Source organism: Arthrobacter sp. 05L428, assembly GCF_056397665.1.
Genome location: NZ_JBFTNW010000002.1, coordinates 223,323 through 279,074, shown reverse-complemented (window position 1 = coordinate 279,074; position 55,752 = coordinate 223,323). Strand labels below are relative to the sequence as shown.

Annotated in this window: 54 protein-coding genes (1 of these 54 cut by a window edge); 33 read left to right on the top strand and 21 right to left on the bottom strand. The window is 68.5% G+C overall.

Going from position 1 to position 55,752, the window contains the following annotated elements; genetic code table 11:
- Positions 1-215: 215 nt before the first annotated feature.
- A complete protein-coding gene (locus tag AC1DH3_RS07670; RefSeq protein WP_476908977.1) occupies positions 216-902 on the bottom strand; it encodes a TrmH family RNA methyltransferase in 687 nt (228 codons plus the stop codon).
- Positions 903-954: 52 nt separating this feature from the next.
- Between AC1DH3_RS07670 and AC1DH3_RS07665 the strand changes: the two genes are divergently transcribed.
- Positions 955-1,821 carry an HAD-IIA family hydrolase gene (locus AC1DH3_RS07665; RefSeq protein ID WP_441417926.1) on the top strand — a complete coding sequence of 289 codons (867 nt, stop codon included), beginning with the start codon at positions 955-957 and terminating at the stop codon, positions 1,819-1,821.
- Between the two features lie 30 nt (positions 1,822-1,851).
- On the opposite strand, the gene AC1DH3_RS07660 is transcribed toward AC1DH3_RS07665, so the two are convergent.
- From AC1DH3_RS07660 to pyrE, 4 genes are all read right to left on the bottom strand, one after another.
- Positions 1,852-2,892, bottom strand: a complete 1,041-nt coding sequence (locus AC1DH3_RS07660) for an alpha/beta fold hydrolase (RefSeq protein ID WP_476908976.1) — start codon at positions 2,890-2,892, stop codon at positions 1,852-1,854.
- Positions 2,893-3,065: 173 nt separating this feature from the next.
- Complete coding sequence (locus tag AC1DH3_RS07655) at positions 3,066-3,617, bottom strand: hypothetical protein (protein WP_441417928.1); 552 nt, start codon at positions 3,615-3,617, stop codon at positions 3,066-3,068.
- A 96-nt stretch (positions 3,618-3,713) separates the two neighbouring features.
- A complete protein-coding gene (locus tag AC1DH3_RS07650) occupies positions 3,714-4,481 on the bottom strand; it encodes a GAF and ANTAR domain-containing protein (RefSeq protein WP_441417929.1) in 768 nt (255 codons plus the stop codon).
- A 105-nt stretch (positions 4,482-4,586) separates the two neighbouring features.
- A complete protein-coding gene (gene pyrE, locus AC1DH3_RS07645) occupies positions 4,587-5,171 on the bottom strand; it encodes an orotate phosphoribosyltransferase (RefSeq protein ID WP_175322180.1) in 585 nt (194 codons plus the stop codon).
- Positions 5,172-5,316: 145 nt separating this feature from the next.
- Here pyrE and acsA point away from each other — a divergent pair, with 145 nt between their 5' ends.
- From acsA to AC1DH3_RS07620, 5 genes are read left to right on the top strand one after another with little or no spacing between them, the layout of a single operon-like run.
- Entirely contained in the window at positions 5,317-7,227 is a 1,911-nt protein-coding gene (gene acsA / locus AC1DH3_RS07640) for an acetate--CoA ligase (protein WP_476908975.1), read from the top strand.
- A gap of 8 nt (positions 7,228-7,235) precedes the next feature.
- A complete protein-coding gene (gene pdhA / locus AC1DH3_RS07635; protein ID WP_441418172.1) occupies positions 7,236-8,243 on the top strand; it encodes a pyruvate dehydrogenase (acetyl-transferring) E1 component subunit alpha in 1,008 nt (335 codons plus the stop codon).
- Positions 8,240-9,220, top strand: a complete 981-nt coding sequence (locus AC1DH3_RS07630) for an alpha-ketoacid dehydrogenase subunit beta (RefSeq protein ID WP_476908974.1) — start codon at positions 8,240-8,242, stop codon at positions 9,218-9,220. The genes pdhA and AC1DH3_RS07630 overlap by 4 nt, the downstream gene beginning before the upstream one ends.
- A complete protein-coding gene (locus AC1DH3_RS07625) occupies positions 9,213-10,613 on the top strand; it encodes a dihydrolipoamide acetyltransferase family protein (RefSeq protein WP_476892894.1) in 1,401 nt (466 codons plus the stop codon). Before AC1DH3_RS07630 ends, AC1DH3_RS07625 begins: the two co-directional genes overlap by 8 nt.
- A gap of 13 nt (positions 10,614-10,626) precedes the next feature.
- On the top strand, positions 10,627-10,869 hold the full coding sequence (locus AC1DH3_RS07620; protein WP_441417933.1) for an acyl carrier protein: 243 nt from the start codon (positions 10,627-10,629) through the stop codon (positions 10,867-10,869).
- Positions 10,870-10,946: 77 nt separating this feature from the next.
- Here the strand turns inward: AC1DH3_RS07620 and AC1DH3_RS07615 are convergent, their stop codons facing one another.
- Positions 10,947-12,200 carry an FAD-dependent oxidoreductase gene (locus AC1DH3_RS07615; RefSeq protein WP_441417934.1) on the bottom strand — a complete coding sequence of 418 codons (1,254 nt, stop codon included), beginning with the start codon at positions 12,198-12,200 and terminating at the stop codon, positions 10,947-10,949.
- A gap of 208 nt (positions 12,201-12,408) precedes the next feature.
- On the opposite strand from AC1DH3_RS07615, the gene nadE reads away from it, so the two are divergent.
- Positions 12,409-13,233, top strand: coding sequence for an ammonia-dependent NAD(+) synthetase (gene nadE, locus AC1DH3_RS07610; protein ID WP_476908973.1), 825 nt, complete (start codon positions 12,409-12,411; stop codon positions 13,231-13,233).
- 39 nt (positions 13,234-13,272) lie between these two features.
- On the opposite strand, the gene AC1DH3_RS07605 is transcribed toward nadE, so the two are convergent.
- Positions 13,273-14,253 carry a plastocyanin/azurin family copper-binding protein gene (locus AC1DH3_RS07605; protein ID WP_476908972.1) on the bottom strand — a complete coding sequence of 327 codons (981 nt, stop codon included), beginning with the start codon at positions 14,251-14,253 and terminating at the stop codon, positions 13,273-13,275.
- 283 nt (positions 14,254-14,536) lie between these two features.
- Positions 14,537-15,310: an IclR family transcriptional regulator gene (locus AC1DH3_RS07600; protein WP_476892896.1), complete on the bottom strand. Its 774-nt coding sequence runs from the start codon at positions 15,308-15,310 to the stop codon at positions 14,537-14,539.
- Positions 15,311-15,544: 234 nt separating this feature from the next.
- Between AC1DH3_RS07600 and AC1DH3_RS07595 the strand changes: the two genes are divergently transcribed.
- The 10 genes from AC1DH3_RS07595 (at position 15,545) to AC1DH3_RS07550 (ending at position 25,221) form a co-directional block, all read left to right on the top strand.
- Positions 15,545-16,291 carry a CoA transferase subunit A gene (locus AC1DH3_RS07595; protein WP_476908971.1) on the top strand — a complete coding sequence of 249 codons (747 nt, stop codon included), beginning with the start codon at positions 15,545-15,547 and terminating at the stop codon, positions 16,289-16,291.
- A 43-nt stretch (positions 16,292-16,334) separates the two neighbouring features.
- Positions 16,335-17,036 carry a CoA transferase subunit B gene (locus AC1DH3_RS07590; RefSeq protein ID WP_476908970.1) on the top strand — a complete coding sequence of 234 codons (702 nt, stop codon included), beginning with the start codon at positions 16,335-16,337 and terminating at the stop codon, positions 17,034-17,036.
- Positions 17,033-18,217 (top strand): acetyl-CoA acetyltransferase, encoded by a 1,185-nt coding sequence (locus AC1DH3_RS07585; RefSeq protein ID WP_476908969.1) that lies wholly within the window; start codon positions 17,033-17,035, stop codon positions 18,215-18,217. The genes AC1DH3_RS07590 and AC1DH3_RS07585 overlap by 4 nt, the downstream gene beginning before the upstream one ends.
- Positions 18,204-18,440, top strand: a complete 237-nt coding sequence (locus AC1DH3_RS07580; protein WP_441417941.1) for a hypothetical protein — start codon at positions 18,204-18,206, stop codon at positions 18,438-18,440. The genes AC1DH3_RS07585 and AC1DH3_RS07580 overlap by 14 nt, the downstream gene beginning before the upstream one ends.
- Positions 18,433-18,771, top strand: coding sequence for a hypothetical protein (locus AC1DH3_RS07575; protein WP_476908968.1), 339 nt, complete (start codon positions 18,433-18,435; stop codon positions 18,769-18,771). Before AC1DH3_RS07580 ends, AC1DH3_RS07575 begins: the two co-directional genes overlap by 8 nt.
- Positions 18,772-18,812: 41 nt before the next feature.
- Positions 18,813-19,868 carry a zinc-dependent alcohol dehydrogenase family protein gene (locus AC1DH3_RS07570; protein ID WP_476908967.1) on the top strand — a complete coding sequence of 352 codons (1,056 nt, stop codon included), beginning with the start codon at positions 18,813-18,815 and terminating at the stop codon, positions 19,866-19,868.
- 93 nt (positions 19,869-19,961) lie between these two features.
- Positions 19,962-20,276, top strand: coding sequence for a hypothetical protein (locus AC1DH3_RS07565; protein WP_441417949.1), 315 nt, complete (start codon positions 19,962-19,964; stop codon positions 20,274-20,276).
- 11 nt (positions 20,277-20,287) lie between these two features.
- Positions 20,288-23,023, top strand: a complete 2,736-nt coding sequence (locus tag AC1DH3_RS07560; RefSeq protein WP_476908966.1) for a PEP/pyruvate-binding domain-containing protein — start codon at positions 20,288-20,290, stop codon at positions 23,021-23,023.
- Between the two features lie 103 nt (positions 23,024-23,126).
- A complete protein-coding gene (locus AC1DH3_RS07555; protein ID WP_476908965.1) occupies positions 23,127-24,197 on the top strand; it encodes an alpha/beta hydrolase in 1,071 nt (356 codons plus the stop codon).
- Between the two features lie 58 nt (positions 24,198-24,255).
- Entirely contained in the window at positions 24,256-25,221 is a 966-nt protein-coding gene (locus AC1DH3_RS07550) for an alpha/beta fold hydrolase (protein ID WP_476908964.1), read from the top strand.
- On the opposite strand, the gene AC1DH3_RS07545 is transcribed toward AC1DH3_RS07550, so the two are convergent.
- A complete protein-coding gene (locus AC1DH3_RS07545) occupies positions 25,218-25,961 on the bottom strand; it encodes a glycosyltransferase family 2 protein (RefSeq protein ID WP_441417953.1) in 744 nt (247 codons plus the stop codon). The genes AC1DH3_RS07550 and AC1DH3_RS07545 overlap by 4 nt on opposite strands.
- A 160-nt stretch (positions 25,962-26,121) precedes the next feature.
- On the opposite strand from AC1DH3_RS07545, the gene AC1DH3_RS07540 reads away from it, so the two are divergent.
- Both AC1DH3_RS07540 and AC1DH3_RS07535 read left to right on the top strand, forming a co-directional pair.
- On the top strand, positions 26,122-26,325 hold the full coding sequence (locus AC1DH3_RS07540; protein WP_013599688.1) for a cold-shock protein: 204 nt from the start codon (positions 26,122-26,124) through the stop codon (positions 26,323-26,325).
- 172 nt (positions 26,326-26,497) lie between these two features.
- Entirely contained in the window at positions 26,498-27,133 is a 636-nt protein-coding gene (locus tag AC1DH3_RS07535) for a PAS and ANTAR domain-containing protein (protein ID WP_476908963.1), read from the top strand.
- 35 nt (positions 27,134-27,168) lie between these two features.
- On the opposite strand, the gene AC1DH3_RS07530 is transcribed toward AC1DH3_RS07535, so the two are convergent.
- Positions 27,169-29,145 carry an APC family permease gene (locus AC1DH3_RS07530; RefSeq protein WP_476908962.1) on the bottom strand — a complete coding sequence of 659 codons (1,977 nt, stop codon included), beginning with the start codon at positions 29,143-29,145 and terminating at the stop codon, positions 27,169-27,171.
- Between the two features lie 386 nt (positions 29,146-29,531).
- On the opposite strand from AC1DH3_RS07530, the gene AC1DH3_RS07525 reads away from it, so the two are divergent.
- The 8 genes from AC1DH3_RS07525 to AC1DH3_RS07490 are packed head-to-tail and all read left to right on the top strand — an operon-like array spanning position 29,532 to position 39,851.
- Positions 29,532-29,630, top strand: a complete 99-nt coding sequence (locus AC1DH3_RS07525; RefSeq protein WP_476908961.1) for a potassium-transporting ATPase subunit F — start codon at positions 29,532-29,534, stop codon at positions 29,628-29,630.
- 7 nt (positions 29,631-29,637) lie between these two features.
- Complete coding sequence (gene kdpA / locus AC1DH3_RS07520; RefSeq protein WP_476908960.1) at positions 29,638-31,305, top strand: potassium-transporting ATPase subunit KdpA; 1,668 nt, start codon at positions 29,638-29,640, stop codon at positions 31,303-31,305.
- Positions 31,302-33,440, top strand: coding sequence for a potassium-transporting ATPase subunit KdpB (gene kdpB / locus AC1DH3_RS07515; RefSeq protein ID WP_476908959.1), 2,139 nt, complete (start codon positions 31,302-31,304; stop codon positions 33,438-33,440). The genes kdpA and kdpB overlap by 4 nt, the downstream gene beginning before the upstream one ends.
- A 10-nt stretch (positions 33,441-33,450) precedes the next feature.
- Positions 33,451-34,080: a K(+)-transporting ATPase subunit C gene (gene kdpC, locus AC1DH3_RS07510; protein WP_476908958.1), complete on the top strand. Its 630-nt coding sequence runs from the start codon at positions 33,451-33,453 to the stop codon at positions 34,078-34,080.
- A 12-nt stretch (positions 34,081-34,092) separates the two neighbouring features.
- Positions 34,093-36,762, top strand: coding sequence for a DUF4118 domain-containing protein (locus tag AC1DH3_RS07505; protein WP_476908957.1), 2,670 nt, complete (start codon positions 34,093-34,095; stop codon positions 36,760-36,762).
- Positions 36,759-37,433, top strand: a complete 675-nt coding sequence (locus tag AC1DH3_RS07500; RefSeq protein ID WP_476908956.1) for a response regulator — start codon at positions 36,759-36,761, stop codon at positions 37,431-37,433. Before AC1DH3_RS07505 ends, AC1DH3_RS07500 begins: the two co-directional genes overlap by 4 nt.
- Positions 37,434-37,464: 31 nt before the next feature.
- Positions 37,465-38,079, top strand: coding sequence for a DinB family protein (locus AC1DH3_RS07495; protein ID WP_476892904.1), 615 nt, complete (start codon positions 37,465-37,467; stop codon positions 38,077-38,079).
- Positions 38,080-38,090: 11 nt separating this feature from the next.
- A complete protein-coding gene (locus AC1DH3_RS07490; protein WP_476908955.1) occupies positions 38,091-39,851 on the top strand; it encodes a sensor domain-containing diguanylate cyclase in 1,761 nt (586 codons plus the stop codon).
- Between the two features lie 51 nt (positions 39,852-39,902).
- Here the strand turns inward: AC1DH3_RS07490 and AC1DH3_RS07485 are convergent, their stop codons facing one another.
- Positions 39,903-41,036 (bottom strand): acyl-CoA dehydrogenase family protein, encoded by a 1,134-nt coding sequence (locus tag AC1DH3_RS07485; protein ID WP_441418173.1) that lies wholly within the window; start codon positions 41,034-41,036, stop codon positions 39,903-39,905.
- Between the two features lie 292 nt (positions 41,037-41,328).
- Between AC1DH3_RS07485 and AC1DH3_RS07480 the strand changes: the two genes are divergently transcribed.
- From AC1DH3_RS07480 to AC1DH3_RS07465, 4 genes are all read left to right on the top strand, one after another.
- Positions 41,329-43,062 carry an AMP-binding protein gene (locus AC1DH3_RS07480; protein WP_441417960.1) on the top strand — a complete coding sequence of 578 codons (1,734 nt, stop codon included), beginning with the start codon at positions 41,329-41,331 and terminating at the stop codon, positions 43,060-43,062.
- Positions 43,063-43,064: 2 nt separating this feature from the next.
- The gene (locus AC1DH3_RS07475; protein ID WP_441417961.1) at positions 43,065-43,571 is read left to right on the top strand and encodes a MarR family winged helix-turn-helix transcriptional regulator; all 507 of its coding nucleotides are present in this window, start codon (positions 43,065-43,067) and stop codon (positions 43,569-43,571) included.
- A 57-nt stretch (positions 43,572-43,628) separates the two neighbouring features.
- Positions 43,629-44,057: a DUF1761 domain-containing protein gene (locus AC1DH3_RS07470; RefSeq protein ID WP_441417962.1), complete on the top strand. Its 429-nt coding sequence runs from the start codon at positions 43,629-43,631 to the stop codon at positions 44,055-44,057.
- 117 nt (positions 44,058-44,174) lie between these two features.
- Entirely contained in the window at positions 44,175-44,807 is a 633-nt protein-coding gene (locus tag AC1DH3_RS07465; protein WP_476908954.1) for a class I SAM-dependent methyltransferase, read from the top strand.
- A 10-nt stretch (positions 44,808-44,817) separates the two neighbouring features.
- Here the strand turns inward: AC1DH3_RS07465 and AC1DH3_RS07460 are convergent, their stop codons facing one another.
- Genes AC1DH3_RS07460 through AC1DH3_RS07440 form a run of 5 tightly spaced genes read right to left on the bottom strand, consistent with a single transcriptional unit; the run spans position 44,818 to position 49,789 of the window.
- Positions 44,818-45,372, bottom strand: coding sequence for a hypothetical protein (locus AC1DH3_RS07460; RefSeq protein WP_476892906.1), 555 nt, complete (start codon positions 45,370-45,372; stop codon positions 44,818-44,820).
- Between the two features lie 47 nt (positions 45,373-45,419).
- A complete protein-coding gene (locus AC1DH3_RS07455) occupies positions 45,420-46,196 on the bottom strand; it encodes an enoyl-CoA hydratase (protein ID WP_476892907.1) in 777 nt (258 codons plus the stop codon).
- Entirely contained in the window at positions 46,193-47,191 is a 999-nt protein-coding gene (gene mmsB, locus AC1DH3_RS07450; RefSeq protein WP_476908953.1) for a 3-hydroxyisobutyrate dehydrogenase, read from the bottom strand. The genes AC1DH3_RS07455 and mmsB overlap by 4 nt, the downstream gene beginning before the upstream one ends.
- Positions 47,184-48,290, bottom strand: coding sequence for an enoyl-CoA hydratase/isomerase family protein (locus AC1DH3_RS07445; protein WP_476908952.1), 1,107 nt, complete (start codon positions 48,288-48,290; stop codon positions 47,184-47,186). Before AC1DH3_RS07445 ends, mmsB begins: the two co-directional genes overlap by 8 nt.
- Positions 48,290-49,789, bottom strand: a complete 1,500-nt coding sequence (locus AC1DH3_RS07440; RefSeq protein ID WP_476892910.1) for a CoA-acylating methylmalonate-semialdehyde dehydrogenase — start codon at positions 49,787-49,789, stop codon at positions 48,290-48,292. Before AC1DH3_RS07440 ends, AC1DH3_RS07445 begins: the two co-directional genes overlap by 1 nt.
- 157 nt (positions 49,790-49,946) lie before the next feature.
- Here AC1DH3_RS07440 and AC1DH3_RS07435 point away from each other — a divergent pair, with 157 nt between their 5' ends.
- Together AC1DH3_RS07435 and AC1DH3_RS07430 are read left to right on the top strand one after the other, a co-directional pair.
- The gene (locus AC1DH3_RS07435; RefSeq protein ID WP_476908951.1) at positions 49,947-50,753 is read left to right on the top strand and encodes an exodeoxyribonuclease III; all 807 of its coding nucleotides are present in this window, start codon (positions 49,947-49,949) and stop codon (positions 50,751-50,753) included.
- 31 nt (positions 50,754-50,784) lie between these two features.
- Positions 50,785-51,696: a DUF8083 family protein gene (locus AC1DH3_RS07430; RefSeq protein WP_441417970.1), complete on the top strand. Its 912-nt coding sequence runs from the start codon at positions 50,785-50,787 to the stop codon at positions 51,694-51,696.
- A 60-nt stretch (positions 51,697-51,756) separates the two neighbouring features.
- Here the strand turns inward: AC1DH3_RS07430 and AC1DH3_RS07425 are convergent, their stop codons facing one another.
- From AC1DH3_RS07425 to AC1DH3_RS07405, 5 genes are all read right to left on the bottom strand, one after another.
- The gene (locus tag AC1DH3_RS07425; protein ID WP_441417971.1) at positions 51,757-52,854 is read right to left on the bottom strand and encodes a LacI family DNA-binding transcriptional regulator; all 1,098 of its coding nucleotides are present in this window, start codon (positions 52,852-52,854) and stop codon (positions 51,757-51,759) included.
- A gap of 96 nt (positions 52,855-52,950) precedes the next feature.
- A complete protein-coding gene (locus tag AC1DH3_RS07420) occupies positions 52,951-53,205 on the bottom strand; it encodes a hypothetical protein (protein WP_441417972.1) in 255 nt (84 codons plus the stop codon).
- A gap of 24 nt (positions 53,206-53,229) precedes the next feature.
- Positions 53,230-54,120 carry a carbohydrate ABC transporter permease gene (locus AC1DH3_RS07415; RefSeq protein WP_441417973.1) on the bottom strand — a complete coding sequence of 297 codons (891 nt, stop codon included), beginning with the start codon at positions 54,118-54,120 and terminating at the stop codon, positions 53,230-53,232.
- A complete protein-coding gene (locus tag AC1DH3_RS07410) occupies positions 54,117-55,154 on the bottom strand; it encodes a carbohydrate ABC transporter permease (protein ID WP_441417974.1) in 1,038 nt (345 codons plus the stop codon). The genes AC1DH3_RS07415 and AC1DH3_RS07410 overlap by 4 nt, the downstream gene beginning before the upstream one ends.
- Positions 55,155-55,160: 6 nt before the next feature.
- Positions 55,161-55,752, bottom strand: the 3' portion of a protein-coding gene (locus tag AC1DH3_RS07405; protein ID WP_441417975.1) for an ABC transporter substrate-binding protein. It continues 698 nt past the right edge of the window; only the last 592 of its 1,290 coding nucleotides appear in the window; its start codon lies off the right edge, out of view; the stop codon is at positions 55,161-55,163.

Genomic DNA, 55,752 nt, shown 5'->3' with positions numbered 1-55,752 from the left:
CGGGTGACGCCGGCCTTGTCCGCGGCACGGAGTGAGAAGGATCCGGTGGTCAGCTGGAACGGAAGCGGTGCCCGGCGCATGGGCCCAGTCTTGCCGCTTCGGGCACTGTCCGATGCGGTTATCCACAGCCCTTTGCCGCAATCCGCGCCGAGGTGGCATTTCACGGCAGTGTTGGGCGCAGACACTGCTGTTAAGTGTCACTTCGCGGGGTGCCGCTACCCCGGGAGCTGGTTGAAGACGTGCCGGCGGATCCAGGCGTGCATCGCGATCGCGGCCGCGGAGGCGGCGTTGATCGAGCGGGTGGACCCGAACTGCTCGATCGACAGCGTCGCGACGGCGGCCTCGTGGACCTCCGGCGTCAGGCCCGGGCCTTCCTGGCCGAATACCAGCACGCAGTCCCGGGGCAGCTCGTAGGTTTCCAGCGGGACGGAATCGGGGAAGATGTCGATCCCGATCACGGCCAGCCCCTCCCCTTGCGCCCAGGCGACAAAGTCCTCAACGGTGGCGTGGTGGCGGACGTGCTGGTAGCGGTCGGTGACCATCGCCCCGCGGCGGTTCCACCGGCGTCGTCCGATGATGTGGACTTCCTTGGCCAGGAACGCGTTGGCGGTGCGGACGACGGTGCCGATGTTCATGTCGTGCTGCCAGTTCTCAATCGCGATGTGGAAGTTGTGGCGCCGCGAATCCAGCTCGGCGACAATCGCCTCGTGCTTCCAGTAGCGGTACTTGTCCACCACGTTGCGGCGGTCGCCGTCCGCGAGCAGGTCCGGGTCCCAGTGTTCGCCCTCCGGCCACTGCCCCTGCCAGGGGCCGACGCCGACCTCCGCCTTGGGCTCCGCCTCGCCGTCCGGAACGGCCGCGCTGCCGGCAGTGGGTTCGCTGGGAGTCTCGGGTTCAGTCACGACTCAACATTAGACTGGGACCTGTTGCGGCACACTATCGGCGGAGGGCACCATGGCGGACCAGTATGAAGACCAAGGGACAGACCAGCGTTCAGACTCCGATGACGTGCGGTCCACGTCCTCGGTATATCGCAGCGGCCAAGAGATCGAGTGCTGGCTGACAGACATGGACGGCGTGCTGGTCCACGAGAACCAGCCGATCCCGGGCGCCTCGGAACTGATCCAGCGCTGGGTGGACACGTCCAAGCGGTTCCTGGTCCTGACCAACAATTCCATCTTCACCCCCCGGGACCTCGCGGCGAGGCTGAAGAGTTCCGGCCTGGAAATCCCGGAGGAGAACATCTGGACCTCGGCCCTGGCCACGGCGCAGTTCCTCAAGGACCAGGTACGCGGCTCCGAGTCCGGCAACCGCGCCTACACGATCGGCGAGGCCGGGCTGACGACGGCGCTGCATGAAGCCGGCTTCATCCTCACCGACCAGGACCCCGACTTTGTGGTGCTCGGCGAAACCCGGACCTACTCCTTTGAAGCCATCACCATGGCCATCCGCCTGATCCTCGGCGGCGCCCGCTTCATCGCGACCAACCCCGACGCCACCGGGCCTTCCAAGGACGGACCGATGCCGGCCACCGGTGCGATCGCCGCGCTCATCACCAAGGCAACCGGCCGCGAACCCTACATTGTGGGCAAGCCGAACCCGATGATGTTCCGTTCGGCGATGAACCAGATCGACGCGCACTCGGAGACCACCGCCATGATCGGGGACCGGATGGACACGGACATCATCGCCGGCATGGAGGCGGGGCTGCACACGGTGCTGGTGCTCAGCGGCATCACGCACAAGGACGACATTGCGGCCTACCCGTTCCGGCCCAACCAGATCCTGAACTCGGTCGCGGACCTGAAGAACCAGATCTGAACGGACTAGGCCGAGGGGTCCGCCCTCGGCCTAGAAGGCGGTCTTCTTGCCGCCGCCGGACGGCAGCGGCAAGAACTCGTCCTGGAGCTCCTCGATGAGCGGCCGGTAGACCGAGGGGTTCCACTGCGGGCTGGCATGCGCCGGCCGCGCCCCGTCCGTCCGCAATGAATCCGAGACCATGTTCGCCTTGAACCGCAGCATCCAGGTGTCCCGCGCCGTCTCGTAGCTCACGGTCTGGTCCCCGGGGTTGCCGATGAATGCCATCTTCGCGTCCCCCAGCTTGCCGACGAAGCGGTTCAGGTCGAAGTGGTAGATGTAGGCCGATTCGGTCTGGATCAGCACGCTGGACGGGGCAATCGGCGAGAGCTGTTCCAGGGTCTGGTCCAGCACCTGGCCCCAGCTGCGTTCATGCTTGTTCAGCATCCGTTCGCCGAGCTCGTAGCCGCCGCGCAGCACGGTGGGGAACCGGAACCCGCTCTCGTACAGGAACACCACCCCCTCGAACCAGCTCTGGTCCAGGACGTCATACCGGCTGGATGGGCTGGAGTCGAGCAGGATGAACGCCACCTTGACGCCATGCAGTTCCAGCAACCGGGCGGCGACCTGCACCGCGACCATGCCGCCGAAGCTGTGGCCGTAGAAGTAGATGGTGTCGAGCTGGTGGGCGCGGATGTGCTCGATGACCGCGATCACGACCTTGTCGATGTCCAGGCCAAGGTTGGAATAGCCGACGGCGGCCAGTTGGCCCCGCTTGGTCAGCGCGCCGCGCAGCGAGTTCAGGATCCACTGCGCCTCTTCCCAGCTGGTCTTGTAGCCGGGGAAAAGGAACCAGCTGGCGTGGGGGAAATACAGTTCCGCGACGTCGTCGGGCACCGGGAGGATCTTGTTCACCCGCCGCTCGGCCTGCACCCGGCGGGTGAACAGCATGTCCCCGGCCAGGACCGAGGCGGCACCCGCGCCGATCAGGAAGTTCCGCCGCGAAAACCGTTCGAGTTCAGCGGCATGCCGGAGTACGCGGGCCTCGGCGTCCCGGGGTTCGCGCCCGTCGTTCGCTTCCGTCTCATGCGGCACACCTCTACCGTAGCCACTGCGACGGTGCAGCAGAAACGGAGGGTGAAACAGCGATCCGCGACGCGGTTCCGGCCCGGCGACGCGCAATATTCCTGGCGCGCCGGAAATCCCGCGTCGAGCGGACTTTTCCGCGTCGCGGAGGACTATCCGCGTCGCTGAACGGAGGGATCGTCCTAGGCCGGTTCGGGCGCGCGGCCGACTTCGCGCCGGGCGAGCTCCAGGCTGATGTCTTCGTACCTGGCCAGGAGCTCCGAGGGCGCACCGTTCCGCGGATCATCCAGCTTGCCGAAGACACAGTCGCTGGCGGCCAGCAGCTCATCGTCGGAGTAGCGGGCCAGCGGTCGGGTCCCGGACGGGTTAATCGAGGCCACGAAATCCGCGGAGAGGTCCAGCGGCTGGAACACCTTTCCGAAGTCGTCGCCGAACATCTGCAGTTCAAGCGAAACCCCGGCAGCAACAGGCATGGCCCCGGCAACGTCGAACTGGCCGGGTCCTCCGTCAATGGCGTTGAGGTCGTTGCGCAGACCGGCAAGGGCGGCCGATTCCACGAAGTCGGCGTGCGCGAGATCGACGCGGATGTGTGAACTGACGCCCATGCGTCGGATGCGCTGGATCAGCTGCATCAGGGCGGGGCGGGAATCCTGGCTGAGGCTGCCCCGGACATCGATCCGGATGACGTCTGCGGCGACATCGAGCTTCACCTGGGCATTGAGAGATTGGTCCATAGGTACTCCAAAGAAAGTGTCTATGGCCGACGGCTCAACCTCACTCAGCGTAACGGCGGGACGGGGCGGGCACAAGTCCCCGGATCAGCCGGCTAGTCAGCCGGCGGCCTGCCGTCCCGGCTCCTGGAAGTGCGTCCGCGTCGCCGAACCGCCAACGGACTCCACCAGCGAAGTGGCAATGTCGCGCAGTTTCACGTTGCCGTGGCTCGACGCGTCGGTGAGGATCTGGACCGCCGTTTCCTGGCTGCAGCGGTTCTGCGCCATCACGATGCCGACCGCCATATCGATGACCGTGCGGGATTCGAGCGTGGCCCGCAGGTTCGTGGCGCTGTCCGTGTGCAGGGAAAAGCGCACGGCCATGCGCAGCGCCTGGGAGATCTGCCGGGTGAAGTCACGCGCCCGGTCTGCGACGTCGCCGTCGAACTTATGCGGTGCGTCCGAATACAGGTTCAGCGCGGCCTGGGCTTCGCCCTGCAGGTGGAACGGCACCGAAAGCACCGAGCGCAGCCCGTGCGAGGCGACGGCGGTGGCGTAATCGGGGCCCCAGCGGTCTTCCTCGAAAAGGTCCGGGACGTAGACCTCGCGCTCTTCCTGCGCCGCCGTCAGGCAGGGACCCTGCGCCAGCCGGTACTGGATCTCGTCCACTTCCCGGGCGGATTCGCTGCTCCAGCCGATGGTCGCAGCCTTCCGGTCCCGCAGCAGGGTGATCCCGCACAGCGCGTCGTCGCCCTTGCCTGCCACCTGGTGCGCGGAAAAACGCGCGAGTTCGTTGAGAAACTCTTCGAAGTCAGTGCTGTCGAGGATGAGGTTCTGGACCTGGTCGACGGTGCTGACGGTTGCAGGGTATTCCTGGGGCGGGAGCATAGCGCGTTTCTCCAACTACGGGTACAGAGGTACCGATGGGGGTATTTAAGAAATGATAAGTCACCCCCAAAGCACCGTCCATACGTGTCCGCCGCCGGTGAAACCCTAGCTCAGGCCCAGTTCGTCCTTGCCGAAAGCGAACAGGTAGGGGACGCCGGCTTCGGCTTCGATCTTTTCCTTGGCGCCGGTGTCGCGGTCCACGATCACGGCGACGGCCACGACGTTGCCGCCGGCCTTGCGCACGCCCTCGACGGCGGTCAGCGCGGAGCCGCCCGTCGTGGAGGTGTCCTCGAGGACCAGGACCTTGCGGCCCTCAACCGAGGGCCCCTCGACCTGGCGGCCCATGCCGTAGGACTTCTGGGCCTTGCGGACCACGAAGGCGTCCACCGGGCGGCCGGCGTCGACGGCGGCATGCATGACGGCGGTGCCCACCGGGTCCGCCCCCATCGTCAGCCCGCCGGCGCACTCAAAGTCGATCCCGGCGTCGTCCAGCAGGGACAACATGACCTGGCCGACGAGCTTGGACGCCTCGTGGTGCAGGGTGATGCGGCGCAGGTCGATGTAGTAGTCGGCCTCGGCGCCGCTGGAGAGGATGACCTTGCCGCGCACGACGGCCAGCTCCTTGATCAGTTCCAGGAGGCGGGCACGGGCGGCAGCGGCGTCGGCCGCAAAGTCACTGGTGGCAGTCATGGGACCCAGTTTAGTGGCAGGCGCCGGCCCGGATCCCAGTCCGGACGCCAGATGTCGGCACCGCGGCGGCCTCCTCCCGTGCCGGCCTGCCCGCACGGGACTTACGGCACTGGCAGCCGGCGCGGGGCGGGCGTCCGATGTAAGCATGACGGCAGGAACCGAACCTTCCACCCGCTGGCCGGCAATCCCCAAGGACCCCGGCAGCTTCCGGGTCCGGCCGAACCTCTTGGACTATGACGCCAGCTGCGCGGCGTTCTCCTGGGATCACGCCCGCCGGGAGCTGTCCGGCCTGCCGGATGGCCGGGGCCTCAATATCGCCTTCGAGGCGGCCGACCGGCATGCGGCCGGCGGGCTCGGCGGCCGCGCGGCGCTGCGCTTCATCCGGGCCGACGGGAGCAGCCATGCGCTCAGCTACGCGGAGCTGGCAGAGCAAAGCAGCCGGTTCGCCGCGGTGCTGCGCAGCCTCGGCGTCGGGCGCGGCGAGCGCGTCTTCTCCCTCACCGGCCGCAACCCGTCCCTGTACATTGCGATGCTCGGCACCTTCAAGAACGCCAGCGTGTTCTGCCCCCTTTTCTCGGCCTTCGGGCCGGAGCCCGTGCGGCAGCGGCTGCAGCTGGGCTCCGGACGCGCGCTCATCACCACCCGGGCGCTCTACCGGCGGAAAGTGGCCCAGCTGCGCGACTCGCTGCCGGAGCTGCGGCATGTGCTGCTGATCGACGCCGACGGCAGCCCGGAACCGGGCACCCTGGACCTGGCCGCGCTGCTGCAGACGGCCCCGGCCGACGGGCAGATCGCGGCGACCCGGCCCGAGGACATGGCGCTGCTGCACTTCACGTCCGGCACCACCGGGACACCGAAGGGCGCCATCCACATCCACGACGCCGTCACCGCCCACCACGCGACCGGCACCTTCGCGCTGGACCTGCATCCGGAGGACATCTACTGGTGCACGGCCGATCCCGGCTGGGTGACCGGCACGTCCTACGGGGTCCTGGCCCCGCTCAGCCACGGCGTGACGAGCATCGTGGACGAGGAGGAGATGGACGCGGACCGCTGGTACCGGATCCTCGCCGAGCAGCACGTGACCGTCTGGTACACCGCGCCCACCGCGCTGCGGATGCTGATGAAGGCCGGGGCGGACCGCGCCACGGGGCACGACCTGTCCGCCCTGCGCTTTGTCGCCAGCGTCGGCGAGCCGCTCAATCCGGAGGTCGTGGTCTGGGGCAAGGAAGCCTTCGGCCAGCCGGTGCATGACAACTGGTGGCAGACCGAAACCGGCGGCATCATGATTTCGAACTTCGCGGCCACCGAGATCCGCCCCGGCTCCATGGGCCGGCCGCTGCCCGGGATCGATGCCGCGCTGGTGGTGCGGGACGCACAGGACAAGCCGGTACTCAGGGACGGGCAGGCGGTGCTGGTCACCGCGCCGGACACGATGGGTGAGCTTGCGCTGCGGCCCGGCTGGCCCTCGATGTTCCGCGGCTACCTGCACGAGGAGGAGCGCTACCGGCGGTGCTTCGTGGGCGGCTGGTACCTCACCGGCGACCTCGCCAAGCGCGACGCCGACGGCTACTACTGGTTCGTGGGCCGGGGCGACGACGTGATCAAGTCCTCGGGGCACCTGATCGGCCCGTTCGAGGTGGAGAGCTCGCTGATGGAACATGAGGCGGTGGCCGAGGCCGGCGTGATCGGCGTTCCGGACCCGGTGGCCGGCGAGGTGGTCAAGGCCTTCGTGGAGCTGCGCCCCGGCTGGGAGCCGTCGGAGGAACTGCAGCTGGATATCATCGGGTTCGCGCGCAAACGGCTGGGGCCCGCGGTGGCACCCCGACTGCTGGACTTCACCACGGCGCTGCCGAAAACCCGCAGCGGGAAGATCCTCCGGCGCCTGCTCAAGGCCCGCGAACTGGGGCTCCCGGAGGGCGACACGTCCACCATCGAGTCCCCGCCGGGGGCGGCGCCCGACGGCCAGCCCGGCGGCCAGCCCGACGGCCAGCCCGGCGGGCAGCCCGGCGCTGCGGGACGGGCAGCCGGCACGGCGCCGGAGGGACGGCAGTGACCGGGCCAATGGCGGCGTCCGCCGGGCCGCTGGATCCCGCGCACGGCCGGCACCTGCTGCTGCAGATGCTGCGTGTGCGCCAGCTCGAGGAGAAGTGCGTCGAGCTGTACAGCGCCGCCAAGATCCGCGGCTTCCTGCACGTCTACATCGGCGAGGAGGCGGTGGCGGCCGGGGTGCTGGAAACCCTCGCGCCGGAGGACGCCGTCGTCGCCACCTACCGGGAGCACGGCCACGCCCTGCTGCGCGGCGTGTCCGCCGGCTCGATCCTGGCCGAGATGTACGGCTTCGTGGAGGGCTGCTGCCGAGGCCGCGGCGGCTCCATGCACCTGTTCGACGCCGCCACGCGCTTCTACGGCGGGAACGCGATCGTCGCCGGCGGACTGCCGCTCGCCGTCGGGCTGGCGCTCGCGGACAAGATGGCCGGCCGGTCCCGCGTCACCGTGTGCTTTTTCGGTGAGGGCGCCGTCGCGGAGGGCGAGTTCCATGAAAGCCTCAACCTCGCCGCTCTCTGGCAGCTGCCGGTGCTGTTCTGCTGTGAAAACAACCTTTACGCGATGGGCACGGCGCTGGGCCGTTCCGAGTCGCAGACCGACATCGCGCTGAAGGCGGCCGGCTACGAGATTGCCGCCTGGGCCGTGGACGGGATGGACGTGCTGGCCGTCGAGGAGACCGCCCGTCGCGCCGTCGACGCGGTCCGGGCCGGCGGCGGGCCGCACTTCCTGGAACTGCGCACCTACCGGTTCCGGGCGCATTCGATGTTCGACCCGGAACGGTACCGGGACAAGGCCGAGGTGGCGCGGTGGCTGGAGCGGGATCCGATCACGCTGCTGCGCTCGGCGATGGAGGCCGCCGGCCAGCTGACCGAAGCGGACTGGCAGCAACTGCAGGCCGACGCCGAAGCGGAAGTCGCGGCCGGCGTCGAGGTTGCGGAGGCCGGCACGCCGGAGCCGCTCGAGGACCTCACGCGTTTTGTGTACAGCGACCCCGGCGCCTGGCAGGAAGGGGACGGGTCATGAAATCCAGCTACCGGGAGGCGCTCCGGGCCGGGATCCGCGACGCCCTGCAGCGTGACAAGCGGGTTTTCCTGATGGGCGAGGATGTGGGCGCCTACGGCGGCTCCTTCGCCGTAAGCCTGGGCCTGCTGGAGGAGTTCGGGCCGGAACGGATCCGGGACACCCCGCTGTCCGAGTCCGGGTTCGTCGGCGCCGGGATCGGCGCCGCGCTCGGCGGGATGCGACCCATCGTGGAGATCATGACCGTCAACTTCAGCCTCCTGGCCCTCGACCAGATCGTGAACAACGCCGCATCCCTGCTGCACATGTCCGGCGGCCAGTTCCACGTGCCGCTGGTGATCCGGATGACCACCGGGGCCGGCCGCCAGCTTGGTGCCCAGCATTCGCACAGCCTGGAGGGGTGGTACGCGCACATCCCCGGGCTGCGGATCCTCACCCCCGCCACCCTCGAAGACGCCCGCGGGATGCTGTGGACCGCGCTCCAGGACCCGGACCCGGTGCTGATCTTCGAACACGGCTCGCTCTACAACGTCCCCGGCGAACTCGCCGAGGACGCCGGCGCGGTGGACATCAGCAGCGCCGCCATCCGGCGGCCCGGCGCCGACGTCTCACTCATCACCTACGGCGGGACGCTCCCCCTCACCCTCGAGGCCGCCGGGCAGCTCGCCGCCGAAGGCATCGACGCCGAAGTGCTGGACCTGCGCACGCTGCGGCCGCTCGACGACGCCGCCATCCTCGACTCGGTGGCCAGGACACACCGTGCCGTGGTGGTGGACGAGGGCTGGCGCAGCGGCAGCATCTCCGCCGAAATCAGCGCCCGGATCAGCGAACACGCGTTTTTCGAGCTGGACGCGCCCGTAGGCCGGGTCTGCAGCGCCGAGGTGCCGATCCCCTACTCCAAGCACCTTGAACTCGCCGCCCTGCCCTCCGCGGAACGGGTCGTCGCGGCAGCGCGGGAGGCGGTCGGGGCACGTGGGTGACTTCCTGATGCCCTCGCTCGGGGCCGATATGGAGCACGGCAAGATCGTCGAATGGCTGGTCAAGCCCGGCGACTACGTCCGCCGCGGCGACCTCGTGGCCGTGGTGGACACGGACAAGACCGTGATGGACGTCGAATCCTTCCAGGAGGGGGTGGTCGCGGACCTCCTCGTGGACATCGGCGAGACCGTGCCGGTGGGCACGCCGCTGGCCCGGATCACGCAGACCCCGGCCGAGGTCGGGGCTCCCAGCCGCGAGGCGCCGCCGCCCCGGCCCGCGGCCGCGAAGCCGGCCCCTCCCCCGGAAGCCCCTCCGATCGCGCCGCCGGTCCGGCACCTCGCGCACCGGCTCGGCGTCGACACCGGACGGATCCACGGCACCGGCAAGGATGGCGCGATCACCCGCGCCGACGTGGAGCACGCCGTGGCAGCCCGTCCGGCGGCCGCAGGGCGGGTGCGGTCCTCGCCGCGGGCCAGACGGCTCGCCGCCGAACTCGGCGTCGAGCTTTCGTCCGTCGCCGGCACCGGACCGGAGGGCGCCGTGACCGTGGAAGACGTGCAGGGCGCCGCAGCCCGCCAGCCGGAGGCCGGTCTCCGGGAGGCGGGACCGCGAGGGGCGGCTGCGGAAGCGCCGGCGGCATCGGCGCAGGCTGCGGAAGCGGCTGAGGCCGAAGCGGCCCCGCCGGAAGCGCCGGCGCAGGCTGCGGAGAAGCCCGCGGAGGCCCGCGAACGGGTGGCCACCCTGCGCCGGGCCATCGGGGCGCTGATGTCGCGCTCCAAGCAGACCATCCCGCACTACTACCTGAGCACAACCCTGGACCTGCGCGCCGCCGTCGGCTGGATGCAGACCGTCAATGCGCAGCGGCCGGTGGCGTCCCGGTTAGTGCCCTCCGCCCTCCTGCTCAAGGCGGCGGCGCTCGCGGCCAAGGAAGTCCCGGAGGTCAACGGCTTCTATCTGGACGGGGAGTACCGGCCCAGCGCCGCGGTGCATCTGGGCGTCGCGGTGGCCCTGCGCCAGGGTGGCCTGGTGGCCCCCGCGCTCCACGACGCCGACACCCTGGCCCTCGACGAGCTGATGGAACAGCTGCGGGACCTGGTCAGCCGCGCGCGGGCCGGACGGCTGCAGCGCGCCGAGATGGCGGACCCCACCATCACCGTGACGAATCTCGGGGACCTCGGCGTGGACAGCGTCTACGGGGTGATCTATCCGCCGCAGGTGGCGATGGTGGGCTTTGGCCGCGTGCTGGAGCAACCCTGGGCGGAGAACGGGATGCTGGGCGTCCGGGCCGCCGCGATCGCCACCCTCTCGGCCGACCACCGGGTCAGCGACGGGTTGCGCGGCGGCCGCTTCCTTGCCCGGATCCAAGAGCTGCTGCAGAAACCGGACGAACTGTGAAGACGGAGACACCATGAATGAACAGGATGCCCGGGCCGCGGTGCGTGCCGCGCTGGGGAAAGTCGCACCGGATGTTGAGCTGGACGACGTCGGCGGCGAGGCCCGGCTCCGGCAGGACCTCGAGCTGGACTCGCTGGATTTCCTGCGGCTCGTTGAAACCATCGACACGGCGACCGGCGTGGACATCCCGGAGCGCGACTATCCGGCAGTCGCCACGGTCGACGGCCTGATCAGTTACCTCGTCGCGCACGGCTGAGGCGCATCCGCGGCTCCGTAACCGCCGTTTTGGTGACGCCAATGGGCACCTGCGGAGCCATCGACGTCAGTGAGGGGCTAGGCGTGCGGCTGGGGCCGGGCCTCGGCGCGGCGCGCGAAGGCGGGGGCGTGTTCCGGGCGGGGTCCGAAGCCGATGAGCCGGGGAATGATCCGGCGGACCGCTGGAATCCGCCGGGCCAGGAAGAGCGCGACGGCCGGAAACTTGGTGCGTTGTCCGGCCATGATCGGGCCAAAGACCGCGCGGTGCATGAGCCGCTGTCCCGTCTGCACGACGACGGTCGGGAGCCGCCGTCGTCGTTCGACGCGTCGGAGGTCCGCCGCCGTGACCCGGCCGCGGAGCAGCGCGGGGGCGAGGATTTCCGCCGCCGCCACGGCGTCCTGGATGGCGAGGTTGATGCCGACACCGCCGGCCGGGGACATCGCATGCGCGGCGTCGCCGATGCAGAGCAGACCGTTGACGTGCCACGACTGCAGCCGGTCCAGGCGGACGTCGAGCCAGTGCAGGTCATCGAGGGAACGGATGGCGTCCACCCGGTCCGCGAGGTCCGGCCGAAGCCCGGCGATCCGGCGCCGGAAGCCCTCGACGCCCTCCGCACGGATCCTGGCGTCGGTGCCTTTCGGGGCGAGGTAGCCCATTTGGTAGTAATCGTTGCGGGACAAGGCCACCAGCGCCTCTCCGGGACCGAACGCCGGCACCAGCCCGGCCACTTCGCCAAGTTCGGCGGGATACCGGGGCAGCCGGAACCACCAGGTGTCGAAAGGAACCGGAAACTCTTTCGGCGCCAGCCCGACGGCGGCACGCAACGCGGAGTGGCGGCCGTCCGTCGCGACCACCAGGTCCGCCCGGAGCTCGTCCTGCGCGCCGTCCGGGTCGCGGAACCGGATCCCGCGGACACGGCCCCCGTCGCGAACCAGCCCGGTGGCCGTGTGGCTCATCAGCAGGGTGAAGCCGGGCTCCTCGGCAGCAGCTGCGGCCAGGAAGTTGAGGAAATCCCACTGCGGCATCATGGCGATGTAGTTGTACGGCGGCCGCAGCGAATCAAAGTCGCCCATGGTCACCGGCGGCCCGCCCGGGACCGGGAACACGACGCTCTTCAGGCGGCTTTGCGGCAGGCGGCGGAACTCCTGGCCGAGGCCGAGTTCGTCAATCAGCCGGATGGTGGACGGGTGCACCGTGTCGCCGCGGAAGTCGCGCAGGAAATCCGCGTGCTTTTCCAGGACCGTCACCTGCACCCCGGCCCGGGCCAGCAGCAGGCCGAGCATCATCCCGGCCGGACCGCCGCCGGCCACCACGCATCCCGTCGTCTCCATGGCCATACGCTACGCCTGCGAGGGGTGCCGGCGGGAGGGGTCTTGGCGGCGCTTCCGGATTCGGGCGGCGGTTCCGGACAGACGCGGCGCGGACCCGCCTAGCGGCCGTCCGGAAGCTCAGCGGCGGTCCGGAAGCATAGCGAAACCGGGCACCCGGCCGGTCGGCAACAGTTGAGCACGATTGACTCGGCTGGCTAGGCTGTGAGGCATGCGTGAACTCCAGGCGAAGATCATTGAAGAAATGGGCGTGCAGCCCCGGATCGACCCCGCCGGGGAGGTGCGCAAACGCGTCACGTTCCTCAAGGACTACCTCAAGGCGAGCCACACCAAGGGCTTCGTCCTGGGCATCTCCGGCGGCCTCGACTCCTCGCTGGCAGGACGGCTGGCGCAGCTCGCGGTCGAGGAGCTCGACGCCGAGGGCGTGGAGGCGAACTTCGTCGCGGTGCGGCTTCCCTACGGCGTGCAGCACGATGAGGACGACGCCCAGGCGGCCCTGGACTTTGTGCGGGCCAAAACGGAGTGGACCTTCAACATCTCGGCCGCGGTGGACGGCTTCGAGGATGAATTCGAAAAGACCGTGGGCAACGGCATTTCCGACTTCCACAAGGGCAACACCAAGGCCCGCACACGCATGATCGCCCAGTACGCCCTGGCCGGGGAGCACAACTACCTGGTGATCGGCACCGACCACGGCGCCGAATCCGTGACCGGATTCTTCACCAAATACGGCGACGGCGGCGCGGACATCCTGCCGCTGTTCGGCCTGAACAAGCGCCAGAACCGCGCCCTGCTGGCCGAACTCGGCGCCCCGGCCCGCATCTGGGAGAAGGTCCCGACGGCGGACCTCCTGGACCACAAGCCCGGACGCACCGATGAGGAAGAACTCGGCCTGAGCTACGACACCATCGATGACTACCTCGAAGGCCGCGACATCCCCGACGCCGCGGCCGAGCTGATCGAGCAGAAATACCTGCGGACGCGGCACAAGCGCACCGTCCCGGTCACCATCTTCGACACCTGGTGGAAGCAGTGACGCTCCGCTAAGGGTTCCTGGCCGGATCGTTCCGCCCGGTCACCTCCGGACTTCCACGGTGCCCACCATGCCCATGAAGTCATGTAGGCCGCAGATGTAGTCGAACTCGCCGGCCTTGGTGAAGGTCACGGTGAACTTGCTGTGCGGGGGCATGATTCCTGAGTTGAGGTCGCCACCGGCAAACTTCGCCGGGTTGCCCCGGGGGACGAAGACATTGGCGGGTTCCTTGCCGAAAGTGACGGTGTGCGGGGCGCCCATGCCGCTGTTGACGAAGGTCACTTTCTCGCCCACCCGGATTTCGACCTTCTGCTGGACGAAGCGCATCACCATGGACGTTCCGTTATCCGTTCCCGCGATCACGGTGTGTTCGTCCGCCTGGTCCCGGGCGTCCTCCCATGCCTGGCGTCCGTCCCGCAGGATGGCCCGTTCCTGCCTCCCCGCCTGGCGGTCGTACTGCGCCTGGCTGTAAGGGTAGTCGGTTCCGGCCGCCCGGACGTGGACTACTCCTTTCATGGCCATGCCGTGGACCAGGCAGTAATAGGTGAAGTTGCCCTTGCGCGGGAATGCCAGGGTGTATTTCGTGACTTGCTTAAAGCCACTGTCGGACACGTTCGTCATGACCCCGGAGTTGTAATACGAATGCCCGTCATAGGCCTTGCCGCCGCGCTGGTAGATGTTCTGCGGCAGCGATGGGTTGAAGGGCTGGGTGGACCTCAGGGACTGGCCCTTGGCCAGGAACGTCACGGTGTGGATCTCGGCGGAGTTGGCCTCCCAGGTGACCTTGTCGCCCGCGTTGATGTAGATGTTTCCGGGCAGGAAGGCCATGCCCTGGATGGCCTGGCTCGAGGATTCGGACCCGACCTGGACCGTCCACGTCCTGGCGGATTCTTCGCCACCCGCGACGGCGGCAGCGCTGACGGCTGGAGCACTGACGGTAAATGGCAACACGAGCGCGGCGATGAAAGCGATGAGAACGCGCAGCAAGCGCGGCGCGTGAGGGGATTCTGCTCGGCGAGTCATGGGACTCATTCCTTTTTGGGGCTGGAGGATTGCGGCCGGGAAACCGGCTCATCTGGTGCGCCGACGCCGCTTCCCGCGACGCCGTTTCGCTCCGGCCTGGACCGCGTCCGCCGCTCTCTTCTCCTGCTCCCAGTCCCCCAGCATTAAGGCGGGGAAGTAGTTTTTGGGCCAGACGCGCCACCCGGACTGGGGAATGGGCGCTGTCTGCAGCGCATGCAGCCACGGCTGCAATTCCAATCGTGCTCCGCGCCCGCCGGTTTGTCGAGACGGCGCCGGCGGCGGCTCAACTGCCCTGCAGCTGCAGGGATATCCGGTGCGCTTCGTCCATCAGCAGGCGCCCGAGGTATTCACGGCGGTCCGCCCGGAAACGCGGTTCAATCCCGGTCAGGGACAGCGCCCACGCCGGCCGGCCGCGCTGGTCGAAAACGGCGGCGCCCATTCCCCAGCTGCCTTCCAGCACCAGGCCCGGGTTGACCGAATAGCCTGCCTGCCGCGTCGCTTCCAGGTTCGCGCGGACCACTTCCTCGCTGTGGGCGGCGGCAAAGCTCCCGGCGTGGGTGGCCCAGCCGGCCAGCAGCTCCTCCTGCTCCGCCGCGGGCAGGAACGCCATGATGGCGGTGCCGGCGGAGGCAACGCCCAGCGGAAAACGGACACCCTCATGCAGCACGAAGGAGCGGACCGGGAAACTGCCCTCCTCCCGGAGGAGGCACACCGTCTCGGCGCCGCGGCGGATCGAGAAGAAGGCGCTCTCCCCGGTTTCCTCTGCCAGCCGGCGCAGGCTGGGCCGGGCAATGTCCTCCAGCGGGAAACGCGCCGAAGCCACCGATCCCATCAGCAGGATCTCCGGGCCCAGCACCCAGTTGCCGCTGTGCGGATCCTGGTCCAGCAGTCCCTCGGCGGCCAGGGAAGTGAGCAGCCGGTGGGCGGTGGGACGCGTCAGACCGGATTCGCGGACCAGTTCCACGAGCGGGGAGCCTTCCGGCTTCCGTCCCACGATCCTCAGCAGGGCCGCGACGCGGCTTACCACCTGGGCTCCCTGTACGGGGACGGAGTTCATCTTTTCCTCGCATTTCCTCAAAACAATCATCAAACCATCCACATTGTGGACAGTGCCCAGCCTAGCGTCCACACTGTAAAAAAGCACGGAAAGTTGCGGATTTCCGGCGTTGACAGTGCTCTACGCCACACCATAGGCTCCTTCCTCAGGCGAACAGTCCACAACGTGGATCACGGCGGCGGTCCCGTGGCCAGGCCGCCGCCGGTTACTCAGAAGCTCAATGAGGAGATGCAAATGTCAAAGGTGAAATCCGGCGCGGCAGCGGCGCTGCAGGACGTGCTGCGGGACGGCATGACGCTGGCGGTCGGCGGCTTCGGCCTCAGCGGCATTCCGGCAGACCTGATCGAGGCGGTCCGGGACTCCGGCGTCAAGGACCTCACCGTGGTCTCCAACAACATGGGCGTGGACGGCAAGGGCCTCGGCGTGCTCATCGAGGCGGGCCAGGTCCGCAAGGTCATTGCCTCCTACGTGGGCGAAAACAAGCTCTTCGCGGAGCAGTACCTCGCCGGCCAGCTGGAGGTCGAGTTCACCCCGCAGGGCACCCTCGCCGAGCGCCTCCGCGCCGGCGGCGCCGGCATCCCGGCCTTCTACACCAAGACCGGCGTCGGCACCCTCGTCGCCGAAGGCAAGCCGCTGGCGGAGTTCGACGGCGAAACGTATGTCCAGGAGCGTGCCATCAAGGCCGACGTCTCCCTGGTCCACGCGCACACCGCCGACACGGACGGCAACCTGATCTACCGCTACACCGCGCAGAACTTCAATCCCGTGGTCGCCACGGCCGGCATCGTCACCGTTGCGGAGGCCGAGGTGATCGTCGAACCCGGCGCACTCGATCCCAACCACATCGTCACCCCCGGCGTCTTCGTGCAGCGCCTGGTTCAGGCCAGCGACCGGGCCAAGGACATCGAGCAGCGCACCGTCCGGCCCCGCGCCGAAGCGGCCGAGACGGACAACGCTGCCGCCTCCGCCGTCACCGTCTAATCCGGCCTGAGCGCCGCCACCCACACTTTTCAGGAGAAACACCATGGCTTGGACCCGGAACGAAATGGCCGCCATCGCGGCCGAAGAACTCAATGACGGCGATTACGTCAACCTCGGCATCGGCATCCCCACGCTCGTCGCCAACAACCTGCGCGAGGGCGTCCGCGTGGTGCTGCAGAGCGAGAACGGCCTGCTCGGCATGGGTCCGTTCCCCTACGAGGGCGAGGAGGACGCGGACCTGATCAATGCCGGCAAGCAGACGGTCACCGTCCTGCCCGGCGGCAGCATCTTCGACTCGGCCACCTCCTTCGGCATGATCCGCGGCGGCCACGTCAAGGTCGCCATCCTCGGCGCCATGCAGGTCTCCGGCGCCGGCGACCTGGCTAACTGGACCATCCCCGGCAAGATGGTCAAGGGCATGGGCGGCGCCATGGACCTCGTGGCCGGCACCCCGCGCGTCGTGGTCCTCACCGAACACAACGCCAAGGACGGCACCGCCAAGATCGTGAAGGAATGCACCCTGCCGCTCACCGGGCTGAGCTGCGTGGACCGCATCATCAGCGACCTCGCAGTGTTTGACCTGGTGAAAAATGCAGAAACGGGCGTTCGCCAGCTCACGCTCACCCGCCTCGCCCCCGGCGTAACCGCGGCGGAGATCCGCGAAAAGACTGAAGCCGAGTTCGACGTCGATCCCTCCCTCGACGTCACCCGTGAAGCCGGCAGCCTGGAAGGAGCCACGGCATGAGCCTCAAGGACCAGTTCGGCAAGGATGTCCTGCTCACCGGCTGGGGCCACAGCCGCTTCGGCAAGCTCACGGAGGAGACCCTCGAGTCCCTGATCGTCCAGGTTGCCACCGAGGCGATCGGCAACGCGGGCATCGAGCCCGGCCAGATCGACGAGATCTACCTGGGCCAGTTCAACTCCGGGATGATGCCGCTGGCGTTCCCGTCCTCGCTCGCACTGCAGGTCTCGGAGCAGCTCGCCAACGTGCCATCGACGCGGGTGGAGAACGCGTGCGCCTCGGGCTCGGCCGCGTTCCAGCAGGGCACCAAGTCGCTGCTGGCGGGTACCGCCAAGACGGTTCTGGTGATCGGGGCCGAAAAGATGACCCAGGCCGGCGCCGACGTCGTGGGCGCCGCCCTGCTCGGCGCGGACTACGACATGGCCGGCAAGCCCTCCAGCACCGGCTTCACGGGGCTCTTCGCCGAAGTGGCCAAGCACTACGAGAAGCGCTACGGTCCAGTGTCCGATGTTTTGGGCTCGATCGCCGCGAAGAACCACCGCAACGGCGTGGACAACCCCTACGCGCAACTCCGCAAGGACCTCGGTGAGGAGTTCTGCCAGACGGTCTCGGACAAGAACCCGATGGTCGCCGATCCGCTGCGCCGTACCGACTGCTCTCCCGTCTCCGACGGCGCCGCCGCCGTCGTGCTCAGCGTTGCACCCACCGGCGGCGCCACCGCGCCGGTCCGGCTGGCCGGCTTCGGCCAGGCGAACGATTTCTTCCCGACCGACCGCCGCGACCCCACCGCCTTTGCCGCGACCCGCGCCTCCTGGCAGCGGGCCCTGGGCATGGCCGGCGTCGGGCTGGAGGACCTGGACTTCGCGGAGGTGCACGACTGCTTCACCATCGCCGAGCTGCTGATGTACGAGGCCATGGGCCTGACCGAGCCGGGCCAGGGCGCCCGCGCGGTCAAGGAAGGCTGGGTCTTCAAGGACGGCAAGCTGCCGGTCAACGTCTCGGGCGGACTCAAGGCCAAGGGCCACCCGGTCGGGGCCACCGGCGTCTCGCAGCATGTCATCGCGGCGATGCAGCTCACCGGCACCGCCGGGGACATGCAGCTGGCCGCCCCGCGACGTGCCGCGGTTCAGAATATGGGCGGCGTGGGCATTGCGAACTACGTCAGCGTGCTTGAAGCCGTCTGAGGCGCCGCCCGCGGACCTGGTGCGGGTCACCAACTGGCTTGGCCTGGCGGCCGGCGCACCCGTGATGGTGCGCCGGCCCGGCCGTGTCCCGGCCGCCGCAACGGTGGAGCTCGCGACCCCGGACGGAAAGATCCTCTGGGTCAGGTACTGGACCTCGGCCGAGCGCGCCATGCTCCATAAGGCCGACGGGACCCAAGTGTGGTGTGAGGCGAACCTTGGCTGAGTCCAGCATTGAAAACGTGGCCGACCTGCTCTTCCGGGACCTGCAGTACCTGAAGGCCAGCAGCGTGGAGCGCTGCGTCACCGACGTGGCCGGGTACCGGGGCGTGGCCGAGGCGGACATCAGCTCCTCGGTGGAACAAAACCTTCGGATGGCCATCCAGGCGGTGAAATCCGGGACCGTGCCGGAGTCATCGCAGCTCACCCTCGAAGCCAGGGTGGCGCCGGTCATCTACCGCATCCTGTTCAACCATGAGTCCGCGCCGGAGTTGAGGGTCCAGGACCGGATCAGCCGGCTGCTCCGCCCCGGGACCGCCACCGACCTCCGGGACTAGACTCGTTTCCACCCCCATCCGCGACCAGGCGAGGAGCCCCCATGCGCGCCACGATCATCCACGGCCCCGGCGACATCCGGGTCGAAGACCGCGACTACCCCACCATCCAGCAGCCCACCGACGCCGTCGTAAAAGTCACGGCCTCCTGCGTCTGCGGCTCCGATCTGTGGCCGTACCGCGGCGTCCGGCCCACGCACGAGCCGCGTGCGATCGGCCATGAGTTCATCGGCCTGGTCGAAAGCATCGGCGACGCGGTGACCGATCTGGCCGTGGGGGACCTGGTGATCGCGCCGTTCGTGGTCAGCTGCGGCAAGTGCCCGCAGTGCCTCAACGGTGTCACGGTCGCCTGCGACCACCTGGCCGGCTGGGGCGGCAAGGACGACGCCGGGCTGGCCATCGACGGAGGCCAGGGCCAGGCAGTCCGGGTCCCGCTCGCCGACGCCACCCTCGTCAAGGTTCCTGGCATCACCGAGCCCGACGACGCGCTGCGCGCCAGCCTGCTGACCCTCTCCGACGTCATGGCCACCGGCCACCACGCAGCCCTCGCGGCAAAAGCGGGACCGGGCCGGACCGTCGTCGTGGTGGGCGACGGCGCCGTGGGCCTCTGTGGAGTCCTGGCCGCCAAGCGGCTGGGCGCGGAACGGATCATCGCCATGTCCCGGCACGCCGACCGGCAAGCCATCGCCCGGGAGTTCGGCGCCACGGACATCGTCGCGGAGCGCGGGGACGACGGCGTCGCGAAGGTCCGCGAACTGCTCGGCGGAGTGCTGGCCGATTCCGTGCTGGAATGCGTCGGCACCAAGGAATCCATGGAGCAGGCGCTGCACAGCGTCCGCCCGGGCGGCGCCCTCGGCTTCGTGGGCGTGCCGACCGGCGGCGCCGAGATTCCGCTGCGCTACCTGTTCGACACCAACATCTCGATCGGCGGCGGGATGGCTCCCGCCCGGACCTACATTCCGGAACTGCTCGCCGACGTGCTGGACGGCAGCATCAACCCCGGCCGGGTGTTCGACGTCGTCATGCCGCTGGAGGAGGCGCCGGAGGCCTACCGCGCCATGGACGAACGGCGCGCCATCAAGGTCCTGCTGACGCCCTAGCCGAACGGGCAGGGGATCGTGCGGCCCTTGCACTGCCGGGACGGCGGGTCTAGCGTGATGCGCATCAGCACCCGCAGCCGTCAAGGAGCCGTCATGGCCAGGTTTGTGCAGATCATCGAATACCAGTCGTCCCGCATCGAGGAGATCGAAGCGCTCGGCAGGCCCTCCCGGACCGAGGGTGAAACCGCCCCGACCTTCCGTCGGATCCTGAACACCGCGGACCGTGACCGGCCCGGCACGTACCTCACCATCGTCGAGTTCGATTCCTACGAGTCGGCGATGGAGAATTCCCGGCGGCCGGAAACCTCCGAATTCGCGGCGCGCATGGCGGCCCTGTGCGATTCGCCGCCGGTGTTCCGCAACCTGGACGTCCAGTGGGAGGACGCCGGCGACCCGGCGAGCGACTAGGCGCGCAAGCCATGCGCTCCGAAGCGGACGACGGTGAGCCGGACGCCGCTGCGCCGGACGAGTTCGTGCCGGACCTTGGCCGGACCGCCTCCGCTCCCCTGCGGTTGGTCGGCGGTAAGGCGCTGAACCTTGGCAGGCTCACCGCCGCGGACTTTCCGGTGCCGCGCGGCTTCTGCCTCACCACCGACGCCTACCGCCTCGCGGCCCCGCCCGCGCTGGCAGCCCTGGCCGCCCGGCTCGACGCGGCTGCCGACGGCGCGCCCGCCGACAGCGCTACCGGCGCAGCGGCTGGCCAGGCGGCCGGTCCGGGGCCGGCGGAACTGGACCGCCTGGCGGCCAGCGCCCGAGAGCTGATCCTGTCAGCGCCGGTTCCGCCCGGCGTCGACGCGGCGCTGCGGGAGGCCTACGGCTTGCTGGGCGCGCAGCCGGCCGTCGCGGTGCGGTCCTCGGCCACGGCCGAGGACCTGCCCTTTGCAAGCTTCGCCGGCCAGCAGGACTCGTTCACCGGCGTCAGCGGCGCCGACGCCGTCGTCGACGCCGTGCGGCGCTGCTGGGCTTCGCTATGGACCGACCGGGCGGTGGCCTACCGGTCCGCCAACGGGATCAGCCACCGCGAGGTGGGGCTCGCCGTCGTCGTCCAGCTCATGGTCGACGCCGCCACTGCAGGCGTGATGTTCACCGCCAACCCGGTGACCGGAACCCGGACCGAGACGGTGATCAACGCCAGCCCCGGCGCGGGGCAGGCTGTGGTGTCGGGCGCCGTGAATCCTGACCAGTTCACCGTGGACACCGCGACGGCGGCGGTCCTGGCCCGGGTTCCGGGCGACGGCGGTCCCGCACGCGGCTGGAGCCTGGCGGACGCCGAACTCACCGAACTGACCCGCCTCGGCGACGCAGTCCAGCGTCTCTTCGGCGCGCCGCAGGATGTGGAGTGGGTCATCGACGCCGCGGGCAAGGCCTGGCTGACGCAGTCCCGTCCGATCACCACGCTGTATCCGCTGGAGGATCCGTTCTCCAACACCCCGACCCCCATTGATCCGCCCTCGGCCGGGGCGCGCGTCTACCTCTGCGGCACCCTGTTCCAGGGGCTCACCCGCCCGATCACGCCGATCGGGCTCGCGGCCCTCGGCCTGATGCGGAACCGCAAGGGCCCCTGGCGGTACGTCAACCCCGGGCTGCGAATGTACGTGGACCTCACCGCGATTGTGCAGAACAAGTGGGGCCGCCGCTACCTGACGCGGGTGCTGCCGCTGGCGGACGGCAGATCGGCCGCGATCTTCCCCGAACTGCTGGCGGATCCGCGATTCGCGCTCAGGCAACGCCCCCGGAAGGCCCTCCCCCGGCCCGCCCGGGCCACCGGCGGTGGGCAGGTCCAGGGCGCCGAGGCCAGCACCACCCTGGCCATGCTCCTCGGGCTGATCCCGGCGCTGCTTGGCGCCGCCCTCCGGCCTGAGGCCGAACTTCGCCGGGCCGAGGCCTACGGAAAACGCCTCGAAGCGGAGCTGGTGCTGCCCGAGCCCGCCACCGCCGTGCAGCGGCTCGACTACACCGAACAGATCACCAATCGGACCATTGACGGGCTGATCCGCGCCACCCTGCCCGGGCCATCCGTGGGCTACATCATGCTGGCCGTGGCACGGCGGCTGCTTCGCGGCATCGCCCCGCCGCGCGAGCTGGAGGCGGTACTGCGCGGGCTGCCGCACAATGTGACCACCGAGATGGACCTGGAACTCTGGCAACTGGCCGTCGGGATCGGCGCCGATCCCGACTCGCGGGACGTCTTCCTGGCGCAGGACCCGGCGCGGCTCGCGGCGGCATACCGCGCCGGCTCGCTTCCCGCGCCGGCGCAGGCCGGGGTCCGTGACTTCCTGGTCCGGTACGGCCACCGGGCGGTGGCCGAGATCGATCTGGGCATGCCGCGCTGGTCGGACCAGCCGGACCACATCCTGGGAATGATCTCCAACTACCTGCGCGTCGAGGACCCGGAGCAGGCCCCGGACCGGCAATTCCGCCGGGCCGCCGAGCACGCGGAGGAGAGGATCCGCAGTCTCGTGGAGCGCGCCGGCGCCCGGGGCCAGTGGCGGGCCCGGCTGCTCGAGCTGTCCCTGCGCCGGGTCCGGGAGCTGTCCGGCCTGCGCGAGCTGCCCAAGTTCCACATCGTCAAGATCCTCGGCGAAATGCACCGGCAGCTGTTGCTGGTTGGCGAAGAGCTGGTGCGTGCCGGGGTTATCGCGGCGCCCGACGATGTGTTCTTCCTGGACTTCGCCGAGCTCCGGGTGGCCCTGCGGGGTGCCGGAATGCAGCCTCTGGTCGCGAGCCGCCGCCGCCTGTACGACGTCGAACTGCGCCGCCGCCACATCCCGCGGGTGTTGCTCTCGGACGGGACCGACGTGGAGGCCGCCGTGATGGCGAAGCGTCCGGCCACCGGCGCCCTGTCCGGGACCCCGGCATCGGCCGGCACCGCCACCGGGCTGGTCAGGGTGATCCTGGACCCGGTAGGCGCCCGCCTCGAGCCCGGCGAAATCCTGGTGGCCCCATCGACCGACCCCGGCTGGACCCCGCTTTTTATGACGGCCGGTGCCCTGGTCATGGAGATGGGCGGCGTCATCTCGCACGGGGCCGTGGTCGCCCGTGAGTACGGGATCCCGGCGGTGGTGGGCGTGCCGGATGCCACCACGCGGCTGCACACCGGCCAGCGGGTCACCGTGGACGGCGCCGCCGGCACGGTCCAGGAACTGCCGGACTGAGCTCAGCCGCACCCAGGCTGAGGTCCGGGGCGTAGCCCCGGGTGCCTCCGGGAACAGGCTGTCCTCACCGTGGTAGCACGGCCGTGCCAGCTAGAATGGCAGCATGACCCCGGCGGTCCAGCCACCACTCCAGCAACCCTTCCCGCAGCAGCCCGTGCAATACCCTGCACAGCCGGCCGGCGGCGCCTTCGGCCTCGCACGCCGCGCGCGCGGCGTGCTCCGCCGGGTTCCGGTGTGGGCCTGGCGGGTCCTGATGCACTCGCTGGGCCCGAGCGAAAAGGCCCGCTTCAACGCCGACCCCGTCACCGGCGTCGACTACTTCCACGACATTGACTTCGTGGGCGACGGCATCAGGGCTCACCGCCTGGACGTCATCACCCCGTCCGCCGCTGGGGCCGCTCCTGCGGACGGCGCCGGGCCGCAGCCGGTCTATGTCTACTTCCACGGCGGAGGCTGGACCTCGGGCGACAAGGCCTCGCTGACCAAGTACTGCGCCAGCCAGGCGGAGGGCGGGATGGTCGCCGTCAACGTGAACTACCGCCGGGCCCCGCGCTTCCACATGGCCCACGTCCTCCAGGACGCCAACGCTGCGCTGGCCTGGGTCCGCGACAACATCGCGGGCTTCGGCGGCGACCCCGCCAGGATTGTCCTCGGCGGCGACTCCGCCGGCGGCCAGATCGCCGCTCTCCTTGCCGCTGCCAGCTTCCGTCCCGAACTGGCCGGCCATTACGCGCTGGCGCCGGCAACCCCCGCCTCAAGCCTGCGCGGGCTGGTGCAGCATTGCAGCGTCGTGGACTTCTCCGTGTTCTTCGACAAGGGCTTCGTCCTCAGCCTGGACTTCGTCCGGATGCTCCTGCCCCGGGCAGCGCGCCGCCCTGGCCGACGCCGCATCGCGGAGCTGCGCAGGGCGGCCGGTTTCCTGTCCCCGATCGAGTGGCTCGACGCCCGGTTCCCGCCGGTCTTCGTGACCACCTCGGAACGCGACTTCTTCTACGCCGCCAACCTGAACTTCATCGAGCGCCTGCGGGAGCACGAGGTGCACGTTGACACCCTGATATACGGCTGGGACTCTCCAAACACCGAACACACGTGGCAGCAAGACTTCCGCTACCCGGAGTCGCAGGAGGTCTACCGCCGCCTGCACGCGTTCGTGCGCAGGGTGGCCGGCGCCTGAGGACCCCGGCGGACCGCCGTCCGGGAACCGCCCCCGCGCCGGGGGCTATGTTTAGTCCATGGCGTCAACAGGCCGCAATCTTCCGGGCACACCGGAACCGGACCCCGGGGTCTTCGGCTCGGGGCTCATCGACGAGGCGGCCCGGCTGGACGCCGCCCTGCCCGACGTCGACTGGTTCGCCCCGCCGTCGGGCTCTGTCCGCGGGACCTTCCATGCGCCGAGCGGTGAGCTGGCGACCTTGTCCATGGGCAACCCGGCCCATCCACGGGTGCTGATGGTCCCGGGCGCGACGGGGTCCAAGGAAGACTTCTCGCTGATGCTGCCCCGGCTCGCGGCCGCCGGCTACTTTGTGCTCAGCTGCGACATCGCGGGCCAGTATGAGTCCGCCGACGCCGGCCCCGAGCACCTCGACCCGCCGCGGGAGCACTACGACTACCAGCTCTTCACCGACGACCTGATCGCCCTGCTGGAGGACGGGGAGGGCGCCGCGCACGTCGTCGGCTACTCCTTCGCCGCGATCGTCGCGCAGGTGGCGTTCGCGCAACGGCCGGAGCTGTTCCGCAGCCTCACGCTGCTCAGCTGCCCACCCGAGCCCGGCAACAGCTTCCGGGGGGTCCAACGGATCGGCCGGTTCAGCGGCTGGGCCAGCGCCAGGGTCGGCGCGGCGCTGATGATCGCGGGCATCCGCAGCAACGTGGTCCGCGTGGGGCAGAACCGGATCCGTTTCGTGAGATACCGCTTCCGCTTCACCCGCCGGAAGGCTGTGAACGACATTTTCGGGCTGATGCAGCACGCCCCGGACCTCCGGCCGGTCCTGGCCGCGGCGGCGCTGCCGAAGTTCGTCGCCGTCGGCGAACACGACCTCTGGCCGCTCGCACTGCACCGCCGCTTTGCGCAGGCGATCGGCGCGAAGATCTCCGTCTATCGCGGCGGCCACAGCCCCAGCGAAACGTCGCCGCACCAGATGAGCCGGGACCTGATCGCGCTCTACGCCGACGCCGACGGGACGCCGCCAGGCAGCTAGCGCCGGTGGGCGCGTTCCCACCTCTTGCGGCGGCGGCGCCGGCGCAGCGGGCGCTCGGACCTGAACTCGACGCCGAACGTCGTCCACGCCATCGACAGCCGGCGCCCGACGGCGTGCCGGCTTTCGAACGGGCGGGCCGAGACGCCTACCCGCAGCGCCGGCTCCCAGAGCACGGACACCTCCGGCGGGATCTGGTAGGAAATGTCGAGGTCGTCGTGCACCGGCGGCCTGCCCCGGTGGACCGTGCCGCGGATCTTTTCCCAGACGTCGGCCCGCAGGGCGAAATTTGAGCCAAACAGCGGCGGATGCCCCAGCAGGAGACCGATGGCCCAGAAGTAACCGGCAATCCAGATGTTCCGGCCCACCCAGCGCGCAAACCGCGTCCCGCCGTAGAAGTTCCCGGGCCCGCTCACCGCGGTCAGCGGACCGGCCTTGTCCAGGATGGCTTCGACACGTTCCAGCCAGTCGGCGGGCGGGACGGAGTCGGCATCCAGGCGCGCGATGATTTCCGAGTCCGCCTCGTCGAATCCGCGGGCGGTAGCCGCCGCGATTCCGGGCAGGTCAACGACGATCCGCCGCGCCCCGGCGGCCGTGCAGACCGCGGCAGTGTTGTCGGTGCTGCCGTTGTCCACCACGATCACCTCGTCGGCGCGGCGGCTCTGCCTGCCGAGTGCCGCCAGGCACGCGGCGAGCATCTGCGCATCGTTCCGGGTGGGAATGACCACCGAGATTGTTGTCATGGTGAGCCGACTATAGCTCCAGCCCGGGATTAACTCCCGCACTCAGCCTCTTGCACCGCGGCCCTGCGCCCCGTACGTTGGGGACAGCGGACGAATGTCTCCGCAGCCGTTGGCCTTCCGTGGCCGCCGGAGATCAGCAGCATTTCAGAAGGATAAAGGCATGGCTACAGGCACAGTTAAATGGTTCAACGCCGAAAAGGGTTTTGGCTTCATTGCCCCGGATGACGGGTCGGCCGACGTTTTCGCCCACTACTCGGCAATCGCTTCCAGCGGCTACCGCTCGCTGGACGAGAACCAGAAGGTCGAGTTCGACGTCACCCAGGGTCCGAAGGGCCCCCAGGCTGAGAACATCCGCCCGCTCTAAGCTTTCAGGAAGGCCCGGCCTGCCGGAACACTTCTCCTAGAAAACATGAAGCCCCTCCGGAGTCACTCCGGAGGGGCTTTGTTTCGTTGTCAGACAGTGGCCCTGCGATATTCTGGACCTTTCAGGCCCAGACGCAGGAACGCCGGGCGCAGCACGTCGAACGGCCCGGCCCATGACATCAAAGAGCAAATATCCGGGGTCAGTCCCTGACCGGGCCCCCAGCGACGACTTCCTCGACTGCCCCACCGGGCTGGTCGAGTACTACTTCGCCGACGGCGTTTTCCGCTGGTCTGACGGCCTCTACCGAATCTACGGGTATGAACGGGGCGAAGTGGTCCCGTCCATGGAAATGGTCTTCCCCCACCTCGAGCCCGAAGACCGGCCAAAAGTCCAGGCCTACTGGGAACGCGTGGCGGCCGTGGGCGGGCCATCGTCCATCTACGTCTCAATCCGCGACAAAAAGAACCGGCAGCACAAGTTGCTCTTCTCCGCGGACTACATCCTCGAAGGCAATACACCCGTCGGTGTCTGGGGCGTCATCGTGGACCTCACCCAATCAATCCATACTGACCGCCATCAACTCGCCACAGAAGCCGTCGCGGCATCCGCCCGCAACCGGGCGGTTATCGAACAGGCGAAAGGCATCCTCATGGGGCGCACGGGGGTCAACGCAGATGAAGCATTCGGGCTCATCAGCCAGTTGAGCGCCGACACGAACCGCAAGGTCACCGCCATTGCCAGCGAAATCGTCGAGCGCGCCACGGCCACGCCCAGGGAGGCGAAGAGCCAGGATCTTCCTACCCTGTAGCGCCCCCAGCCCGAGCCACTGGTTGCCGCCCAGTCCTAGCCGACGTGCACCCAGGGCCGCCGTGTGACATCGGGTTCGGCCTCGCGCAGCACCTCGCGGGTGACCGGCGCGATTTCTCCTTCGCCGAACGCGAGGAAGCGCAGCAGGTTGGTGAGCGGGTTCCCCTCGGTCCAGCGGAAGTAAATGTGTGGCATCAGCCCGGTCACATCCCGGATGTGCAGCAGCACCGAGGCGATCGTGTTGGGCACCACGGGGCCGTGCACTTCAAGGATCCGGTAGCCGTGCCGGGTGATTCCGCGGACCTCCAGTTCGGTTTCGAAGTCCGAGGAATCATCCACGATGACCTCCAGGAACAGCGCCCGGTAGTCCAGCGGCAGGTGGCTGACCTCAATCGCGGACTCGAGTTTTTGCCGGTACGCCTCCGCGCTGAGGCGCAGCGGCTCGTGGGCGACGATCCGGAGCGGCCCTTCCAGCTCGTCGGACATGAACTCCAGCGCCTGCCGGTCCAGATGGACGTGCGTGGCATGCAGCTCGAAGGACCGGCGGGCGCGGGAGAGCAGGGAAATCACGATGATGCCCAGGATGAAGATCGACGCGATCCGGATGCCTTCGGGGCGTTCGATGATGTTGGCCACGGTGGTGTAGATGAACACGACGGCAATGACGCCGAAGCCCACGGTGCGCTTGCGTTGCCGCTGGCGGCGGGCCGAAAGGGTCACGGCCACGGCCGCCGAGGTCATCAGCACCAGCACGCCGGTGGCGTAGGCGCCGCCCTGCGCGTCGACGTCGGCGTCGAAGAGCCAGGTGATCAGGAACCCGATGAGGGTGAAGACCAGGACCAGGGGACGCACGGCCCGGGCCCAGCCGGGGGCCATCCCGTAGCGGGGCAGGTAGCGCGGCACGAGGTTGAGCAGCCCGGCCATGGCGGAGGCGCCGGCGAACCAGAGGATGGCGATCGTGGAGATGTCGTAGACGGTGCCGAAGCCCACGCCGAGGTGTTCGTGGGCCAGGAAGGCCAGGGCGCGCCCGTTGGCCTGGCCGCCGGGCTGGAACTCCTGCTCCGGAATCAGCACCACGGTGGTGAAGCTGCTGACGATCAGGAAGGTGCTCATGATCAGGGCGGCGGTGGTCAGCAGTTTGCGCGCGCCCTGGATCCGGCCGGCCGGGTACTCTTCGGTATCGTCGGCATGGCCCTTGATCTGCGGCATTACGGCGACGCCGGTTTCGAACCCGGAGAGGCCCAGGGCGAGCTTGGGGAAGACCAGCAGCGCGAACCCGACCGCCAGCAGCGGGTTTCCGTGCGAGGTGGAGATGGCCTGCCACCAGTTGTCCACGGCCAGCGGATGGCTCAGCACCTCCCAGAGCGACGCGGCGACGACCACGACGTTCAGGCCCAGATAGAGTCCGACGATCACGACGGCGACGCCGATCGCTTCCTTGAAGCCGCGCAGGAACACCGCTCCGAGGAGGGCCAGCAGGATCAGGGTGACGGGGACGTTTTGTCCCTGCAGCCAACCGGGCGCCACCGGGTTCTGGACCAGGTGGGCGGTGGCGTCAGCGGCGGACAGCGTCATCGTGATCATGAAGTCAGTCGCGGCGAAGCCGAGCAGGACCAGGACGAAGAGCTTTCCGCCCCAGCGCGGCATCAGCCGTTCCAGCATGGCGATGGACCCTTCGCCGCGGTGGCTCTCGCCGGCGACGCGGCGGTAGACCGGCAGCGCGCCGAGCAGCGTAATCGCCACCAGGACGAGCGTCGCGAGCGGCGAAATCACCCCCGCGGCGAGCGCGGCGATGGCCGGCTGGTAGCCCAGGGTGGAGAAGTAGTCGACGCCGGTCAGGCACATGACCTGCCACCAGGTGTGCTTCTTCTCCTGGGCCGTGGGCACGCCGCCGGGGCCCTGGTGCGCGCCCTTGCTGTCCTGCAGCCCCACCAGCAGCCAATTCCGCAGGATGGTCCGGCGGGCGGGCTTCGGCGCCGACGGGTCTGCCGGCGGCCTGCTCAGGGTGGTCATCTTGTGCCTTTCTCGCGGCACGTTACGGCGCACCGCAGTGCGATTACAGCCGAAGTTAGCACTGGCAGGGCACGATCCCGACGAATATCGGTTGATCTTGACGAATCCTTGACGCCAGCCCGGACCAGTGCCGCGTGCAGGCCGTGTCAAAGATTCATCAAGATCCGGGCCGCAGGCATTAAGGATGCGTAAGTCTCTGTGCTTTCCACACTTTCGGGGTTTTGACTGGGCTTAGCCCCGCAAACGGGGCCCGGATGAAAGGAACCTGCAATGGCCGACCTGGCTGTTATCGGAATCCTCATGGTGTCCATGGGGTTCGTCATGTGGATCGGCCACGGCCTGGCCGGAATGGTCGGCGGTCCCGGGGACCACCCCGAAGGTGAACGATGAGCGCCGACGCGGTCATGTGGCTCGTCCTGTTGATTGCGGGGCTGTGTGTGTTCGGCTACCTGCTGGCCGTCCTCATGCACCCGGAAAAGTGGTGAGCGGATCGTGACCTTCAACACTGCATCCTTTGTGGTCCAGGTGGCGGCACTCCTCATTGTCCTGGCAGCCCTGCACAAGCCATTGGGCATCTACCTGTTCCGGGTTTTCGAGGGCATGACGTCCAGTCGGCCTGAGCGTCTGTTCTACCGGCTTGCGGGAGTCGACGCCGGCACCGAGCAGACCTGGCCGGCCTACCTGCGCGGCGTGCTGGCGTTCTCCGCTATCTCGATCCTGGCCGTATTCGGCCTGCAGCGGCTGCAGGGCGTCCTGCCCGGCGGCGGATCCCTGCCCGGCGTTGACCCGTGGGTGGCTATGAACACTGCCATTTCCTTTGTGACCAACACGAACTGGCAGGCCTACGCACCCGAGACGACCGTCGGCATTTTCGTGCAGATGACCCTGCTTGCGGTACAGAATTTCCTCTCCGCCGCCGTCGGCATCGTCGTCGTCGTCGCCCTCATCCGAGGCATCACCCGCACCAGGACGCAACTGCTGGGAAATTTCTGGGTGGACCTGACCCGAACTTCGTTCCGGATACTTCTGCCGATCGCGTTCGCCGCAGCCCTGGTACTGGTCCTCGGCGGTGTGGTGCAGAACTTTTGGCCGACCGACGTCACCAACCAGGCGGTTGGAATCAGCCAGAGCATTCCCGGCGGACCGGTGGCATCCCAGGAGGCCATCAAGGAGCTCGGGACCAACGGCGGCGGCTACTTCAACGCCAACTCCGCCCACCCCTTCGAGAACCCCAACGCCTTCATAAGCTTCTTCGAGGTTTTCCTGCTCCTGCTCATCCCCTCCGCTCTGCCTTACGCCTTCGGCAGGATGGTCGGGGACCAAAAGCAGGGGTACACGGTGGTCGCCGTCATGGGCTCGCTCTGGCTGGCATCGGTTTCGCTGATGGGCTGGGCCGTTGCCGCCGGGCAGGGAACAGCGACGGCGGCTGCCGGCGGCCTTGGCGAAGGCTTTGAACAGCGCTTCGGTCCGGTGCCGAGCGCGATCTTTGCCACGTCCACCACGCTGACCTCCACCGGAGCGGTCAACGCCGCCCACGATTCCCTGCCGCCACTGGCTGGCGGAGTGGCCATGGTGAACATGATGCTCGGCGAAGTCGCCCCAGGCGGAACCGGCTCCGGCCTCTACGGCATGCTCATCCTGTCCATCATCTCCGTCTTCATCGCCGGTCTCATGGTCGGACGCACCCCGGAATACCTCGGTAAGAAAATCGGTCCGACGGAAATGAAGCTCGCCGCCCTGTACATCCTCGTCACCCCCGCCCTGGTCCTTGCCCTGGCCGGCATCACCGTCCTGCTGCCCGAGGCCGTGGCGAATGCCCCGGCCTCCGGCCCGCACCAGTTCAGCGAAGTGCTCTACGCCTTCACCTCAGGTGCCAACAACAACGGCTCCGCGTTCGGCGGCATCACCACCTCCGGCCCCTTCCTCTCGGTCATGATGGGCCTGGCGATGCTGCTGGGCCGCTTTCTTCCGATTGTCCTGGTCCTCGCCCTGGCCGGTTCCCTCGCCCGACAGGGCAGGATTCCCATCTCCGCCGGCACGGTCCCCACCCACGGCCCGCTTTTCGGGGCCCTGCTGCTCGGCGTGACAGTGATCTTGACCGCCCTGAGCTACTTCCCGGCCCTTGCCTTGGGCCCCCTCGCAGAAGGACTCCTCAAATGACCCGGTCCAGCACGGCGTCAGCCTCGGATATCGCCGCCCGAACCTACGCCGACGGCAATCCCCTCGGCACTCCCGGCGAACACAAACACCACACCAAGGCTCCGGCCAAACTGACCCTCAGGTCCGTCCTCGCCGCTCTGCCGCTCGCCGTCAGGAAACTCTCCCCGCGGCAGATGGTCCATTCCCCGGTCATGTTCACGGTGCTGGCCGGCGCCGTCCTGTGCACGGCGATCTCCCTGTACCGGCCGTCAGTGTTCGGCATCGCGGTCACGGCTTGGCTCTGGCTCACTGTCCTCTTCGGGACCCTGTCCGAATCCATCGCTGAGGGCCGCGGGAAAGCACAGGCCGACAGCCTCCGCGCCAGCCGCCAAGGCGTCCAGGCCCGGCTCCGCCAACCTGACGGCACCACCACGGACGTCCCGGGCACAGAGCTGCGGCTCGGTGACATCGTTGTCTGCGAGGCCGGGGACGTCATCCCCTCCGACGGCGAAATCATCGAGGGCCTCGCGAGCGTTGACGAATCGACCATCACCGGCGAATCAGCCCCCGTCATCCGCGAATCCGGTGGCGACCGCTCCTCCGTCACCGGCGGCACAAGGGTCCTTTCGGACCGGATCGTCGTCCGCATCACCGCCGAGGCCGGGCAGACATTCATCGACCGGATGATCAAGCTGGTCGAGGGAGCGGTCCGGCAGAAAACGCCCAACGAAATCGCCCTCCACGTACTCCTGGTGTCCCTGACGATCGTCTTCCTCGCTGTGACCATGTCCTTGGCCCCCTTCGCGACCCTGGCCGGCGCCACCCCGTCCCCGATCGTCCTGGTCGCGCTGCTGGTGTGCCTGATCCCCACCACCATCGGAGCACTCGTCCCCGCGATCGGCATCGCCGGTATGGACCGTCTGGTTCAACACAACGTGTTGGCTACCTCAGGCCGCGCTGTGGAGACGGCCGGGGACATCACCACCCTCCTGCTGGACAAGACAGGGACCATCACCTACGGCAACCGCCGCGCGGTCAACTTCTTCCCCGCCAACCACGTGGACAGGACCCAACTCATCGAAGCGGCCCGGGTCTGCAGCCTTGCCGACGAAACCCCCGAGGGACGTTCCATTGTGGACCTCGCCTCGGACAAGGGCGTGACCGGTTCCGACCTGGCCAGCCTTGAACGCAGCTCCGGGGATTTTGCCGTGGTGCCCTTCAGCGCCACCACGCGTATGAGCGGCCTGGACCTGGACGGCCGGCAAATCCGCAAAGGCGCCGCCTCCACCGTGGCGGCCTTCATCGCCGAATACGGCGCCGATACCCCGGCGGAGGTCAACCACCGGGTCAACGAAATCTCGGCTCAGGGCGGCACACCCCTTCTGGTCGCCCAGGTCGGCACGGACGGCAGCGCCGAAGTCCTGGGAACCATCCACCTCGCCGACGTCGTCAAACCCGGCATGCACGCCCGCTTCGCCGAGCTGCGACAAATGGGCATCCGGACCGTGATGATCACCGGCGACAACCCCATCACCGCCAAGGCGATCGCTGCCGAGGCCGGAGTCGACGACTTCCTGGCCGAAGCAACGCCCGAGGACAAACTCGCCGTGATCAAGAAAGAGCAGGCCCAGGGCCGGCTGGTCGCCATGACCGGGGACGGCACCAACGATGCCCCGGCCTTGGCCGCGGCAGACGTCGGCGTCGCCATGAACTCCGGAACGCCGGCCGCTAAGGACGCCGCCAACATGGTGGACCTCGACTCCGATCCCACCAAACTCATCAATATCGTCGGCATCGGCAAACAGCTGCTCATCACCCGGGGGGCGTTGACCACCTTCTCGGTAGCCAACGACGTCGCCAAGTACTTCGCGATCGTCCCGGCCCTGTTCACCGCCGCCTTCCCGGGGCTGGGACTGCTGAACATCATGGGGCTGGCCACCCCGTCCTCGGCCATCCTGTCAGCGGTGATCTTCAACGCCCTGATCATCATCGCGCTGGTGCCGCTCGCGCTCCGCGGCGTCAGGTACCGGGCCGTCTCCGCCAACCAGGCGTTGGCACGGAACCTGCTGATCTATGGGCTCGGCGGCCTGATCGCCCCCTTCATCGGCATCAAGATCATCGACCTGATGATCTCCTTCATCCCCGGAATCGGCTAGGAAGATCCCTATGAACGCTCTCACCGGCTATCTTCGCCAGGCCGGAACCGCCCTGCGGTTCCTGTTCTTCGCCACCCTGGTCCTCGGCGTGGCCTACCCCCTGGCCGTCTTCGGCATCGGACAGCTCATCGCCCCGTACCAAGCCAATGGCTCCATCATCAGGGACGGGACCAGCGCCCCCGCCGCCTCGGTCCTGATCGTCCAGGCTGGCGCCGACAAAGACGGCGTCCAGGACCCGCGCTGGTTCCACGCCCGGCCGTCAGCCGTGAGCTGGAACCCTGCGACGTCGTCGGCCAGCAACCTGGGCCCCAATGACCCCAAGCTCCTTGCGGCGGCAAAGGCTCACCGGTCCGCCGTCGCCGCCGCGGAAGGCATCAGCGAATCCGCGGTTCCGGCCGACGCCGTCACGGCCAGCGGGTCCGGACTGGACCCGGACATCTCCCCGGAGTACGCCAGGCTGCAGGTGCGACGGGTGGCGGCGGCACATGGCCTGAGCCCTGACGCTGTGGCATTGCTCGTGGAGCAGCACACCAGCAACGGTATGGTCGCTTTCCTTGGCCAGCCATCGGTCAACGTGACCGCCCTGAACCTGGCACTTTCTGCCGCCTCGCCGACATCCCAGCCGGCACAGCGCAAATGAGAGAATGACGGCATGGCACGTGGAACGCTGCGAATTTTCCTAGGGGCAGCGCCTGGGGTCGGCAAGACCTACGAGATGCTCGAAGAAGCGCACCGGCTCAGCAAGCGCGGGGCGGACGTCGTCGTTGCGTTTGCCATGGACCACGGGCGCAGCGAGACCCGCGCGCTGCTGGAGGGACTCGAAATCATTCCGCCCAGGCGGCTGCCTTACCGGGGTACTGAATTTGAGGAAATGGACCTTGACGCCGTCCTAGCCCGGGCACCCGAAGTGGCAATCGTGGATGAGTACGCCCACTCCAACGTGCCCGGCAGCCGCAACCCCAAACGCTGGCAGGACGTCGACGAGCTGCTCGGCGCGGGAATCGATGTCCTGTCCACCGTCAACATCCAGCATCTCGCGTCGCTGGGCGATGTTGTCAGCGCGATCACCGATGTCCACCAGGCAGAGACCGTGCCCGACGACGTTGTCCGCAGGGCCGATCAGATCCACCTCGTCGACATCTCCCCTGAGTTGCTGCGGCAGCGCTTGGGCGACGGCAAGATCTACGCTCCCGAAAAGATCGATGCAGCGCTCTCGAACTACTTCCGCCTGGGCAACCTCACCGCGCTGCGGGAACTGGCGCTGCTGTGGCTGGCCGACCGTGTCGATGAAGGCCTGGCTAAATACCGGGCAGAACAGGGCATCGAGGAGAGCTGGCCGGCCCGGGAAAGGATCGTGGTGGGGCTGACCGGCGGTCCTGAAGGAGAGACCCTGATTCGCCGCGGCGCCAGAATCCTGAACCGCGTGAACGGTGGTGACCTGCTGGCGGTGCATGTCCGCGTCGCAGACGGGGTGGCCAATGAATCCCCGCAGGCGCTCGAAGCCCAACGCCATTTGATCCAGGACCTCGGCGGCAGCTACCACATTGTGACTGGTGAGGATCCTGCAGAGGCGTTGCTGGACTTCGCCCGGAGCGTCAATGCCACCCAGATCGTCGTTGGCATCTCCCGGCGCAAAAAGGTGTCCGCCCTGCTGGAAAACCTGCTTGGCGGAGGCGTCGGAACGCGGGTGGTCAGAGATTCCGGCGATATCGACGTCCATATGGTCTCGCACCCGCTCGGTGGGCGTGGCACCCGACCATCGCGGCAACGCGACCTGGGGCGTGTCCGGGTAACGGTGGGATTCGTCCTGGCCGTCGTCCTCCCGGCCGTGCTGCAGCTCATCCTGATGTTCCTCAACCCGGAACGGAACGTGGCCACCGTGATGCTGGCCCAGCTGAGCGGCTCGATTGCAGTGGCACTAGTCGGCGGGCTCTGGCCGGCTATCCTCGCCGCACTCTGGAGCAGCCTCCTGGTGAACTACTTCTCAACCCCGCCGGTCGGGAACCTCACCATCAGCGATCCACAGAACCTCCTCGCCCTGCTGGTTTTTGTGGGCGTATCGGCGGCCGTCGCAGTCGTCGTCGACCTGTCCGCCCGGCGGTCCAAGGAGGCCGCGCGCGCCCGCGCAGAAGCCACCACCCTCAGCGATCTGGCCCGGAATGCAGCCGGTTCGGATGACATGCTCCATGCCCTCCTGGAGCAGTCGCTGGGCGTCTTCCAGGTCCGCGGGGCCGCCGTCTTCAGCCTCGACGATTCGCGGGGCGACGCCGGCCCCGCAGATGACCGGCGGTGGCGCCTCACGGGTGCGGCCGGGGAACTTTCCGAAGCCGACACCGACCGCGGGGGAGTCAACGGCGAGAACATCGAGGAGATTGATGCGTCCACACGCCTCGTGCTGTTCGGCCGGATCCTGCCGGCAAGCGATCGGCGCCTCCTTGGAGCCTTCGGTATCCATCTTGCCGCCCAGCTGGAGCGCCAGCAGCTCGTCGCCAGCCGCCGGCAGATGCTTCGCCTCGCCGAAAGCAACACGATCCGCACGTCTCTTCTCCGCGCGGTTTCCCACGATCTCCGGACGCCCTTGGCCGGCATCAAACTCGCAGTTGGCGGCCTGCGCCATGACGGCGAAAGGTACACGCCGGACCAGCGGCAAGAGCTGCTGGCAACTATCGAGGAGTGCTCGGACCGTTTGGATGCCCTCGTCGGCAACCTCCTCGATATGTCCCGGATCAGTGCCGACGCCACCACCCCCCTGCTCCGGCCGCTGCGCTGGTACGAGGTGATTCCGGATGCCCTGCGTGCAGTGCCGAAGGGGCGCGTCCGGGTGGAACTGCCCGCCAACATGCCCGAGGTGGATGCGGACGCCGGCATGCTGGAGCGCGTCATAGCGAATATTGTCGAAAACGCAGTGAAGTACGCCCCCGATTCGGACATTGTCCTCGTTGGGGCGGGAGGCGGCCTAAGCCCAGTGGCCCTTGATGGACGTCCTGCCGGGGAACTGCGCATCATTGATCACGGCCGGGGAGTCCCGGCAGAAAAGGTCGTGGAAATGTTCCGGCCGTTCCAGCGTCTGGACGACGCCCCGCAGACAACAGGCATCGGCCTCGGCCTGGCTGTGGCGAAGGGCTTCACGGACGCCATGGGCGGAAGCCTGACCGCCGAGGCGACGCCGGGCGGCGGCCTGACCATGGTCATCCGACTTCCGCTCTCCACCGGCGCTCCGTTCGAACCACGCCACCAACAGTCGCCGCTGCAACCCCAGTCAGCAGTGTCGCGCCGGAGCCATTCACTGCCAGCCGCTGCGTCCGCACCGGATGCCGGATGACCGCCGTCCTGGTGGTCGACGACGACCCGCATCTGCTCAGGGCCCTGCGGATCACGCTGCAGGCGCACGGCTACGACGTGACGACTGCGGAGGACGGCCACTCGGCACTCCTGGCGGCCACCCAGCAACCCTTGGCGCTTGTCATCCTGGACCTTGGGCTGCCCGATATGGACGGAACTTCGGTGATCCGCGAACTGCGCAGCTGGAGCCAGGTTCCCGTGCTGGTGCTGTCCGCCCGCCATGGCTCGGACGACAAAGTCCAGGCTCTCGACGCCGGCGCCGATGACTACATCACCAAGCCGTTCGGGCTGGACGAGCTGCTGGCCCGGCTGCGCGCGCTGCTGCGCCGCAGCGCCGATCCGGAGCACGAACCGGTGATCACAACCGACGCTTTCACCGTGGACCTCGGCAAGCGCCGGGTCACCCGCGACGGCGAGGACGTCCGGCTCACGCCGACGGAGTGGAAAATGCTGGAAGTGCTGGTCCGTAACCCGGAGAAGCTCATCACCCAGCAACAGCTGCTGTCCGAGGTATGGGGTCCGGCCTACGCGAAGGAGACCAACTACCTCCGGGTGTACATGGCCCAGCTTCGCCGCAAGCTGGAATCGGATGCCGCCGCACCCCGGCACCTGCTCACCGAGGCCGGGATCGGCTACCGCTTCCAGCCCTGAAGCGGCGGGCGGCCCCGGTAGGATTCCGGGCATGGACGAGAAGGAGATTCTGCACCGCTACCTGCGCCTGCGCCGCGCCGAACTGCTGGCCAAGCTGGACGGTCTGGATGAGTACGACATCCGCCGGCCCGTGACGCCCACCGGAACCAACCTCCTGGGCCTGGTCAAGCACGTGGCCAGCGTCGAGATCGGCTACTTCGGCGAAGTGTTCGGCCGCCCCCACGCCCAGCCCCTGCCCTGGCTGGAAGAGGGTGCCGAACCGGATGCCGACTTGTGGGCGACCCCGGACGAGACCCGGGACCAGATTGTGGAACTGCACCACGCCGCCGCTGCCCACAGCGATGCCACCATCGAGGCCCTTCCGCTGGACGCCCCGGGCGAGGTTCCATGGTGGGCCGAGGACCGCCGGCACGTCACGCTGCAGCAGATCCTGGTCCACTTGTGCGTTGAAACGGCGCAGCATCTGGGCCATGCGGACATCCTCCGCGAACTCATCGACGGGACGGCCGGGAAAGGACCCGGCGACCCAAACCTGACGCCACGTACCGGCGAGGATTGGGCGGCCCACCGGAACAGGATAGAGACGGCCGCCCGGGCGGCCGCGAGGGCGGCAGCCCCGGTTTTCCGTCGGGAGCCGCCGCAATAGATACTGGGGCAATGAATATTCACAGCGCTCTCGCCCGGGAGAACGCACGGCAGCCGCCGCTGCCGGAGGTACCCGCCCAGCTGCGGGCCGTGCTCAACGGCATTCCGGCGATGGTGGGCTACTGGGATGCCGAGCTGCGGAACCGGCTGGCCAACGACGCGTACCGCGAGTGGTTCGGGGTCTCCCCCGAGGAACTGCACGGCATCCACATCCGGGATTTGCTCAGCGACGCCGTGTACGAGGCCAACTACCCCCACATTTCCAAGGTGCTCGACGGCGAGCCGCAGCTTTTCAAGCGCACGCTCACGGATGCCGCAGGTGCGACGCGTTTCGCCGAGGTCTCCTACATGCCGGACCTGAGCGACGGCGGGGTTCAGGGTTTCTTCGTGATGGTCACGGACATCACCGAGCGGGTGCTCGCCGAGCGCCGCCAGCAGCGCGACACCGACCGCTACCGGGCACTGGCGCGCAGTGTCCCCGGCGTCTTTGTCCTGCTCTTCGATTCGGAACTGCGCTACCTGATCGCCGAGGGCCAAGAGCTGGAGGCCTTCGGCTACCGCTCCGCCGAGCTCGAGGGCCGGCGGATCCACGATGTGCTCGACGGCGCCCTCGCCAACGAACTGGAACCCCGCTACCGCGCCGCGCTGTCCGGCCAGGAGGTTTCCTGGACCCGGCAGATCGGGCCCCGCACCTACCGGCTGAAGGCCGGCCCCGTTTACTCCGACGACGACGCCGCCACCGCCGGCATGGTGGTGGCGGTCGACGTCACCGATCGGCTCCGGCAGGAACAGACGTGGGCCGCGCTGCACGAGATCGCCACCGCCGTCGCCCGCAACGCCGCCCCGGCGGCCATCTCGGAGCAGGTCGCCTTCATTGTGCGGGAGCTCTTCCAGGTGGACTCGGCCGCCGTCGTCCGTTTCACCGGCGCACTGTCAGCGGAAATCGTGGCGATGGCGCCGGCGTTGCCGCCCACCCTGAGCCGCACGCACGTTTTTTCGCCGACCGACATCTCGGCCACCGTCCGCGTCGCCGTAACCGGCAAGCCCGCCCTGGTGGTCTACGGCCCGGAAGGGGGCCCCGCCGCCGAGCAGATGCGGGCCGGAGGTTTCCAGTCCGCGGCGGGCGCCCCGATCAGGGTCCACGGCAGTTTGTGGGGCGTGGTTAACCTGACCTCGAAGTCCAGCACGGGCGTCACCGAGGTGATGCTGGAACGGCTGGCCCAGTTCGCCGAACTGGTGGAAATTGCCATCGGCAACACCGAGGCCCGGGCCAGCCTGGAGTTGCAGGCCACCACCGACCAGCTCAGCGGCCTGCCCAACCGGCGTGCCCTCGAGCAGCACCTCTCGCACGAGATTGAACTGGCGGCCACCCGCGGCACCAGCCTCAGCGCCGTCGTCCTCGACATCGACCACTTCAAGAAGGTCAACGACACCTTCGGCCACATCATCGGCGATGCGGTGCTCGCGGATGTCGCGGCCCGGCTCCGCGGCGTCGCCCGCCAGGATGAGATCGTGGCCCGCTTCGGCGGTGAGGAATTCGTCTGGCTGCTGCCGGGGACGGACGGCGCCGAGGCCCTGCTCGCGGCGGAACGGGCCCGTAAGGCGATCGAGTCGGAGCCGTTCGGCGAGGTCGGCTCCATCACGGTTTCGGCCGGCGTCTGCGAACTCCGCGACGCCGGCAGCCACAGCCTGCTGGCCTGCGCGGACCGGGCGCTGTACGCGGCCAAACACGCCGGCCGCAACCGCAGCGAACGCTACGGCGCCTCCCGCTAGGGCGTTCCCGGCTCGCGGCCGCGGCCGGCCGGAGGGCGGCCGCGTCGGACTCTAGACGAAAGCGGACTTCCCGGTAACGGCCCGCGCCACGATCAGGGAGTTGATCTCGTAGCTCCCCTCGTAGGTGTAGAGGATCTCGGCGTCGCCGAAGAGCTTGCCCATCTCGTAGTCGGTGCTGATCCCGTTGCCGCCCAACAGCGAGCGTCCCATCGCGACGGAGGCCCGCGCCAGCCGGGTGGTGGTGGACTTCGCCATGGCGGCCTGCACCATGTCCAGCTTGCCCTCCTGCTGGATCCGCGCCAGCTGCGCCATCAGCGCCAGCGAGACGCTGGCGTTGCCGAGGATCTCGGCCAGCTGCTGCTGCACGAGCTGGAAGCGCGCCAGCTCCTTGCCGAACTGCTTGCGTTCCAGCGAGTAGGCCCGGGCGACGTCGAACGCGGCCAGCTGGATGCCGGCGGCCTGCCAGCCTACCCAGGCGCGCGAGTCCCGCAGCAGCTCGTTGGCCCGCGAGAAGTCCGTGGCACCGGGCAGCAGGTTGGATTCCGGGATGCGGACCTCGTCCAGGACGATGTCCGCGTTCTGCATGATCCGCAGGCCGATTTTGTTCGCGATTTTGGTGGCGGTGTAGCCGGGCCGGTCCGTCTCGACGATGAAGCCCTTGATCTGCTGGTCCGCGACGTCGCGGGCCCAGACCAGGGCGAAGTCGGCGATGGTGCCGGCGCCGATCCAGCGTTTGGCTCCGGTGATCACCCATTCGCCGTTCTCCAGCCGCGCCGTGGTGGACAGTCCGCCGGCGATGTCCGAGCCGTGGTCCGGCTCGGTCAGGGCGAACGCGCCGAGCTGGGTGAAGGCGGTGAGCCCCGGGAGCCAGCGGGCCTTCTGCTCCTCCGAGCCGAGCTCGTCGATCATGCCGACGATCAGCTCATTGTGGATCCCCACCAGCGCCGAGAGCGAGACGTCGGCGCGCGCCACCTCGACATACATCAGCCCCTTGAAGAGCTTGGAGCTGCCGTCCGTCTGCAGGCCGCCGAGGCCGTGCTTGCCCAGCTCGGCGAGCAGGCCGAAGGGGAACTCCTCGCGGTTCCAGTAGTCGATCGATGCGGCGCGGATCCGGGCCTGCAGGAAATCCCGGATCCCCTGGTAGCGCTCCCGCTCGTCCGCGGGCAGGAGGTCCACGATGTACATCAGGTCTGCGTCCGGGAACGGCGGAGTTGCCGGGGCCTGGGCCGAACTTTCCGCGGCGCCGCCGCGGCTTGCCGTTGCCTGGCCTGCCATTGCCTGGACGGCGGTCTGTCCGCCGGCACTTCCTTGTGACTGCACGGGCACATATCCCTTCGTAATGTGCCGCGCATCGGCAGCAACATCGGCTCTTCCAAACCCTTGGATGTCCTAGTATATTGCACAGTGATGTGGATCACTAGGCCAGCGGCGGCCGCCACCGGACCGCCTGGCTGCGACCGGCTGCGAAAGGTGCACCATGACCGTCACTGAGGAATTCCGCGCCGCGAGGGACAGGCTGCTGGCCCTGCGCGGGGACTACGCCGCCGCCCGGCAGGAATTCAAATGGCCGCGCTTCCAGGAGTTCAATTTCGCCCTGGACTGGTTCGACCAGATCGCCGCCGATCCGGCCAAGGCGGACAAGCCCGCCCTGGTGATCGTGGAGCAGGACGGCACGGCCACGCGGCGCAGCTTCGCTGACCTTTCGGCGCGCTCCGCGCAGGTGGCCAACTGGCTCCGGGCCCAGGGCGTGCGCCGCGGGGACCGGATGATCATCATGCTCGGCAACCAGGTGGAGCTGTGGGAGCTGATGCTGGCCGGCATCAAGCTCGGGATCGTGATGATCCCCACCACCACGCTGATGGGTCCGGCCGACCTGCAGGACCGGGTGGAACGCGGCGGGGCCAGCTGGGCCGCCGTCGGAAGCGCCAACATCGACAAGTTCACCGGCGTCCCGGGTGACTACCGCCTGATCGAAATTGGCGCCGCCGGCAACGCCGAAACCAACACAGCGGCACTTCAGTACAGCGAGGCCGCGGGCGCGGCGGAAGACTTCAGCCCGGACGCGCCGACCCTGGCCGACGAGACCCTGCTGCTCTACTTCACCTCCGGCACCACCTCGAAGGCCAAGCTCGTGGAGCACACCCACACTTCCTACCCGGTGGGCCACCTGTCCACCATGTTCTGGATCGGGATGGAGCCGGGCGATGTGCACCTGAACGTCGCCTCACCAGGCTGGGCCAAGCACGCCTGGTCCAACGTGTTCACGCCCTGGATCGCCGAGGCCTGCGTGTTCATCTACAACTACGAGCGTTTCGACGCGAAGGCGCTGATGGAGCAGATGGACCGCGAGCGGGTGACGAGCTTCTGCGCCCCGCCCACGGTCTGGCGGATGTTGATCCAGGCCGACCTGACCCTGCTCAAGAACCCGCCCACGAAGGTGGTTTCCGCCGGCGAGCCGCTCAACGCCGAAGTGATCGACCAGGTCCACCGCGCCTGGGGCCAGACCATCCGGGACGGCTTCGGACAGACCGAGTCCACCGTGCAGATCGCCAACACCCCGGGCCAGCCGATCAAGATCGGCGCGATGGGCCGGCCGCTGCCCGGCTACGACGTCGTCCTCGTGGACCCGGCCACCGGGGAGGAGTCCGACGACGGCGAGCTGTGCCTGCGCCTGGACCCGCGGCCCGTCGGGCTGATGAAGGCCTACTACGGGGACCCGGAAAAGACGGCCGAGGCCTTCCGCGACGGCTACTACCACACCGGTGACATGGCCAGCCGGGACGAACGCGGCATCATCACCTACGTGGGCCGGGGCGACGACGTCTTCAAGTCCTCCGACTACCGGCTCTCCCCGTTCGAGCTGGAGAGCGTGCTGATCGAGCACCCGGCGGTGGCGGAGGCCGCCGTCGTCCCCTCCCCCGACGCGCTCAAACTGTCCGTGCCCAAGGCCTTCGTGGTCCTGGCGGCCGGCCACGAACCCGGGCCCGAGCTGGCCGAGGACATCCTGCGCTACTGCCGCGAGCACCTGGCGCCGTTCAAACGGATCCGCCGGCTGGAGTTCGCCGAGCTGCCCAAGACCATTTCCGGCAAGATCCGGCGGGTGGAGCTTCGGCACAGCGAGGAACTGCGGCATGGGGCCGGCGGCGTGCCGGAGGGCCTCGGCACAGAGTACTCGGAGGCGGACTTCCCCGGGCTGAAAGGGCAGGGCTAGGCATGGGCACCCCGCTGCCGCGTGATCCGATCGCCGACGCCCAGCGGAACTGGGAACGGCACGGCTGGGCCGACGTCGCCGCCCCGATGGCTGCCATCACGGCCGTCATGCGGACCCAGCAGATCCTGCTGGCACGGATCGAAAGCGCGCTCAAGCCTTTCGGGCTGACGTTCGCGCGCTACGAACTGCTGGCCCTGCTCAGCTTTGCCCGCAGCGGGGCGCTCCCTATGAACAAGGCGAGCGCCCTGCTCCAGGTCCACCCTACGTCCGTGACCAACGCCGTCGACCGGCTGCAGGAAGCCGGGCTGGTGCTCCGCTCCCCGCACCCCACCGACGGACGGACCACGCTGATCGAGCTCACCTCGGAGGGGCGCACCCTGGCCAAGCGGGCGACGGCGGTGCTGAACTCGGAGGTCTTCGGCCAATCCGGCTTCGAGGAGCAGGATGTGGAGCAGCTGATCCGGATCCTCGGTAACTTCCGGCGCAATGCCGGGGACTTCAGCGGCTAAGCCGTACACTTCGTTTGCGGGCCGTCGGCCGGACGGCCAGGAGGTGAGGAGAGCCCCATGATTCCGGAGATCAACATCTGGGCGGTACTGCTGGCCACGCTGTCCAGCATGGTGGTCGGGTCCGTCTGGTACACGCCCAAAGTGTTCGGCAACTACTGGATGCGCATCGCCAAGGTCAGCCCCAGCGGGGACGCCAGGGACGCCGTCAAGCCCATCCTGATCACCTTGGTGGTCAGCTTTGTCAGCGCCTGGGTGCTGGCTGGCTCCGCCGCCATCTCGCAGCATTTCTACGGCGGAAACTTCCTCGCCAACACCCTGGTTACCGCCCTGATCCTGTGGGCCGGGTTCACGGCCGCCCGCTTCATCACGCACGACGCGTTCGAGGGCCGCCCCGTTGGCCTGACCGTGCTGAACTGCGCCCATGAGCTCGTAACCCTGATGGTGATGGCTCTGATCATCGGTTTGTTCGGGATCAGCGCCGCGTAGCCTTTCAGCAGCGGCAGGCGCTGCCATTCCGCGCCGCCCCGGGGACGGGCCGGCGTGCCTAGACTGGATAGGCGGCAGGCGCCCTGCCGCACGGCACGGGCACCGGAGGAGAGCTGCATGGAATTCGACGAATCGTTCTGGGACGAACGGTACCGCCAGCACGGCCAGCACGGCTCAGTGTGGAGCGGGCAACCGAACCCCCAGTTGGTCGCCGAGGTGGCGGACCTGGCGGCCGGTTCCGCCCTCGACGTCGGCGCCGGAGAAGGCGCCGACGCCGCCTGGCTTGCCCGGCGCGGCTGGCGGGTGACGGCGGTGGACATCTCGTCCTTGGCCCTGGCCCGGGCGGCCGCCGCCCTCGAAGACGACCCGGAGACCGCCGCCCGCATCACGTGGCAGCACCAGGACCTCACGGCCTCGCCGCCGCCGGCCGGGACCTTCGACCTGGTCTCCGCCCAGTACCTGCACCTGCCCGCCCCGCAGCGCGACAGCGTCTACAGCCGGCTCGCCGCGTCGGTGGCACCGGGCGGGACGCTGCTGATCGTCGGCCACCACCCCTCGGACCTGGAGACCAGCGTGCGCCGGCCCTCCGCCCCGGGGTTGCTCTTCACCGCCGAGCAGCTCGCGGCGGAGCTCGATCCGCACGAGTGGGAGATCGTCACCTGCACGTCCCGGCCGCGGGCCACCGCAGATTCCGACGGCGCACCGGTGACGGTCCGGGATTCGGTGCTCCGCGCCAAGCGCAAGGCCTAGCGCGGCCGCGTCACCCCCGGGTGCCCAGCCTTTCCCGCAGCCCGGCCGCGAGTCCGGCGATGGTCAGGAGATCGAACAGGCCCCCGCCGAGTTCCACGAGTCGTCGGCGTCTAACGCCGGCGAGCCGGAGCCGCAGGTGCACCCGCGTCCCGGTTGCCGCGCCCGACGACGGTCGCAGCACTATCGCCCAGCTGATGGTGAGCGCACCGCGCTGCGAGCGGTGCACCAGCGCCTTTGGCGGGTCCACCTCGACGATTTCGAAGCTGGCATTGGGGCCGCCCCAATCAGCAATGACGTCCCCGGCGCTGAGGTCCTGGAGTGCGGGATCAATGGTCCGCAGGGCGCGGCGCCGGGCCGGAATGAGGGCTTCCGCCCAGCCAGGCAGGTACCAACCCGAACGTTCCTTGCCCAGCTGGACGATCCACGGCCAGACGGCGTCGGGCGGGGCCGGCAGCCCGAAGCCCCGGTCCATCACCACATCCGGGACCGGGACCAGCCCGTCGCCGGGAAGCACGGCCCGGACCTCCTCCGGCGTCGCCCCTACCCCCAGAAAGCCTGCGTGCATGGCCGCCTCGCTGTCGGAATTGGATCGCTGCGGCAAGCAGGCGCCGCTTAGCGGTGGGTGAAGTCGGGTTGCCGCTTTTCGCTGAAGGCCGCCATGCCTTCCTTCTGGTCCTCGGTGGCGAAGAGCGAGTGGAACACCCGGCGTTCGAACAGCACGCCCTGGGCCAGCCCGGTTTCGAAGGCCGCGTTGACCGCTTCCTTGGCCACCATGGCCACCGGTTTGGACTTGGAGGCAATCACCTCGGCGGCCTTGACGGCTTCCTCCACGACGTCGGCGGCCGGAACCACGCGGGACACGAGCCCCGCGCGCTCGGCTTCCGCGGCGTCCATGAAGCGGCCGGTGAGGATCATGTCCATCGCCTTGGCCTTGCCCACCGCGCGGGTGAGCCGCTGCGAGCCGCCCATTCCGGGGAGCACGCCGAGGTTGATTTCGGGCTGGCCGAACTTGGCGTTGTCCCCCGCAATGATGAAGTCGCACATCATCGCCAGTTCACAGCCGCCGCCCAGGGCGAAGCCGGAAACCGCCGCCACCACGGGAATGCGGAGCCGGGTGAAGTCCTCCCAGCCGCGGAACCAGTCGGCCGCGTACATTTCCATGTAGCCCTTGGACTGCATCTCCTTGATGTCCGCGCCGGCAGCGAAGGCCTTGGCCGAGCCAGTCACCACGACGGCGCCGACCCCGGGGTCGGTGTCCATCGCGGACACGGCGGCCACGAGTTCGTCCATGGTGGCCTTGTTCAGGGCGTTCAGCGCCTCTGGCCGGTTGAGCGTCACGAGCCCCACGCGGCCGCGGCGCTCCACCAGAATGTTTGCGTAGTCGGTCATGCCTGTCCCCTCGGCTGATGTTCGGATTTGTCCCGGATGTCGGTGATGATGCCGGAGAAGTCCCGGCCGGCACCGCCTTCCGCGGCAAAGGTATCGTAAATTTCGGAGGCCAGCGGGCCCAGCCGGGCGGCGACGCCGGTGCTTTCGAGCGCGTTGAGCGCGAGCTTCAGGTCCTTGGCCATCAGCGCCCCGGCGAACCCCGGCTGGTAGTCGCGGTTGGCGGGACTGGTGGGGACCGGGCCGGGCACGGGGCAATTGGTGGTCAGCGCCCAGCACTGCCCCGACGCGGCGGAGGCGACGTCGAAGAGCGCCTGGTGTGTCAGCCCGAGCTTCTCGCCGAGCACGAAGGCCTCGCTGACGGCGATCATCGAGACGCCCAGGATCATGTTGTTGCAGATCTTGGCCGCCTGCCCGGCGCCGTGCCCGCCGCAGTGGACCACGCGTTTACCCATCACCTCAAGCATCGGTTTGACGGCCTCGAAGTCCTCCTCCAGCGCACCAACCATAAACGTCAGCGTTCCGGCTTCGGCTCCGACCACGCCGCCGGAAACCGGGGCGTCGACGGCCCGGTGGCCGGCCGCCACCGCCAGGGCCGAGGCCTCGCGGGCCTCGTCCACGTTGATGGTCGAGCAGTCCAGGAACATGGTCCCCGGCGCCGCGGCAGCCAGCAGGCCCGGTTGGCTGTGCTGTCCCGGCTGGCCGTGCTGTCCCGGCTCGCCGGGGGTGCCGCGGTAGGCGTCCAGCAGGTGTTTGCCGCTGGGCAGCATGGTCAGCACGACGGCGGCGCCCGCGACGGCTTCGGCGGCCGTGTCCGCGGTCGCGATCCCGTGGGCCCGCGCGGCTTCCAGCGCCGCCGGCACCACGTCGTAGCCGGTCACCGTGTAGCCGGCCTTGACCAGGTTGACGGCCATCGGGCCGCCCATGTGGCCCAGGCCGAGGAAGGCGATGGCGCCAAGGGCGGGCGCAGCGGTTTCCGGCGCAGCGGTCTCAGACATTGTTCTTCTCCATGTTCGTCTCTGAACTCTTCGCCTGCGGCGACAGCTGCAGTTCACGCTCCCCCAGCGGCGCGAAGTAGGCCTCGACGTCGTCGCCGCTGACCTCGGCCAGGCTGGCCGGCTGCCAGTGCGGCGTCCGGTCCTTGTCCACGACCTGGGCGCGGATGCCCTCGCGGAAGTCGGGCCCGGCGAGGAACCGCAGGCCCACCCGGTACTCCTGTTCCAGGGCTTCGGCCAGGCTCAGGCCGTGGGCGCGGCGCAGCGAGGCGAGCGCCACCTTCACGGCGGTGGGGGACTTGCCCGCGATGGTCTCGGCGACGTCGGCGGCCTCGCCGCCCACGGTGCGGAGCCGGTCCAGGATCTCTTCGGCGTCGTCGGACGAGTAGCAGGCGTCAATCCATTCCTGCTGCGCGGCGAGGACCGACGGGGGTGCTTCCCCGGCGAAGCGTGCGACGGCGGCGTCCACGGGTTCGGTTTCCAGCGCCGCGGCCAGTTCAGCGAGCTCTGCAGAGGGCACGAAGGTGTCCGCGAGGCCCAGGAACAACGCGTCGGCGCCGCTCAGATGCGCCCCGGTGAGGGCCGCGTGGGTGCCGGTCTCGCCGGGCGAGCGGGACAGCAGGAGCGTCCCGCCGACGTCGGGCACGAAGCCGATGGTGGTTTCCGGCATGCCCATCCGGGTGCGTTCGGTGACGATCCGGACCGAGCCGTGCGCGGAGATTCCCACGCCGCCGCCCAGGACCAGTCCGTCCATGAACGCCACGTAGGGCTTGGGGTAGTCCGAGATCAGCAGGTTCAGCCGGTACTCGACGGCCCAGAAATCCGCCGTCGCGTCGCCGCCGTCGAGCATGTCCCGGTAGATCGCCACGATGTCCCCGCCCGCGCACAGCCCCCGTTCGCCGGCGCCGCGGACCAACACGGCGGCGACGGCGTCGTCGTCGGCCCAGAGGGTGAGCTGGTCCAGCATCGCCGCCGCCATGCCGGCGGTCAGCGCGTTGACGGCCTTGGGCCGGTTCAGCGTGATGACGCCGAGCCGGCCGCGGCGCTCAAAGAGGACCTCGGCGGATTCTCCTGCGGTCTCTTCGGAGGGCCGGGCCGCCATCAGCTGCCTTCCGGCATCACGAAGCTGGCGCCCTGGCGGATGCCGGAGGGCCAGCGGGTGGTGACCGTCTTGGTCTTGGTGTAGAAGCGGAAGGCGTCGGCGCCGTGCTGGTTGAGGTCGCCGAACCCGGAGGCCTTCCAGCCGCCGAAGGTGTAGTAGGCGATCGGCACCGGGATCGGGACGTTGATGCCCACCATGCCCACCTGCACGCGGCTGGCGAAGTCGCGGGCGGCGTCACCGTCGCGGGTGAAGATCGCCACACCGTTGCCGAATTCGTGCTCGCTGCAGAGTCGCAGGGCCTCGTCGTAGTCCTCGGCGCGGAGCACGCTGAGCACCGGGCCGAAAATCTCCTCCTGGTAGATCTTCATGTCCTTGGTGACGTTGTCAAAGAGGGTCGGGCCTACCCAGAACCCGCCGTCGTAGCCCTCCACCTTGAGGCCGCGGCCGTCCGTAAGCAGGCTGGCGCCTTCCTCGACGCCGGAGGCGATGTAGCCCTCGATCCGTTCCTTGGCGGAAGCGGCCACGACCGGCCCGAAGTCCGAGTCCTTGGCGAGGCTGTGGCCCACCTTGAGGTCCGCGATCCGTTCCTGCAACTTTGCGACGAGTGCGTCGCCGGTGGCCTTGCCCACCGGGACGGCCACCGAGATCGCCATGCAGCGTTCGCCGGCGGAGCCGAATCCGGCGCCGATCAGGGCGTCCGCGGCCATGTCCAGGTCCGCGTCCGGCATGATCACCATGTGGTTCTTGGCGCCGCCGAAGCACTGGGCGCGTTTGCCGTGCGCGGCGGCGGTGGCGTAGATGTACTGCGCGATCGGGGTGGAACCGACGAAGCCGATGGCCTGGACGCGGGGGTCCTCCAGCAGCGCGTCCACGGCCTCCTTGTCGCCGTTGACCACGTTGAACACGCCGTCCGGCAGCCCGGCCTCGGTGAACAGCTCGGCCAGCCGCAGCGGCACGGAGGGGTCCCGCTCGGAGGGCTTGAGGATGAAGGAGTTGCCGGCGGCCAGGGCCGGACCGGACTTCCAGAGCGGGATCATGGCCGGGAAGTTGAACGGCGTGATGCCGGCGACGACGCCCAGCGGCTGCCGCATCGAGTGGACGTCGACGCCGGTCCCGGCACTGTCGGAGAACTCGCCCTTGAGCAGGTGCGGGGCACCGGCGGCAAACTCGACCACTTCGATGCCGCGCTGGATGTCGCCCTTGGCATCCAGGAAGGTTTTGCCGTGCTCGGAGGACAGCAGGGTGGCGAGCTCATCCATGTTCTGGTTGACCAGGTCCACGAACTTCAGCAGGACCCGGCCGCGGCGCTGAGGGTTCATGGCAGCCCATTCCAGCTGGCCCTTCTCCGCATTGGCGACCACGTTTCGGACTTCTTCGGCGCTGGCCAGGGGAAGCCTCGCCTGGACCTCGCCGGTGCAGGGATCGTAGACGTCGCTGAAGCGCCCCGAGGTGCCCTCCACGTGTTGTCCTCCGACGTAATGGGAAAGCTCACGAACCATGATGGAATGCTCCTTTGCATGTGACCTAGATCATCTCTGCACCCGAATATACTCGGACTTCCTACTAATCTCCAGAGTGCCCGGCCGCAGCGGCCTGCCCTGTCCGGCGCGTACTTGCCGCACCGCCGCCCGGCCAAGGAACGGTAAGTTAGGAACTGTGAAGATTGCTACCTGGAATGTGAACTCGCTCCGTGCCCGTGCCGACCGCGTTGAGGCCTGGCTGCAGCGCACCGACTGTGACGTCCTGGCCATCCAGGAAACCAAGTGCAAGGACGACAACTTTCCCTGGGAATTGTTCGAGCGGATGGGCTACGAGGTCGCGCACTTCGGCCTGAGCCAGTGGAACGGGGTGGCCATCGCCTCTCGGGTGGGGCTCGACGACGTCGAGCGCACCTTCATGAACCAGCCCGTCTTTGGCAAGGGCGGCAAGGACGAGGTGCAGGAAGCCCGCGCGATCGGTGCGACCTGCGGCGGGATCCGGGTCTGGAGCCTCTATGTCCCCAACGGGCGGGCGCTCGATGATGAGCACATGCCGTACAAGCTCAGCTGGCTGGACACGCTCCGCGCCCACGCCGAGGGCTGGGTCCGGGCCGACCCGGAGGCGCAGATCGCGCTGATGGGTGACTGGAACATCGCCCCGCGGGACGAGGACGTGTGGGACATCGACTACTTCCGCGCCGAGGGCCTGACGCATGTGAGCGAACCGGAACGCGCGGCCTTCCACGCCTTCAAAGACGCCGGGTTCACCGACGTCGTCCGCCCGCACGCGCCCGGGCCGGGCGTGTACACGTACTGGGACTACACCCAGCTGCGTTTCCCGAAGAAGGAGGGGATGCGGATCGACTTCGTCCTCGCCTCCCCCGCGCTGGCTGCCCGGGTCTCGGGGGCCTCGATCGACCGCGAGGAGCGCAAGGGCAAGGGCGCCTCGGACCACGCCCCGGTCATCGTGGAGCTGGCCGACTGATGGACGCCCGCCAGGGAAGCGCAGGCCCGCGATGACGGGCAACCTCTACCGTGGCCAGGCCGGATTGCCGTTCTCCTCCACGCTCCGGGTCTACGAGCCGCTGGAGGCCTTCCCGGCCGAGCAACAGGCGGCCCTGCGGACCGCCGGTGCCCGCGCGGAGTCCCGCGCCGCGGTGGAGAACGCCGAGCTGCTGGCCTCCCTGGGCCGCATCACCCGCCCCGGCGGGGATCCCTTCCCCACCGGACAGACCGACCTGGTGCGTGTGCTGGCCGTCAGCGGTTCCGCCGCCGCCCGCAACGACGCTGCCGGCAAGGGGGAGGAAATCGGCGACGGCGAAGTCCTGCCGGCCAGGCTGCTGTACTGCCCAAGCCAGCTGGTGCTCCGCGCCGGTCTGGCCGCCAACGCGTTGATGGAGGGGATCCACGGCCCGCTGGCGCAGCTGCTGATCCCCGAGGAGCAGCGGGACCGGCACCAGGAACGCATCGACCAGGTGAAGGCGCGCGAGGGGCTTGGCCGGGTGCACACCCGCGCGTCGACCTGGGGCATTCCGTTCAGCTGGTTCTGCCTCTTCCAGGAATCCGATCCCACGGACGTGGTGGAGTCCGACGGCCGGATCGTCACCGTGCGCATCCGGGCAACGATCGCCGCCGCACTGGAACGGGTCCGGCATGCCGTCGCGCATCTTGCCCTCGCTGCCCCGGACCTGGACATGCTGGAGGACCTGACCCAGCTCACCGAGTGGCTCGAACTCTTCCACCCCGAGTCGGTCGTGGAGCTTGATTACGGCGCGGTGGCGGACAAGGTCTACCCGGACGAGTCCCCGATGGACGTGCGGCTGGGGATCGAGTGCCTTGCCGAGGGTGACATGACCGGAGCGGCGGCCGCCTACCGGCGTCTTGCATCCCGCTGGATTCCGATCCGGCAGCTGGCCCGCGCCTCCTGAGCCCGTACCGCCCGCGCCTCCTGAGCCCGTACCGCCGGCGCCGAAGCCTGGTCCCGCCGCCTAAACCCGCCGGGATCCCTGGCCGGAAGCCGGGGCGAGCGGCACGGCAAGCAACGGGGCCGCCGTCGTGTCCCGCACGATCAGTCGGTGCGGAGCCACCGTGGAACGCACGGCCCCGGCAATCCCGTCGAGCTCATCGAGCAGCATCTTGGTACCCAGCTCGGCCTGCTCGTCGGGGCGCTGGCCGACCGTGGTGAGGCCGACGGCGGCGGAGAATTCGTGGTCATCGATCCCCACCACGGACAGGTCCTCCGGTATCCGGACGCCCGCCCGGCGGGCTTCGAACAGGACCCCCATGGCCATCTCGTCCGAGGCGCAGAAGATCGCGGTGGGCTTCGGTCCGGGCCGGTCCCAGAGCCGCTTGAACGCGTCCTGGCCGCTGCGGACGGTAAAGTCGCCCCACTCGTCCCATTCGGGCCGGACGTCCAGCCCGGACTGGGCCATCACATCCTGGAACGCCTTGATGCGTACCCGCGGAACGTCGAAGTTCAGGTCTGTTTCGTCGTCGCCGTGCAGCAGCGCGATGTCCTTGTGGCCCAGGCCGATGAGGTGGCGCACCGCGGTGGAGGCGGCCTCGTAGTCGTCGATCCCGATGTAGGCGCAGCCCTCGACGTGGCCGCCCACCACGACGAGCGGGATGTCGATTTTTTGAAGGTGCTCGAGTTCCTCGCGGCTCAGGGCCATGCAGAGGACCAGGAGCGCATCGATCTGCTTGTAGACCATGGTCTTGCTGAACAGCCGCTCGCGGTGGCTCCCGTGACCGCCCAGGTTGAAGAGCGAGAGGTTGTACTGGCGGCCGTGCAGCTCCCGGTCCGCGCCTTCAATGGCCTTGGAAAAGAACCAGCGGCTCACGAACGGGGCCAGCACCCCGATGGTCCGGGTGCGGCCGGTGGCCAGGCCCGACGCCGAGGAGGAGGCCACGTAGCCCAGGGCCTCGGCGATTTCGAGGATCTTTTCCCGGGTCGCGGGAGAGACCCTGGGCAGCCCCCGGACGGCCCGGGAGACGGTGGCGGTGGAGACGCCCGCGGCGGCCGCCACATCCTCGATGCTGACGCCGGAGTGGCCGCCGCGTTGCGCCCTGTCTGTTGTCCGTGCCACCGTATCCCCTTGTCGGCTACCCGCAGAAGCGCGGCTAGCGTGCCGCCCCCACGGCGCCGGTCCTTCCTAGTTTCCGATCCGCCCCAGCGCGCGCCCTCAGCGCCGCCGGGTGGCCGTCCGGCCGGGCAAACGCCGCCGGAGCCGGATCATTCCGTACAGGGCCAGCAGCGTCGCCAGCAGCCCGAGCGCCCAGCCGACGGCCGGCTGGGCGGTCACCTCCATCCAGACGGTGACCGCCAGCAGGACCAGCGCCCAGAAGCCCAGGAACCCGATGATGATGTCGAAGTCCTCGCCCGAACGCACCCTGCGGTGCGTGGGGTGGATTTCACCCTGGTTCTGTCCGCGTGCCATCAGTAATCCGCCATCAGGAAACCGTCATTTGACGGCGCCGGCCGTCAGCCCGGCCACGATCTTGCGCTGGAACACCAGCACCAGGACCACGAGCGGGATGGTCACGATGGTGCCAGCCGCCATGATCGCCGTGTAGGGGATCTGGTTGGGCTGTGCGCCGGCGAAGCTCGCGATGGCGACGGTGACCGGCTGGGTCGCGTCGGACGAAAGCTGGCTGGCGATCAGGAATTCATTCCACGAGGAGATGAACGCCAGGATGGCCGTGGTGAAGATGGCGGGAGCCGCGAGCGGCATGATCACCTTCCGGAAGGCCTGGCCCTGCGTGCAGCCGTCCACCCGCGCCGATTCCTCGAGCTCCCACGGCATTTCGCGGAAGAACGACGTCATCGTGTAGACGGTCAGCGGCAGCACGAACGAGATGTTCGGGATGATCAGGGCCTGGTAGGTACCCATCCAGCCGATGTTGGTGAACAGCTGGAACAGCGGGGTGATGAGGGCGACGCCCGGGAACATCGAGGCCCCCAGGATGAAGCCCAGCACAAGGAACTTGAACCGGAAGTTCAACCGGGCCAGGGCGTAGGCCGCGAAGACGCCGATCAGCAGCGAGACCACGGTCACCACGACGCCGATGAACACACTGTTCAGCAGCGCCTGGCCGAAGTGGTTCCCGAAGGACGTATCGAACGCGGTGTTGAAGTTGTCCAGCGTGACGTGCGTCGGCAGGATCGAGGTGTCGTAGGTGAACCCGACGTCGCGGAAGGCGGTCACCACCATCCAGTAGGCCGGGGCGAGGCACCAGATGAGGATCACCAGGGCACTGATGTAGGTCCGGCCCTGGGCCCACTTTTCCCGGTTCTGGGCGACCTTGCGCCCCCGGTCCTGCTGCGCGCGCAGCTCGGTCGCGGCGGTGGTCATTTCTTCCCCTTACTAGCGCCGGTCTGCTGCTCCACCACGTTCGCGCCAAGGAAGCGCACGAAGATGAAGGCGACAAGGAAAATGATGATGAACGTAATGGTGGACAGTGCCGCCGCCACGTTGAAGCCCTGCCTGATCTGGTTGATCACCAGGATGGACAGCGTGGTGGTGTTGTTGGCCCCGCCGGTCAGGATGTACGGCAGGTCGAACATGCGCAGCGCGTCGAGGGTGCGGAAGAGGATGGCCACCATGAGCGCCGGCTTCACCAGCGGCAGGGTGATCATCCGGAACCGCTGCCAGGCCGAAGCGCCGTCAACCTTGGCTGCCTCGTACACCTCGGCAGGAATCATCTGCAGGCCGGCCAGGATCAGCAGCGCCATGAACGGCGTCGTTTTCCAGACGTCGGCGATGATGACCGCCCACTTGGCCGGCCACTCGCTGCCGGTCCACAGGATGGTCGTGTTGAAGAGCTTGTTGGCGATGCCCTCAAACGCGAAGATGAACAGCCACAGCTTGGCAGTGACGGCGGTGGGGATGGCCCACGGCACCAGCACTGCGGCGCGGACCAGGCTGCGTCCCTTGAAGGTGCGGGCCATGATCATGGCCATCCAGAAGCCGAGCACGGTCTCCAGGGCCACGGTCACAACGGTAAAGAAGAACGTCGTGGCGGTCGCGGACCAGAACTGGGAACCCAGGGTCCCCGGCGGGCAGGCGACTGTGCCGCCGTCGGGCGACGTGCACTGCTGGGCGATCCAGTTGACATAGTTCGAGAAGCCGGCTGGGCCGCCCTCGGTGAAGAGGCCGGTGGCCGGATCCAGGCCGGCGTCGGCCTGGAAGGACATCACGATGGCGCTGATAATCGGGTAAACGATAACGACAGCCAGCGCGATGATGGTGGGGGCAAGCAGCCAGGACGCCCACCTGCCCTGGCTGGCGATCACGTTGTCCTCCCCCACCCCCTTGGGTGCGTGGTGGAGCTCGGTCCCGCCCGACGCCGGCTTCTTAACCGGCGTCGGGCCCAATTCAGTTGCCATTTTGGACTACTTTGACTGGGTTTCGATGGACTTCTGCATGTCCGACAGCGCTGCGTCCACTGCCTTCTCGCCCTTGATGGCCGGGTATGCGTTGTCCTGGATGGCCTTGGTAACGGCCGGGTAGAACGGGGTCACCGGACGCGGGACGGCGTTCTCAATCGAGGTCTTCAGCACCGGCAGGTACGGCAGCTTCGCAACCAGTTCCTTGTCGTCGTAGAGCTTGGTCAGCACCGGAGCCAGCGAACCCTGCGTGGCGAAGAACTTCTGCGTTTCTTCCGTGGTGAGGAACTTCAGGAAGTCCAGCGCGGTGGCCTTGTTCTTGGAGTAGACGCTCATGCCGGCGCTGTGGCCGCCGAGCGAGGAGGCGCCGGGGCCGTCCTTGCCCGGGAGTGCGGTCATGCCCAGCACGTTCTTGACCTTGGAAGATCCTTCGGTGGTGGCCAGGTTGTAGACGTACGGCCAGTTGCGCAGGAACAGGAGCTTGCCGTCCTGGAAGGCCTGGCGGGATTCCTCTTCCTTGTACGTGATGGCTTCCTTCGGAATGTTGCCGTCAGCGTAGGCCTTGGCGAGGTTGCTGAGGCCGGTCTTGGCTTCCTCC

Excerpts from the sequence above, each read along its gene's own strand:
- AC1DH3_RS07665 (WP_441417926.1), top strand. The coding sequence starts at position 955 with ATGGCGGACCAGTATGAAGACCAAGGGACAGACCAGCGTTCAGACTCC.
- AC1DH3_RS07655 (WP_441417928.1), bottom strand. The coding sequence starts at position 3,617 with ATGGACCAATCTCTCAATGCCCAGGTGAAGCTCGATGTCGCCGCAGAC.
- AC1DH3_RS07650 (WP_441417929.1), bottom strand. The coding sequence starts at position 4,481 with ATGCTCCCGCCCCAGGAATACCCTGCAACCGTCAGCACCGTCGACCAG.
- pyrE (WP_175322180.1), bottom strand. The coding sequence starts at position 5,171 with ATGACTGCCACCAGTGACTTTGCGGCCGACGCCGCTGCCGCCCGTGCC.
- acsA (WP_476908975.1), top strand. The coding sequence starts at position 5,317 with ATGACGGCAGGAACCGAACCTTCCACCCGCTGGCCGGCAATCCCCAAG.
- pdhA (WP_441418172.1), top strand. The coding sequence starts at position 7,236 with ATGGCGGCGTCCGCCGGGCCGCTGGATCCCGCGCACGGCCGGCACCTG.
- AC1DH3_RS07630 (WP_476908974.1), top strand. The coding sequence starts at position 8,240 with ATGAAATCCAGCTACCGGGAGGCGCTCCGGGCCGGGATCCGCGACGCC.
- AC1DH3_RS07620 (WP_441417933.1), top strand. The coding sequence starts at position 10,627 with ATGAATGAACAGGATGCCCGGGCCGCGGTGCGTGCCGCGCTGGGGAAA.
- AC1DH3_RS07615 (WP_441417934.1), bottom strand. The coding sequence starts at position 12,200 with ATGGAGACGACGGGATGCGTGGTGGCCGGCGGCGGTCCGGCCGGGATG.
- nadE (WP_476908973.1), top strand. The coding sequence starts at position 12,409 with ATGCGTGAACTCCAGGCGAAGATCATTGAAGAAATGGGCGTGCAGCCC.
- AC1DH3_RS07605 (WP_476908972.1), bottom strand. The coding sequence starts at position 14,253 with ATGACTCGCCGAGCAGAATCCCCTCACGCGCCGCGCTTGCTGCGCGTT.
- AC1DH3_RS07600 (WP_476892896.1), bottom strand. The coding sequence starts at position 15,310 with ATGAACTCCGTCCCCGTACAGGGAGCCCAGGTGGTAAGCCGCGTCGCG.
- AC1DH3_RS07595 (WP_476908971.1), top strand. The coding sequence starts at position 15,545 with ATGTCAAAGGTGAAATCCGGCGCGGCAGCGGCGCTGCAGGACGTGCTG.
- AC1DH3_RS07590 (WP_476908970.1), top strand. The coding sequence starts at position 16,335 with ATGGCTTGGACCCGGAACGAAATGGCCGCCATCGCGGCCGAAGAACTC.
- AC1DH3_RS07585 (WP_476908969.1), top strand. The coding sequence starts at position 17,033 with ATGAGCCTCAAGGACCAGTTCGGCAAGGATGTCCTGCTCACCGGCTGG.
- AC1DH3_RS07570 (WP_476908967.1), top strand. The coding sequence starts at position 18,813 with ATGCGCGCCACGATCATCCACGGCCCCGGCGACATCCGGGTCGAAGAC.
- AC1DH3_RS07565 (WP_441417949.1), top strand. The coding sequence starts at position 19,962 with ATGGCCAGGTTTGTGCAGATCATCGAATACCAGTCGTCCCGCATCGAG.
- AC1DH3_RS07560 (WP_476908966.1), top strand. The coding sequence starts at position 20,288 with ATGCGCTCCGAAGCGGACGACGGTGAGCCGGACGCCGCTGCGCCGGAC.
- AC1DH3_RS07555 (WP_476908965.1), top strand. The coding sequence starts at position 23,127 with ATGACCCCGGCGGTCCAGCCACCACTCCAGCAACCCTTCCCGCAGCAG.
- AC1DH3_RS07550 (WP_476908964.1), top strand. The coding sequence starts at position 24,256 with ATGGCGTCAACAGGCCGCAATCTTCCGGGCACACCGGAACCGGACCCC.
- AC1DH3_RS07545 (WP_441417953.1), bottom strand. The coding sequence starts at position 25,961 with ATGACAACAATCTCGGTGGTCATTCCCACCCGGAACGATGCGCAGATG.
- AC1DH3_RS07540 (WP_013599688.1), top strand. The coding sequence starts at position 26,122 with ATGGCTACAGGCACAGTTAAATGGTTCAACGCCGAAAAGGGTTTTGGC.
- AC1DH3_RS07535 (WP_476908963.1), top strand. The coding sequence starts at position 26,498 with ATGACATCAAAGAGCAAATATCCGGGGTCAGTCCCTGACCGGGCCCCC.
- AC1DH3_RS07530 (WP_476908962.1), bottom strand. The coding sequence starts at position 29,145 with ATGACCACCCTGAGCAGGCCGCCGGCAGACCCGTCGGCGCCGAAGCCC.
- AC1DH3_RS07525 (WP_476908961.1), top strand. The coding sequence starts at position 29,532 with ATGAGCGCCGACGCGGTCATGTGGCTCGTCCTGTTGATTGCGGGGCTG.
- kdpB (WP_476908959.1), top strand. The coding sequence starts at position 31,302 with ATGACCCGGTCCAGCACGGCGTCAGCCTCGGATATCGCCGCCCGAACC.
- kdpC (WP_476908958.1), top strand. The coding sequence starts at position 33,451 with ATGAACGCTCTCACCGGCTATCTTCGCCAGGCCGGAACCGCCCTGCGG.
- AC1DH3_RS07505 (WP_476908957.1), top strand. The coding sequence starts at position 34,093 with ATGGCACGTGGAACGCTGCGAATTTTCCTAGGGGCAGCGCCTGGGGTC.
- AC1DH3_RS07500 (WP_476908956.1), top strand. The coding sequence starts at position 36,759 with ATGACCGCCGTCCTGGTGGTCGACGACGACCCGCATCTGCTCAGGGCC.
- AC1DH3_RS07495 (WP_476892904.1), top strand. The coding sequence starts at position 37,465 with ATGGACGAGAAGGAGATTCTGCACCGCTACCTGCGCCTGCGCCGCGCC.
- AC1DH3_RS07490 (WP_476908955.1), top strand. The coding sequence starts at position 38,091 with ATGAATATTCACAGCGCTCTCGCCCGGGAGAACGCACGGCAGCCGCCG.
- AC1DH3_RS07485 (WP_441418173.1), bottom strand. The coding sequence starts at position 41,036 with ATGTACATCGTGGACCTCCTGCCCGCGGACGAGCGGGAGCGCTACCAG.
- AC1DH3_RS07480 (WP_441417960.1), top strand. The coding sequence starts at position 41,329 with ATGACCGTCACTGAGGAATTCCGCGCCGCGAGGGACAGGCTGCTGGCC.
- AC1DH3_RS07475 (WP_441417961.1), top strand. The coding sequence starts at position 43,065 with ATGGGCACCCCGCTGCCGCGTGATCCGATCGCCGACGCCCAGCGGAAC.
- AC1DH3_RS07470 (WP_441417962.1), top strand. The coding sequence starts at position 43,629 with ATGATTCCGGAGATCAACATCTGGGCGGTACTGCTGGCCACGCTGTCC.
- AC1DH3_RS07465 (WP_476908954.1), top strand. The coding sequence starts at position 44,175 with ATGGAATTCGACGAATCGTTCTGGGACGAACGGTACCGCCAGCACGGC.
- AC1DH3_RS07460 (WP_476892906.1), bottom strand. The coding sequence starts at position 45,372 with ATGCACGCAGGCTTTCTGGGGGTAGGGGCGACGCCGGAGGAGGTCCGG.
- AC1DH3_RS07455 (WP_476892907.1), bottom strand. The coding sequence starts at position 46,196 with ATGACCGACTACGCAAACATTCTGGTGGAGCGCCGCGGCCGCGTGGGG.
- mmsB (WP_476908953.1), bottom strand. The coding sequence starts at position 47,191 with ATGTCTGAGACCGCTGCGCCGGAAACCGCTGCGCCCGCCCTTGGCGCC.
- AC1DH3_RS07445 (WP_476908952.1), bottom strand. The coding sequence starts at position 48,290 with ATGGCGGCCCGGCCCTCCGAAGAGACCGCAGGAGAATCCGCCGAGGTC.
- AC1DH3_RS07440 (WP_476892910.1), bottom strand. The coding sequence starts at position 49,789 with ATGGTTCGTGAGCTTTCCCATTACGTCGGAGGACAACACGTGGAGGGC.
- AC1DH3_RS07430 (WP_441417970.1), top strand. The coding sequence starts at position 50,785 with ATGACGGGCAACCTCTACCGTGGCCAGGCCGGATTGCCGTTCTCCTCC.
- AC1DH3_RS07420 (WP_441417972.1), bottom strand. The coding sequence starts at position 53,205 with ATGGCACGCGGACAGAACCAGGGTGAAATCCACCCCACGCACCGCAGG.
- AC1DH3_RS07415 (WP_441417973.1), bottom strand. The coding sequence starts at position 54,120 with ATGACCACCGCCGCGACCGAGCTGCGCGCGCAGCAGGACCGGGGGCGC.
- AC1DH3_RS07410 (WP_441417974.1), bottom strand. The coding sequence starts at position 55,154 with ATGGCAACTGAATTGGGCCCGACGCCGGTTAAGAAGCCGGCGTCGGGC.